The organism is Erythrobacter sp. S57(2025) (assembly GCF_057365055.1).
In genome coordinates this window covers 509,640-567,310 of the sequence record NZ_CP200299.1, presented here as the reverse complement: position 1 = coordinate 567,310, position 57,671 = coordinate 509,640, and the positions used below count along the sequence as shown (strand labels likewise).

Sequence of the window (57,671 nt, the reverse complement as noted above, 5' to 3'; positions counted from 1 at the left end):
GCCAGTGAAATTCGCCCTCCACCTTGGCAAGGCGAACCTCATTACCATTGTATCGTGCGGCTAAACGCGGTGCCCAGTGGTCTGAGAACGTGGCGAACTTGTCAGAAAGGGTGATCTTAGTGGGAGAGTTTGAGCGCGTCATGCCCACGAGTTTGGGCTCGGTGCCAACGCCACGTCAAGCTCTCACGCGCCGTCGAGCTTGCGCCTGCGTTCCCGCTCTCCAGTGCGGCGCTCGTCAAGTGCATCGACAAAGCCATGGTTCACGTCGCGGTGCTCGGCCTCATCAGCGCGCACGGCTATGATAACATCGCGTAAAGTGGAGTTTGTTGGAAGCTGCCAATAGTCGATCGCGATCTGCGGTGCAGGCACATTGGGGTGACGACCGGCGTCCACTTCGTCCAAATAGCCAGTGTAGCTAATGACGGCTTCCTCTTCGAAATAGCCGACCACGCGGTGCGCGGTGCGGGGCGCGAATAGGTAGAGCCAGAAGTAGAAATTGTAGAAGATCAACTGGACGGTAATGATCAAAGCACGCTCGAACCAATTGGGCTGCGCGATCTCGATAAAGGTCATGAGGTGCATCCGCTCATTCTCTGCCTCATCGAGCAGCACGCGGATCCAGCCATCATCATCGCGCATCCGGCGAAGCGCACGCAGATGCTGCCAAAGACCGCCGACCATGCCGGGCACGGCAGCCACAGTTTCCAGCACCACAGCGCGGTGGCCATAACGCCTGGCAAAGAACGCATCGGCAAAGAAACGCAGCAGCTTGACGAAAGAAAACGCGATACGGTCGCTCATCCCTTGAGGTGGGACATGAGCGGTCAGATCGGCGTCATAATTGACCTGACGAACAAGCGGTTGAGTATCAATATGCTGCATTTCTCAGGGCCTTTTGGTGTCGCAATGCATGTAGCGATTCACACCCAAGAATACCCGCGAAACACACACATCAAGTGTTCGATTGCGTGCAACAATCAGAAGCCAAGGCTCTCCGATACTGCAGAATTCACAATCTTGCCTTTGTGCACATTGAGGCCAAGTTTGAGGTGCGGATCAGCCTCACACGCCGCAATACCCTTATTCGCTAATGCCAATCCAAACGGCAGAGTTGCATTGTTCAACGCATAGCTCGACGTATGCGGCACAGCGCCGGGCATGTTGGCAACGCAGTAATGGATGATGTCGTCGACCAGATAGGTCGGCTCTGCATGGGTGGTCGGCTTGGACGTCTCAAAGCACCCGCCCTGATCAATCGCCACATCAACCAACACAGCGCGGTGCTTCATCAGGCTAAGCATATCGCGGCTGATCAGTTTTGGCGCGCTCGCACCCGGGATCAGCACGGCACCGATCACAACATCAGCCTCGGTAATGGCGTGTTCGATCGTACCTGCATTGGAATAGCGGGTTGTTGCTCGCCCTTGGAACATATCGTCTAGTTCGCGAATACGAGGAAGCGAGCGGTCGAGTATTTCAACATTAGCGCCCAGCCCCACAGCCATGCGCGCCGCTTGCGTGCCGACAACGCCGCCGCCGATCACAACCACCTTTGCGGGGAGCACTCCGGGAACGCCGCCCATCAGGATGCCGCGTCCGCCATGCACTTTATGGCTGGAATGCGCGCTCGCCTCGATAGAAAGGCGACCTGCGACCTCGCTCATTGGGGCAAGCAATGGGAGCGATCCATCGGGCGCTGTCACAGTCTCATAAGCAACAGCAGACACGCCGCTTTCCATCAGGCCGCGCGCTTGCTCAGGGTCTGGCGCAAGGTGGAGATAGGTGAACAGGATCTGCCCTTCGCGCAATTGCACCCATTCGCCGGGCTGTGGTTCCTTGACCTTCACCACCATATCGGCACGCGCGAAGACTTCCTCAGCGGTATCGACGATCTCTGCGCCGATGCTCTGATAGTCCGCATCGGTCTTACTGATGCCAAGCCCAGCACCGGTTTCAACGATAACCGAATGGCCCGCAGCGACATATTCGCGCGCAGCCTCTGGCGTCAGACCGACGCGATATTCGTGGTTCTTGATTTCCTTGGGAACGCCGACGAGCATGATTCTCTCCTGAGGAATGAGGGAGACATCTAATTACGCGATGCGAAAGAAAGTTTCAATTGCAACAAATAGTGTTGCAATCCCTCAATGGCTTTGTGAGGGAGTATCCAACACACCATTCCAAGCGAGGAGAGCGCTCATGACCACTTATCCCACAGTGAAAATGCTGATCGGCGGCGATTGGGTGAGCGATGGCGGCGATGGCACAATGCCGGTCATCAACCCTGCGACAGAGGCGGTGTTGGGCCAATGTCCCAAAGCCTCGAAAGAACAGCTCGACGCAGCTTTGGCTGCTGCTGACGAAGCTTTTCCCAAATGGGCCGCAACACCGGGGGCGACACGTCACAAAATCCTCTCGGGCGCTGCGCAATTGCTGCGCGACAGAGCAGAAGACATCGCCCGCATTGTAACACTGGAAGAAGGCAAACCCCATGCACAGGCCTTGGGCGAAACGGTCGGCGCGGCTGATCTGATCGACTTCTTGGCGGAGGAAGCCAAGCGTCAAGGTGGCCGATTGGTCCCAGTGCGCAGCGCGAACCTGCTTGAACAACGGGTGACACAGGAGCCGATTGGCCCGGCCATGCTTTTCACCCCATGGAACTTTCCGATCAATCTGCCCGCGAAAAAGCTTGCCGGCGCACTGGCGGCGGGTTGCCCGTGTATTATCAAACCTGCAGAAACAACGCCGGTATCAGCGCAAATGCTGGTAGAATGCTTTGTTGATGCAGGTGTGCCCGCAGGCGCAATCAACTGCGTCTATGGTGACCCAGCGATGATTTCAGAGCATCTCATCACCGCTCCTGCCACGCGCAAAGTCAGCTTCACCGGATCTACAGCCGTAGGCAAGCAATTGGGTGCACTCGCAGCGCAAGGCCTGAAACGATTTACCGCTGAGCTGGGTGGTCATGCGCCCGTTGTCATCGGCGAAAGCGCGGATTTTGAGCGCACAATTGCTGCTTGCGTTGGCACTAAATTCCGCAATGCGGGGCAGGTTTGCGTCTCGCCAACGCGCTTCCTTGTTGCACGAGGGATCTATGACAAATTCGTCAGTGAATTCGCCTCACGCTCACAGGACCTCAATATCGGCGATGCGAGCAGCGATGACAGCGTGACAATGGGCCCACTTGCGCATGCTGGCCGAGTTGCAGCCATGCAAGATTTGATGGGTGCGCTTGGCGGAGAAGCTGGCGAGATCGTCAGCGGCGGCGCTGTGGTGGACAGTTCCAAAGGTTACTTCTTTCAGCCTACCGTGGTTGCCAACCCCTCGCCCTCAAGCCGTCTAATGACCGACGAACCGTTTGGCCCCGTGGCTGGCATTGTCCCATTTGACGATATTGAGGACGCCGTGCGGATCGCGAATTCGCTGCGCTATGGTTTGGCTGCTTACGCCTTCACCGCAAGCCTTGATGAGAGCCATTATCTTGGGGGCTCGTTGAATGCCGGCATGGTTGCGATCAACCACTTTGCAGTTGGCTCACCCGAAACCCCCTTTGGCGGGATAGGTGATAGCGGGTTTGGCTCAGAGAGCGGTGTGGAAGGGTATCTAGGCTACACCCAAACGAAGCTCGTCACGGTAGCAAAATCGGCGCCGTGATTGACCAAACGAGAAGTTCAATCAGCCGTTAGAGATCAAACGCGCAAGACGACCGAACAGCGACCTCTTGCGAGGCATTGGACGAATACGGCCGTAACGTGCACGGCGCGAGCTTTCATTCCCAAAGCACACAGTGCGACCCATCGCATCTGGGCCTGACGAGATAATCGTCGGTCTTTCCATTAATCGCGTCCCCGATTCGCGCGTTGTTATTATGGGAAGCTAACACTGAGCCTGTGGAAAACAGAGTCGAAACTTACCGAGTGGCAAAAGTTTACAACTTAGTGCTCATGCGTGGCACTAAGGAATATCGAAACGAAACTATCCAACAGGACTGCGCAGCAAGTAATGCGTAGCGATTGCCGTTAAATACGTCGCACACCCGCTTCACGCACATCTGCGAGCGTCGGATAGCCATTCACGGCCATCAACAGGTCGGCCTCAGCAAGGATTGAGCGCAAAACCCATGCAGCGCCCTCTGCCGCGCCAATCGCCAATCCATATGTATACGGCCTGCCCACACCCACAGCGGCCGCTCCCATAGCCAAAGCCTTGACGGCATCAGTGCCCGAGCGAACACCGCTGTCAAACAGAACCGGCACATCGCCCGATGCCTTCACAACGTCTTCGAGCAAATCAATTGTCGCGATGCCGCCATTGGCCTGACGCCCGCCATGGTTCGAGCAGTAGACACCATCAGCCCCGTGATCGACGGCCTTTCGCGCATCATCAGGATGACAAATCCCTTTCAGCACAATCGGCAGATCGGTCACTGATTTGAACCATTCCATATCTTCCCATGTCAGGACCTGCCCAAAGATCGCTGCAAACAGCATGATCGCCGCTTTAGGGTCTTCCTCTGGCGTTTTGTCCAGCATCGAGCGGAAGACCGGATCGGAGAAGTAGTTCTGCATCACCTTGCCGCGCAATTGTGGAAAGTTTGACGCGTTAAGATCGCGCGGCCGCCAGCCTGTAAGCCATGTGTCGAGCGTAACCACAATCGCCTTCGCCCCTGATGCCTCAGCCCGCTTAATCAAGCTTTGCGCCAGCTCACGATTGCGCGGCGTGTAGAGCTGGAAGAAGGCTGGCGTGTCGCCCGCTTCCTTAAACACATCCTCCATCGGATCATTGGAAAGGGTGGAAACGCAAAACGGAACGCCTGTCATCGCAGACGCTTTGGCGGCAGCCATATCGCCGTGTCGGTCCTGCGTTGCCTCTCCATTCAAACCGATCGGCGCCATGAACAGCGGCGTTGGCAATTTCATTCCAAACAGATCAATTGAAAGGTCTCGCTCACCGCAATCGACCATCATGCGCGGCACCATGCCCCAATGGTGAAATGCGCCCGCATTGCTCTCCTGCGTGTGCTCATCCCCGCAGCCACCAGCAACATAATTGGTGAGCATCGGGCCAAGGGCTTCGTGAGCGCGTTTTTCAAGAGTCGCAAAGTCAACCGGATAGTCAGGTAGAATGCCTTGCAGACCGGCATTGTAAATCTCGTTCTGCATTCCGCCGAAATTGCTCATCGCGCGTCTTCTTTCCTCTCTTCTCTCAGGCGCCAGCAGAGACGAAGAGACCGCAAGCGGCAAGTGCTTTTTAGCGAAACAGCCTTTGAACGCCTGGCCGCACTTTGAGAAATGCAATGTAAAGCCGCTCTAAGACATCAAGCACAGCGCGATTGCGGGCCAGAAGGCCTAGTGGCCGCATGATTGGGATGGCGCGCCACATCGCCGCAAAGGCAGCAGCGCCTGATACGACCTCGCCATTCTCTTGAGCATGAAATCGTTCGAGCAAGCGGGCTTGATCAACTGGACAGGCAGGATCGCCCGATCCCGAAACGTCGACGAAGTTAATTGCACCGTTCCGGTCGAGCCGCTTCATAAGCGAAATCTCGCGCCGACACAGCGGACAGTCTCCATCGAACCAAACTTTAAGCGATTGCGTTTCCATAGGCTCAGCTACGGTTTAAACGCTCACCCAGACGCATGTTTCCCGCGTGAGGCTCCGATTGGCTCAGCGCGAGACGGATGCCTCAAGCTCGTCTGCCAGGCGGCCAAGTTGCACCATACAGCCATTTTCGATGAAGGACTGCGCAAGAGCCTCCTCCGTCGGATAATCGCCGTCCAGCAGGACAAAGGTTACGCTAACCGAACTTGGCTCTGCGTCAGCTCTTGCGGGCGTGGTGATCGTGTATTGACCACCGCTTGCAATCGAAAGTCCATCGGGATCGAGCGATCGAAACGGCTCTGTTCCAACGAATGGGACGGCTAGCGAAGCCTGGCTGGATTGGTCGGTGATTGTAAATGTCTGCGCCGCTGTTTGGTCCGCACGCCACATCCGAACGCTGCTCAGATCATTAAGACAGATCGTGCCAGGTACCGCCACGTCAACGTCCCAAATCTTTGGCGGGGTTTGCGGAGCAAGGTCTGCGCCCTCCTCGCCTCGCACGGCCCCTGTACGGACGCGTCGCGAATTGCCGCGCTGCGTAAGGTCGGAGAAACGGCGGCGGGTACGCGTTGCCCCTTCGCCGACACGGAATGTGCCTGGCCCCTGCATAACGCGTGTGCCGCGATCTGTCAGAACTGTGATCCTGTCGCCTGAACGCAAGGTGATTGTCGCGCTATCCGCCACTTGGCGTCCCACAGGATAAGTTCCCGCAGATGGGCCAGTCGACTTCACCACAACGCCGGCAGAAGCCGCACTGGGTGTAATTGCAAAGGCCGCCCCTGCAAGCACCAGACCCGCAAGACGTGTTGTCAATTTATCCGAGAACATATGCTCCCCCATCATCCAAATTTCTCATTCGATCAGCGTAGTTTTGCAACGCCTCGTCTTCAGGATGCATAGCAGCAACCTCGTCGACTAATTGTATCGCTACGTCATGATTGCTGTCATTTTGCTGAGCGGCTTGGACAAGTTTTGCGCGGTCTTCGTCTGGAAAATCAGGCTTAGGTTGATAAATATCAACGGGTTGCGCCCTCCCCCTTAGTACGATTCGACCCATTGGTACCCACCAATCTGGTTTGGACTTTTCGATGAATTCTCGGCTGGCCGATACGGATGACTTGAGCGGCTTGTTCGCCGCTTCCAGCCTTGCAGCGGTGTTCATACTGTCACCAAGGGCGGTGTATTGGATGCGCGTGTCACCGCCAAAATTGCCGACCACAGCTTCGCCAAAGTGCAATCCGACGCGGGTCTTTCCGATCTTGGGAAGGTCAGGGTCCAGCGCTGCGACCTCTTCGCGGAAATCCTCGCCCGCCTTCCACATCGCATAACCTGCTTTGGTAGCACGCTCCGCATCATCGGCGCGCGCGATAGGTGCACCCCAAAACGCAACGACGGCATCACCGACATATTTGTCGATAACGCCGCCATGGTCGAGCACCACTTTGCTCAGCAGTTCGAGGTACCGATTGAGCAGTTTGGCGACCATTTCTGGCGGGATTGCGTGGCTCATTTTGGTGAAGCCTTCGAGGTCGCTGAACAGCACATAGAGCTCGCGTGTCTCACCACCCAACGACAATAATTCCGGCTCATCAATGATCTGCTGAGCAATGTCTGCCGGGATGTACTTGCCCAACGCGCCTTGCGCGAAACTCCGCTGCGCAGCGCCGGCAGAGCGAGCCGCGGCCGTCACCGCGGTAAAGGCGATGATCCAACCAACCAGCCAACCGACAGCGGGCAGGCCATAGGTGTCCACTTCCTGAAAATGCAATGCAAACGGAATGCCTAGGAACAGTGCTGCTAGTCCCAAAAGCAGGGGAACGAGCTTTGGCGCAGGCCATTCAAGCAGCGCGGTCAAAGCGGCTGTCGCCACGACCAGCACTGCCATCATCCACAAGGCCCAATTGGGCATGGCGGGCATCGCTTTGCCATCGAGCATTTGTGCGATGATTTCGCCATGCACAGACAGTCCCGAAGGCTCAAAACCGGTCCACGCGGTGAAAGGCGTTTCTACGCGGTCATAATCAATAATGTCCCCGCCGATTAGGACGTACTTCCCTTCGATCTGCGGCGCCACGAATTCGGCAACCGCAGGGTCGAGGCCTAAGAACAGCTCGATAGAAAGCGTTTGGAACAGCGGCTCTTCAACATCAGCGCGCTGGTCTTCTACCGCATCTTCGCCCGAATTTTGCCCAGCTCTTAACGCGCGGCGATACTCGATTGCGCCCACATAGCCTTCAAATCGCTCATACGGTCCGCCTGCATCGGCCAGCATGGATCGGCCAAGGAGCGGTGGCAGATCCGCCTCAATTGATGGCCAAACGCGCGTCCCACCGTATTCTTCGCTTAATCGAATACTGGCGGGCTTGGAATTCGTACCATCAAGCGCAGCCATAAAGTCTTCAAGGAACAATTGCTGCTCATAGCCTATGTCGTTTTCGTTGGTTGCGACATTGGCATATGCCACCGAAGTTGGGGTCTGCATGGCGCGCAAGGCCTCAACCAGATCGAGGTCTTCGGCTTGAGGCTGATCGAACAAAATATCGATCCCGATGGCCTTTGCTCCCATTGCGTCCAAATTGCGTAGTGCCTCTGCCAAGGCGTCACGTGGCAAAGGCGAACGCTTCTCCAGATTGATTAGCGCCTGATCATCATAAACGACGAGCACAATTCGATCGTCCTGCTCGACCAGATCCGCTGCCAACCACGCACGCATGTCATAGAGCGCAAGCTCGGCGGCGTTGGTAAGCGGGGTCGGCGCTTCATCATCGCCGGGCAAAGTCCAACTGAAACGAGCAATAAACACAGCGATCAATAGCAGTAGGCAGGTTGCAACCAACTGGAGCGTACCCGCCTCGCGCACGCTTCGCCAACCACGGGCAATTACACCGCTCCGCATTTTCTTTTCTCTTGTATCGTCGCTCATGACGTCCCCCCGGATCAACGCCACAAAAGCCGCAAAGCTCACATTGCGCAAGCCAGCAATAGCCCCAACCCCCCGCAAACCGGCCCAATTGAGTTAACCATGATCGGCCCAAAAATAGCGATTTCTTCACGTTTTGGCGGTTGAGATTGCGCAAGGTCGCACGAATAACAGGAGCAAGCTGTGCAACATCTGGTGAAGATCGCACCGGTATTGGGTGCCTATGAAAGCACTCCAAGCCCCATATTTATGGGATTTGGCAAGAAGCCCTATGCGCGCTATGCAAAGCTGATGACAGGCAGTGTTCTGGACTGGAATGATGGCGAGCAAGGCGGCGCGGCTTTGCTTGCGCCCAGTGGACGGGTTGATGAAGCCACCGCCGACGCTTTCAAAGAACATTTGCTAGAAGCGATGGCAAGTGCACCTGACACGGCGATCATCGACCTTTCAAACGTCGAATACATGTCTTCGCGAGGCCTTCGTGCTCTGACGCTGGCCCAGCGCGCCGGGCAAGAGGCGGGAACAACGATCATCCTTGCCAACCCCAATGACATTATGCGCGAAATCCTCGCCATAAGCCGCTACGATATGGTATTCCGGGTTACTGACACGGTTGAGGAAGCGCTCGGCCACTAGAAAATTCAAGTTATCCTGTGGGGGGAGGACACATGCAGATCCGGTTTTGGGGCACACGCGGTTCGCTGCCGGTTGCCCCGCACGCCTCTACCATCACGGACAAAGTCGCGGACGCCCTACTCCAGGCGAATGGAACGAGCTTTACTGACAAAGACGCGGCGCTGGATTTTGCCCGCAATAAGCTCGAATTCGCAGTAGGACAGACCTATGGCGGCGCAACAAGCTGTGTCGAAGTCGATGTCGGCGAAGGCGCTTTTGTCGTCTGCGATATGGGCTCGGGCCTGCGCGAATACGGTCTCGACACGCTAAGGCGACTATCAGAGGGCTCGCGGCCAAAGGAATGGCATTTCTTTCTGTCACACCTGCACTGGGACCACATTATGGGCTTTCCATTTTTCGTGCCAGCCTTTGTAGAAGGGGCGAAAGTGGTCATCCATGCAGGCCATTCAGATGCAGAAGAGGCGCTGCGCCGTCAGCAGGAAGAAATCTCGTTCCCTGTGCCCTTTGACTGGCTGAAAGCAGATATCGAATTTCGCACGCTTGAAACGGGCAGGGAATATGAAATTGGCGAGCTAAAGGTATCGCTGATCCAGCAAGAGCACAGTCATGCAAGCTATGGCTATCGCTTCACTGATAGAGCCGGGCGCAGCGCGATTTACTCCACCGATGCCGAGTACAAAGCAGACAAAATGGACGCAGAAAGCTCCATGGTAGAGTTTTTGTCTGGTGCTGATTTGGTGGTGGCGGACACGATGTATTCGCTGGCCGATAGCGTTTCGATGAAGGAGGATTGGGGACATTCCTCAAATATTGTTGCGGTTGATCTCTGCCACAGCGCAGGGGCCAAACGGCTTGCGCTGTTCCATCATGAGCCGACTTATAGCGATGCCGACATACAGCGCATGCACACGGAGACGATCCGCTATGAAGAACTGACGCGCAATGGCCGCGAATTGGAAGTTCTTTGCTCATATGACGGGCTTTGTGTCGAACTCTGAGGAAGACAGGGCCAACCGCGCTCGCTCCGTAATCTTGCGCGCCATTGTCGCAGGCGGCGTACTTGGCCTTTTGCTCAGTCTTATCGTGGCTGACTTTGGCCGGAGAGCCGTGTTTGACAGCTGGCAGCGCCTGTCCCCGCGTGAAATATCTACCGACAATGTTGTGGTCGTCTTGATCGATGATGAAGGGATGGACGAGCTGGGTGCTTGGCCATGGTCGCGATATGTGATGGCCCGGCTGATCGAGGATATCGGACGCGGCAATCCCAAAGCGATCGGGATTGACGTTTACTTCACACAGGACGACCCGCTGCGGCCAGAGGCCTTTGCATCGCTTTATGTCGAGGAAGAACTGACTGCCGCCACCCGCGAACAGGTGCTGGCGCTTCCACAAATGGATGCGCTGTTCGCGCAGGTCATCGGTCAAACCCCCAGCGTCCTTGCGCGCGCTGGAATTGGATACGGCACGACCAAACCTGGCGACCTGTTTTTCGAACACACGATTGCCGGGACACCTCCAGCCAATATTCGCGCTGCGCCCAATGTCGTCTCGAGTATACCCGCTCTCGACGCTGTCGCCCTATCGCACGGCATGGTGGACGCCGCGACGGACGATGATGGCATTGTCAGAGCGGTGCCATTGGGAGTGCAATTGGACGACGTTCAAGCACCCGGCTTTGCACTCGAGCTTGCGCGGATTGCCACTGGTTCCGATGGCGCGAGATGGGATGGTGAAAGCGTTGTCTTGGGCGATACCGTGCTGCCAACCGACAGTCAGGGCAATATGCAGTTTCGCATGGGCGATCTGCCCACTGCTGCCGACATTCCTGCGTGGGAAGTGCTCACTGGCATCACCGCACCAGAGACCTTTACAGACAAAGTGGTGTTGGTCGGCGTCGGCGCGACGGGCACATATGATATTGTCGCAACGCCCCGCGAAAGCGAGGTCTATGGTGTCTTCGTGCAAGCACAAGCGGTTGACGCCATCCTTGAAGGTCAATGGTTGACCCGCCCCGTTTGGGTTATCGCTGCGGAGATCGGCGCCGCCTTAACCCTCCTAATTCTGATCGCATTTGCAACTTTGACGCTTTGGCGGTGGCTGCTCATCACGGCATTTGGCTTTGCACTCGCCCTTCCCCTTCTATCATGGCTCGCCTTCACTCAAACCAATCTGCTGTTTGACCCAGTTCGCCCGCTTCTGGTCGCGATTTGCGCAGCTATTGCGCTGACACTGGCGCGCTATGCTCTTGCCCGTAGAGAGCGCACTCGGCTTGCTGGCGAACTTATAGAAGAGCGCGTGCAAGCTTCTGCACAAAAGGGTGAGTTAGAGGCTGCGCGGCGCATTCAGATGAGCATGGTGCCGGGCGAAAAGACGCTCGCAAGGCTCGACGCCCGCGTAGAGGTAGGCCGCGTGCTTCGCCCCGCAAAATCGGTAGGAGGCGATTTCTTTGACGCGGTTAAGATCAACGAGGATTTGTTGCTATTCCTAGTGGGCGATGTGACCGGGAAAGGCGTTCCAGCTGCGTTGTTCATGGCGCTGTCCAAGACCCTTTCAAAAAGCAATCTGGCGCGCGCAGGCGATGGTTTGGCGCAGGCATTTGCCGCGCTCAACTTCGACCTGATGGATGAAGCGGATGAGGAGATGGGGCTGACCATGTTGGCAGGCACAATCGACTGTTCCAGCGGTGCGGTTCAACTGATCAATGCGGGTCACGAGAACCCAATGGTCGTGCGAGCGGATGGCTCAGTGGAAATGATCGCGATGACAGGCGGACCGCCGCTTTGCGTCGTTGATTTCCCTTATAAGGAAGAGTCTCTTGCCTTGAAGCATGGCGATACTCTGGTCGCAATCTCCGACGGCGCTACGGAGGCGATCAACAATACCGGTGAGCTTCTAGGGACATCAGGCGTCGTGAATGCATTGAAGGAAAGCGGTGATGTGCCTGCTCAGGCCCGTGCAAGCGATCTGGCTAATACAATTGCGACGTTCGAAGGGGAAAACGACCCTACCGATGATTTAACGATCTTTGCGCTGCGTTACCTCGGCAAAGAATGATCCCTTAGCGGATCACTACGTCGACCCTTCGGTACTGCGCGTCAGGCACCTCATCGCCATTGGCGCGTTTAGCGCTGAACTCACCCATCCCTAGAACGTCTTCCGCTGCGACTTCGTATCCTTGCTCGCGCATAAAAGCCGCCACCGCGTCGGCACGCTCTTGAGACAGGCGCAGGTTTAGGTCTTCGTCACCTTCGGAATCGGTGAAGCCTCGCACAAGCACCTGATAACCTGGTACAGAGCGCGGACATCCTTCAACAGGCGACGATTGCGCAGTGCGGCATTCCGCGGGGTAGAAATCCTCGCATCCATCCAAAAACTGCACCTTGCACATATGCGCGCGAATTGTGCTTTGCTGTTCGGGTGTAAGTCCGCCAACGCCGGTTCGAAAACCAGGCAAGGCCACCGCATCAGCGGCCACAGGTAGACTGTCGATGAGGTCAGAATAAGCAGGTTTAACGTTGGCAAGCTGTCGCACCCGCGCGCCCGTGGCAAGCAACCGCGCCTGTTGGTTTTCTTGGTTAAGGATAGCAAGATCTTCGCCACCCTCATCTCCGCTCAAAACGGCGACTTCCCCAACGGGGCTACCATCTGGCTGAGGTAGCAAAGTTACGCGGTCTCCGGAGACGCAGCCTGATAAGAGGGCCGCTGCGCCAATCATTAATCCTGCGCGCATCATCCTGCCACCTCCACCACAAAGGTGGTGCCACGTACGCCAAGGGTTGAAGTTGGCGTGCGCACTCGCATGCGATCTCTGCCAGAGCGGGTGATATTCCCTGATTTTATACCCAAGGTACCGCGATTGACTGACGTCACGGAACGCCCCGTTTGGCGGCGGCGGTCATAGACATATTCAGTAAGTGTGATGCGGCTGTTAGGGCCCATCGCCATGCGTGTATCATCGGACATTGTGATGCCAACACGGCCGCGGCGCCCAGTTCGGATTACATCGCCCACTTCCAAACGCAAACCGGGCCGAGCCGTGATCGTACGGCCATCGCGAACAACCTCAACGCCGCTCGTCACATTCTTCACTCGGCCAATATCAGCCAGCGCAGGTTGTGTCATAAACAGCGCGGTAATCGCTGCGATCAAAATACTGAAATTTCTCATGTCCCTTCCCCCCGGGAAGTCTGTTAGCATGAAAAGGTGCACGCCAAGAGACACTTTTCGGCATTCGTTGCCAAGGACCGCGATCCGCGCCAGGCCATTGTGGAAGCGCTAGAATTTGCTCGTGGTTACCTAATGGAAAGCTGCCTTGATGAACGCGCCTGTGTCAAGGCATTGGTCGTGATTGAAGAGCTAGTATCCAACTCTTTACGTTATGGCGGCGCTGACGCCGATGTCTCTTTGAGCATGCAGCTAAGCGAAGAAGGGAATGGCTTGCTCGTTGAGCTGGAGGATGATGGACCGCCATTTGACCCAAGCAAAGCGCCATCACTTGCTCGCCCCGATACACAAACCGGGGGCGGCGTTGGGCTGAAGATTGTGCAGAGTTGGGGCGAAGATATCCGTTACGTGCGCAGCGATAACGGCAATGTGATCGCGCTTACGATCCGCTAAAACACCACCACTGACCGAATGCTCTCGCCCGAATGCATCAAGTCGAACCCCCTGTTGATTTCCTCTAGTGTCAACGTGTGAGTGATCATCGGGTCAATTTCGATCTTTCCGTTCATGTACCAATCGACGATTTTTGGCACATCTGTGCGACCTTTTGCTCCGCCAAACGCCGTCCCGCGCCAATTACGTCCTGTGACCAGTTGGAATGGCCGCGTCGCGATTTCCTTACCCGCTTCAGCCACGCCAATGATAATCGAAGTTCCCCACCCTTTGTGACAGCATTCCAACGCATCGCGCATCACGTCGGTATTGCCCGTGCAATCGAAGGAATAGTCGGCCCCGCCATCAAGCAGTTCGACCAAATGCGCGACCACATCGGCCGTTTCCTTGGGGTTCACAAAGTCGGTCATGCCAAACTTCTCACCCCATTCCCGCTTGTCCGGATTGATATCCACGCCAACAATCCTGTCCGCACCAGCCATCTTCGCGCCTTGGATGACGTTGAGGCCAATCCCGCCAAGACCGAAGACTACCACATTATCGCCGGGTTGAACTTTAGCCGTGTTGGTCACTGCGCCCACTCCAGTGGTGACGCCGCAGCCGACATAGCAAGCGCTTTCAAAAGGCGCGTCCGTGCGAATTTTCGCGACTGCGATTTCGGGCAAAACGGTGAAGTTTGAGAAGGTAGAGCAGCCCATGTAGTGGTAAATCGTCTCGCCCTTATAACTGAAACGCGATGTGCCATCGGGCATCAGGCCCTGCCCCTGCGTTGCACGAATGGCGCTGCACAGATTGGTCTTGCCAGACAGGCACATTTTGCACTGGCGGCATTCCGGTGTGTAGAGCGGAATCACATGGTCGCCCGGCACAACGGATGTGACGCCCGCACCGACTTCGCGCACCACACCAGCACCTTCATGACCCAGAATGCTTGGAAAGATACCCTCGCTGTCAAAGCCATCGAGGGTGTAGGCATCGGTATGGCAAATGCCGGTCGCCATAATCTCTACGAGGACTTCGCCAACCTTGGGTCCCTCTAAATCAAGCTCGACAATCTCTAACTTTTGCTTGGGCGCAAAGGCGACAGCTGCTCTGGTCTTCATGGGGATTGCTCCTTCTCTTCAGCCACCTCTTTAGCGCAAGGCGGGCCTGTGTGAAGCGTCAGTTAAACCGCCCTCAATCCACCGCGCTCGCGCGAATCCGCATTGAACCAGCCATGGTTTCACCCGGTTGCAGCTCGTGCCAGCCGCGCTGTTTTTCAGGCCTATCGGCAAACATCGCATCGGTAAGGTGGCTGACAGGCTCGATACAAAAATAGTCCGCATCAGGACTATAGATCACAAGTTCGCGCAGATTATCATCAGCGCTAAGCTCAATCGCCAGCTTTTTCTTAGGCCAGTGCAATCCTGCGCTTCCATCCCAACCCGAATAGCTATGATCTAATTGCATTTTCGCCAATTCGCGGCTTTCGCCTCTGCTCCATTCCGAGGCGATCTCACGGAGCGGAAGTCCACGTTCGTCCTGCTCCCACTTAACAGGCAGGTACATCGCGGCTTCGCAGTCATCCTTTGGGAAATAGGGATGAAATCCAATTCCCGCTGGCATTGGCCCTACACCTGTATTGGTGAGCGTAAGCACCGCCTCAAATCCATGCTCGGCAAGGGTGAAGCGTTGAACGGCGCGATAAGCACTTGGCCAAGGTGAGCTCTTGTCTTCCAGAACCAACTCAATTGAGTTCGCACCACGTTGCGCGGTCTCCCACATACGCTGCCAACCAAAACCGTGGATCGCAAACTCGCTATCGTCGAGATAGCGGGGCAATTGCATAGGCCCTGCAGCGCTGGGTACATCGCAAGACAAACGATTGGAAAACGGCACAAGAGGAAAGCATGCAGAGGCCAGTGGCTCGTCATTGCCTACGGGCGATGGCCGAAGAAGATCAATGCCATTCCAGCTTAAAGCGCGAATAATACCGCCTGCCTCAGGGGCGCACTCCAGACGATAACCATGCGCTTCAATTATCGGCAAGACTCGCTCCTATGTGCCATTTATCCAGCGCCAGCCGCATAAACACAGCACCGCGCACACGTCGAGCGTTCTTGTCTCAGAAACTATACCTTGCTGAGGCAACGGCGCTGACCTGATCGGTCTCGACCACACTCACGCCGTCTGAGACAATCCGCGTCTCTTCTGCGTTCACGCCTAGATTGAGCGAAAATCCTCGCGCGATATCGTAAGCTGCACCAATGCTAGCAGACACCTCCTGCTGGCCTGCAGCTTCGCCATAATGCGCCTCGCTCGATAGCCGCAGCCCGCCCAGCTGAGTTTGCACCCCGCCTGAGATAAACCACCGATTAAAGTTTGTAAGTGCGCTTTCGATCCGTTCATAGCCTGCACCAAGATCATAGACAGTGCTGCCATAAACAATCTCACCGACAGCGCCGACGCCAAGAGTGTCGAACTGGGTCATGCCATCTGACGATGTGAAGCGGCCTTGGCGAACGCGTCCTGCAAGGCGCACATCCTGCTGTGCTAATGGGCGTTGGAAAAACCCACCCACTTCAAAATCGCCATTCTCATCCACCGCAATGCCTAATGTGCTGGGACCGAACCGTCCAACATAGGCCCCGCCCCATCGGTCAAGCTGACCATAGAAATCGTCAAATGCCAGAAAGCCATTGCCTACACCGCGCTGGCGACGCGTGATCTCGCGCACTTGGTTTGCAGTATTGCCACCGATCACAGTGCCAAAACTGGTTCGGGCGAAGCCTGCAACATTATCGTTGTAGTCGCTCGCACCCATCGGACCGCCAAGGAATAGGTTGTCAGGGTCAGTGGAATATTGGCCAAAATATGTGACACCTACATCCCAGCGATTGCTCAACCGTGTTTCGGCGCTGATCTGAATATTACCGACGAACTCGACATCGATCCGCACGTCATCACCACCCGTGACTTGATCATATTGCGCAAGGACGGGAACATCAGCGACACCGGTGACCGCAACCGTGATGCCCTCAAAGTCGTACGCAATTGGCTCTTCCAAAGAGGAAAGCCGGTCATAATTGAGGTCAACCGATTGCGCCGCTGCTGGACAGGCGAACAACGCTGCGCAAATGGGCGCAGTTAAGAGGACTGCTCGCATTGCTCAGACCCTCCGCTGGAACATTGTGCGGTGAGCATGGCGAGCGATCTCGCGTCCGGCCTTATCCGCCGCTTCATGATCCGCCAGCCAGTGAACCCCGCCATATAGGCGGCTCCAGCCATTTTCATCTGCGGCTTGATCAAGGGAAGTGAAGTAACGGCGCTTCCCTGTCAGGCTTGGCCACAAAACTTGGTCTGGGCTTTCATGGCTGAAATTGACGCTATCCGTCCCGATCAACAGCTTGATCATTTCCACCCCGGCCGCACCAAACGTAGAATGGCCTGAAGTGTAAGCGGGAAAGCCGGGTGTGGGGATATAGCTTTCCCACTTTCGCTGGCTCACGACACGAGGGTCGGAGTTGCCAAACTCACGCGCTCTGAAGCAAATCGCTGTTTCAGGTCGGACAATGTCGTGGTGGTATTTGCTGTCCCAGGCATTTATCGACGCGTCCGCTTGCGTAGCGCCCATGAAAGCAAAGTGGCGGGCGTGATCGAGGAAGTCGTAGCCTCGATCCTGCATCACTTGCAGCGCGATATAGACAAAATGTCCTGGCGGTGTGATGCCCCACGGACCGTCTTCCCAGAACAGCGCAATTTCAGACTCGTCCTCAGTCCGAACTGTGCTGTCTTTGCCACCCAGGCGACGAACGAGATCGTATTGCTCAGCAAATTCCGAGCTGCGCGGGTCGGGGAAATTGGTCACCCGAAACTGCTCAGGATGGGTCATTGTCCAAGGCTTGATCTGCCCATGCCCAGGGAAAAGCCCGCGGGAATAGCTTTCAATCGCTGGACCAGGACGCGCGGCATAGACTGGCCCCGTGGGTGCCCATTTCAGAACATCTTCGCGGCGTGGATAGCGGCCATGATAGAAATTGACCTTATGCGGCTCTGCTCCGTCGTGAGTGCGCAATTTATTGATTTCAATACCGACATGGCGCCCCCAGCGAATGCCAAGCGATTTGGCTTCGCTGCTCTCGAACTTGTCGACGAAGTTATTGCGCTCCCATAGGAACGGTTGGCCAAAACACTGCGATGCGGCTGTAGCAAAGGCAACGCTATAGGCCACCTCAGGGTCCGCACCCAATGGAGCTTCACCAAAGTCATAAGGCATAGTGTAACGCCCAATGATCCCGTTAGCGGCCGCAAACCCTGCGACCATGGGCGCAGCAAAGTTGTATGCCGCACGCGGCGGAGCAACACGCTGATCGCGCACTTGCTGCATCACCACATCCACCCAATGATAGACCGTGTTGTAGTTCTGCGGCTCCACAATATTGGTAAGGTAACTAGAACGCGAACCAAACGAAGCGGTCGCGCATCCACTCAGACCAACGGCAGCCGAGCTTGCCAAAGCTCCAGCCATCAGGCCGCGCCGTGAAAGTTCCATCGTGTTCCTCAAAGCTATGGATTTTGGCAGTTTCGTTAAGGACTGCGGGTAACTTTAAGGTAAAGACAGCGCTCAGCAGCCCGATCACAGGTCAGAATGTTATCCGATTGCGGAATTTCCGATGTTGGCTAAGGTCCATTATACAACATGGACTTGGGGAATTTGGGGCAATCATGGCAGGACCGATTACGAGAGCAATTAAAGCGCTTGCACTGGCATTTTCGATGCTCGGACTTGCATTCGTCTCACCTCTCAGTGCGCAGTCAAACGAGGATGAAGACAGCTCCCTTTCATCGCTTCCGCTGCGCTTAATCGGGCCCGCTTATCCCTCTGGTCGCATATCGGATTTCGCTTTCTTTTCCGGAGGTCACCACCACTACATCGTCGCCACCGCATCTGGCGGGTTATGGGTCACGGAAAATGCCGGTGTTACCTGGACGCCGATCTTTGACCGAGAAGGTACCTATTCCATTGGCGTTGTCGAAATTGCACCTTCGGATGAAAAGGTGATCTGGGTCGGAACCGGTGAGAACAACGCCCAGCGCTCGGTTGCATTCGGCGATGGCGTTTACAAATCAACGGATGGCGGCACGACTTGGACCAATATGGGCCTGAAGGATTCAGGTCATATCAGCCAGATCTGGATCAATCCCGAAGACGCCAATCACGTACTCGTCGCCAGCCAAGGTCCGCTTTGGTCAGAAGGCGGTGATCGCGGCCTGTATAAAACAACCGATGGCGGGGAGAGCTGGGAGCTGATCCTAGAGATCGATCAGCACACCGGCATCAATGAATTCGTCGTTCATCCCGACAATTTCGATCACATTGTCGCCTCATCCTATCAGCGCCGCAGGCATGTTTGGGTGCTGATCAATGGCGGTCCCGGTTCTGGCATCCACCGGACCACAGATGGAGGCGAAAATTGGAGCGAGATTTCCTCTGGCATGCCGCGCGATGACATGGGCCGCATCGGCCTTGCCATGGCACCATCAAACCCAGACATGATCTATGCCATTATCGAAGCACAAGATGATGAGCGCGGCGTCTATCGCTCCAGCGATTTCGGCCAAAACTGGACCAAACGATCCGGCCACATGACCACCAGCCCGCAATATTACAATGAGATCATCGTCGATCCGAATGACGAGAATACACTCTATTCACTCGACACGTTTTCAAAACGGTCAACTGATGGTGGGCAGACTTTCACTGACCTTAGCGCGGCGCAGCGCCACGTGGATGATCATGCGCTTTGGATTGATGAGGGGAACACCAACCACCTGATCATCGGGGGCGATGGCGGCATTTACGAAAGTTGGGACGGTGGCACATTGTGGCGTCACATCGACAATCTGCCGATTGTTCAGTTTTACCGCGTACAGCCAGATAACGCAGCCCCGTTTTACAATGTGTGCGGCGGTACGCAGGACAACAACTCGCTATGCGGTCCATCGCGAACCACCCTTGTTCACGGCATCACCAATTCGGATTGGCACATCGTGTTGGGGGGCGATGGGTATAAGCCTCAAATCGACCCACGCGATCCCAACATCGTGTACACGCAGTACCAATATGGCGGTCTTGCCCGGTATGACCGGCGCACGCAGGAGCGCGTTTTCTTGACGCCTCAACCAGAGGCTGCCGAAAGCGCGTATAAATGGAACTGGAACACTCCGCTGCTCATTAGCCCACACAATCCTGATCGGATTTATTACGCGGCTGAATATCTGTTTGCTTCCAATGATCGCGGCAATTCATGGCAGAAGATCAGCCCTGATTTGACCCGCCAGATTGATCGCAACGCGCTGGAAGTCATGGGCCGTGTTTGGAGCGTCGATGCGATTGCAAAGAACGATTCCACCTCGATTTACGGCGCTGCGATTGCGCTTTCTGAAAGCCCGCTGATTGAGGGTTTGATCTACGTCGGTACCGATGATGGCGTGATCTCCGTCACCGAGAATAACGGCGCAAATTGGCGCAGGCTGGAAAGCGTGCGCGGTGTGCCTGAGATGACACTGGTTGAAGACATCATCACGTCCACTCACAATGCCAATGTCGCCTATGCCGCGTTCGACAATCATAAGCGCGGCGACCATAATCCTTATATCTACCGTACTTCAGACCGTGGCCGCACTTGGACTTCGATCGCAGGTGATTTGCCCAATTGGGGATCGGTTCACACGATCGCGGAGGACCATGTGGACCCTAACCTGCTCTTTGTAGGGACAGAGTTTGGTCTCTTCTATTCGCAAAACGGTGGACGTAATTGGCAGCAACTCAAAGCCAATTTCCCTACTATTGACGTGCGCGATATCGAAATTCAGCGGCGCGAAAATGATCTGGTGGTCGGCACTTTTGGTCGGGGCATCTATGTTCTTGATGACTACTCTGCACTGCGTACGAGCGCCTCTAGCGTCGCGGGTGCAGAAGCAACCTTGTTCGAAGTTCGTGACCCGTGGCTTTATGTAGAAGGGGACCTATGGGGTACGTGGGGCGGCGCGAAAGCATCCAATGGTGACAATTTCTGGCATGCAGAAAACCCTCCGTTCGGTGCGGTCTTCACCTACAATCTACGTGACGGGCTAGAGACGCGTTCCGATGCGCGTCGCTCTGCCGAGCGTGAGATCGAAGCAACCGGCGGCGATACGCCCTACCCTTCATGGGAGACTTTGCGCGCAGAGGACCGCGAAGATGCCCCCGCTATCGTCTTCACGATCATGGACGCAGACGGCCAAATTGTGCGCCGGATGACAGGCCCGCATTCGGCTGGCTTACACCGGGTCGCATGGGATTTGCGTTATGAAGCGCCCGACCCAGCCCAGCTTTCGCGGCCTGATCCCGGCATCTTTGGCAGTGCGCCAATGGGTCCGATGGTTGTGCCAGGCACCTACACCGTGACGATGAGCAAACGCATCAATGGCATGATCACACCGCTGGGTTCTTCGCAAAGCTTCACGGTCAAAGCGCTGGAGAACAGCTCAGAATTCGCCATAGACCGCGCTGCCGTCCTCGCATTTCAGCAGGAAACCGCAGAGCTTTCGCGCGCAGTCTCTGGTGCAGGTGTCGCCTCAGGCGAATTGCGCAACCGACTGGCCCATCTCAAGGTTGCCGTCGAAGCATTACAGAAGCCCAATGATACGCAGCGCACCTCTATCCAGCAGATCGAAACAATTTTGGATGAGGCCGATGTTGCAATGTTCGGTGATCGCTCCGTAAGCAGCCGGAACGAACCTGTTCCCTTCTCCATCGCTGCGCGTATTGGTCAGATCAGAGGCTGGGGATGGTCGCATCAATCGCCTGTCACAGGCTCTGATCAGAGCGCGCTTGAGATTGCAAAGAGCGACTTTGCATCAGCACTGACGCAGCTGCGCAATGTTGAGCTGCGGGTTCAGGCATTGGAAGATGAGCTTGCTGGACTTGGCGCACCATACACACCCGGAAGCGGGGTGCCGACCTGGCCCTGATCACGCAAACATTGCGTTGAATATTGGGCGGGCTGCGAATGCAATGCCATGACCAAAGCCGAAAATTCAGCTTTGCTTTGCTCCGCCGCATTGGCGCCCGCCTCATGCCCAGAACTTCTGAGCGCAGAGGACACTACCGAAGGCACGCGGCCATCCATCATTATCACCGGCACTCGGGCAGATCGCGCGCTTGAGGAAGAACCCTTCCGCGTCAACGTAATCGACCTTAACGAGTTGGAGCGAACATTGCCGCGCACCGTTCCCGAAGCTTTGCGAGATCAACCCGGCGTGCTCTTTCAAAAAAAACAGCTTCAGGCCATGGTTTACCATATATTCGCGGTTTCACAGGCAACCGCACGCTGCTGGTGCTAGATGGCATCCGCTATAACAACGCGACCTTTCGAGACGGCGCGAATGAATACTTCGCGCAAATTGAGCTGATTTCGGGGCCGTCTTCTGCGCTTTTTGGCAGCGAGGCGGTTGGCGGTCTCATAAACCTGACCACGCGCGCCATCCAATCCACTGAGGGCAACGATTTCGCCGCACATGGGGGGCAATCCATGCGCGCCTCTAGTGGGGATGCCCGCGTTGTCTGGCGCACCGCTGTCGGCATTGGCGAAGGCGGCGCATGGGGATTTCGTGGCGGAGTGAGCGAGCGTGACTATGGCGATTCAAGCACCGCTGGCTTGGGGCGTATACCTGCCATCGGTTACGCAGAACGCAACCTTGACGCGCGATTGGATGTTGCCATCAATCCGCGATGGACAGCCATTCTCAACTATCACGACTTGTCGCAAAACGACGTGCCGCGCACCCGTTCGACGGTGTTATCCGTGCCGCTTGAAGAAACCGTTCGCGGCACGGACCTTGTTCGTGAAAAAGATCACTGGCGCTTACTAACCTACGCAAAACTGCGCACTGAAAGCGAGATGGCATGGCTGACCTCAGCTGAAATGACCATCTCGCACCAATACAGGCGCGAAGACCAGTGGCACGTTCGCAGGGACATCTCCGCTGATGGGCTAACTACACGTGTCAGATTGCAAGGCCCCATCGGCACCGATGCGCGCTATGATCAGGCAGGGATGTTTGTTCGCGGAGCCGCGCAGTTGAGCGAAAACTTCTCCGTGGATACCAGCTTGCGCGGTTCGTTTGTGAAGGCAACTGTCGAGCAAATTGCCAATTCAGTTACCGACCTGCCCATCAGATTTGGGCAAAGTTGCTCAGATCTATCGGGCTCTGTTTGCGCTCGGTATTCCGCGCAAGACCACCGTCTATGGAGCGCGATCAGCCGCTCCTTCCGCGCACCCAATATCGCCGATGTTAGCCGATTTGGCCGTAGCCGTTCGAATAAAATCGAAGTCGCAAGCCTCGGTCTATCGCTAGAACGCTTTGACACGTTTGAGATTTGATACGGATTTGCAGCGCGCACGATTGAGGTGTCTGCCACCGCCTACAGCACAAGGCTCGGAGACTACATCTCAACTGCTTCCACAGGCACGGTTCGTGATGGCCTGACCGAAGTGGCCAAGCACAACGCGTCAGAAGGGCGCGTCTCGGGCGTCGAGTTTGGGGTGAAGGCGAGACTGTCTGAAGAGACTTCGTTCAACGGCAATGCCTCATGGCTGCGCGGTAGGCTCACGACACCAAAGGTGGACGGCCCACTGACAGCACCGCTCAGCCGCATTCAACCACTCAGCGGAAACGTCGCATTGGCGTGGGCGCGCGATGCACACTGGGCGAGGGTTACACTCAGTCTGTTTGATCGCGCTGACGAGCTTTGCTCAGGCGACCTTGCCGACCTTGAGCGGATTCCACCAGGCGGAACGCCAGGCTATTAGTTGCTTGATGTGCAATCGGGCACGCTGATCGCAGACCGCTTGTCCATTAACACTGCAATGAACAATCTGCTGGATCAGGCGTATCGCACCCACGGCTCTGGTAGCAACGAGCCCGGACGCCATCTAACAATCAGCGTCCGGTTAGAGCTGTAAGGTCCGGCTTTCAGGCTTCGATGCAGACCAATCAACGCCATGTCTCGATCAGCTCATCATAGCCAATCGTAACCGGTGTTGGATCTTCGTTTGCGAGCTTTGCCTTGGGTGATCCCGGCTGGCTCAGCCAATAATCCGCGCCGCGCTCTTCATTGAGTTTCGGCCCGAGATCGCCCTGCAATCCGGCGCGCTCTAGCCGTTCAAGCACGCGTTCTTGTTGCTCACAAAGCGCATCAAGCGCTGCTTGAGGTGACTTCGTGCCCGATGAAGCATCGCCAATATTCTGCCACCAAAGCTGCGCTAAACGCGGGTAATCAGGGACATTAGTACCGGTGGGCGACCAACGGGTGCGATCAGGCGAGCGGTAGAACTCCACAAGCCCGCCAAGGCGCGGCGCGCGCTCGGTGAAGCTCTCATGTTGTATGGTGGATTCGCGGATAAAGGTAAGGCCAACATGGGCTTTTTTCACATCCACTGTCTTCGAAGTCACGAACTGCGCATAGAGCCAAGCAGCCTTCGCGCGGTCTTCCGGTGTCGACTTCATTAACGTCCACGACCCTGCATCCTGATAGCCGACCTTCATGCCCTCTTCCCAATAAGCACCGTGTGGACTTGGCGCCATGCGCCAGCGTGGTGTGCCATCATCATAAAGGACCGCTGAGGCTTCTTCACCGACCATGTTGGCAGTGAAGGTCGTATACCAGAACAACTGCTGCGCAATCGCGCCTTGAGCGGGCACAGGTCCGGCTTCTGAAAAGGTCATACCTGCAGCAGATGGAGGCGAATATTCGTTTAGCCATTTGGTGTATTTTGCCACTGCATAAACGGCCGCGGGCGAATTGGTTGCCCCGCCCCGTGCAACGCATGATCCAACCGGTTGCGAGGCGTCGTTTACTCGGATGCCCCATTCGTCGACTGGCAAGCCATTGGGCTCACCCACGGAGCCCATACCCGCCATCGACATCCAGGCATCGGTAAAGCGCCAGCCGAGTGAAGGGTCTTTCTTGCCATAATCCATACTACCGTAAACGGTCTGGCCATCGATCTCTCTGCCAGTAAAGAATTCGGCGATGTCTTCATATGCGGACCAGTTGACCGGCACGCCAAGATCATAGCCATACTCAGATCTGAAATCGGCCATGATCTCTGGATCGGTGAACCAATCATATCGGAACCAATAAAGATTTGCGAATTGCTGGTCTGGCAGCTGATACAGCTTGCCGTCAGGTCCAGTAGTGAAGTCGGTTCCAATAAAATCGGGCAGGTCGAGCGTGGGGCTTGTGACATCCTCGCCCTCGCCTGCCATCCAATCGGTCAAATTGCGGACTTGCTGATATCGCCAATGGGTGCCGATCAGATCTGAATCGTTGACATAAGCATCGTAGATATTCTCATCTGATTGCATTTGGGTTTGCAGCTTTTCGACCACATCGCCCTCTCCGATCAGATCGTGCGTCACGCGGATACCGGTGATCGCCGAGAAGGCAGGAGCAAGCACTTTCGATTCGTATTCATGCGTTGCGATGGTTTCTGATACAACAGAGATTTCCATCCCCTGATAGGGTGTCGCCGCTTCCATAAACCAAGCGATTTCGGCTTCCTGCTCTTCGCGGGTGAGCGAGGATTGATCGCCAATTTCATTGTCGAGAAATGCGGTCGCAGCTTCTTGCCGCTCGGCCTCGCTCAGCACGACGAAATTGCTTTCTGCGGTTTCTGAACACGCTGTCAGCGTCAAACATACGCCTGCGAAAATTGCCGTTCTCATCTCTCTCACCCTCTATTTGGAATTCTGTTGTGCTTCATACCCAGCGGAAAACGCCAATTGCAAACACACCGCACATAACCAGCGCCCAATATTGGGGCGCATCGGTCAAGCCAATCCATGCAAGGTTGATAAAGGCAGAGCCAAGCAGAGTGATAAACAAGCGGTCACCGCGCGCAGTTTCGGCACCCAGAATTCCTGTGCGCGGCGTGCTCGGATATTTCAGAGCAAGCACCGTCATATAGACAAGTATCAGGACGATTGCGCCGAAAAACAACGCCGTGGGCAAGGTCCAAGCCATCCAATCCATATCAGTGCCTCCCCATCAAACTCTGCCCAACGCGAAGCCTTTGGCGATGTAGCCGCGCACAAAGTAGATCACGATCGCACCCGGTATGATTGTCAATACGCCCGCCGCCGCCAGCACGCCCCAGTCAAGGCCAGAGGCGGAAACTGTGCGGGTCATGATCGCGGTGATTGGTTTTGCGTCCACGCTTGTCAGCGTCCGGCTGAGGAGCAACTCGACCCAACTGAACATAAAGCAGAAGAATGCAGCGACGCCGATACCAGGCGCGATCATCGGCACAAAAATGCGAGTGAAGAAACGCGTGAAGCCATAGCCATCGATAAAGGCAGTCTCGTCAATCTCGCGGGGTACGCCGCGCATGAAACCTTCCAAAATCCACACCGCAAGCGGTACATTGAATAGACAATGAGCCAGCGCGACCGCGATATGCGTGTCGAACAGGTTCACGCTCGAGTAGAGCTGGAAGAATGGGAGCGCAAACACCGCTGGCGGCGCCATGCGATTGGTCAGCAACCAAAAAAACAAGTGGTTGTCACCCATGAAGCGGTAGCGGCTAAACGCATAGGCAGCCGGCAGTGCGACAACCAGCGAAATGACCGTATTTAGCGCCACATAGATGAAGCTATTCACATAGCCCATATACCAAGATGGATCGGTAAGTATGGTGCGATAGTTCGCCAGCGTGAAATCGTCCGGGAACAGAGTGAATGTGCCCAAAATCTCCGCATTGGATTTGAAGCTCATATTGAGCAGCCAGTAGATCGGCACCAGCAAGAACAATAGGTAAGCGACCATGATCAAGGTCGAAGGGCGCAAGAGCTTCATGCCGAACTCTCTGCTTTGTCGCCTGTGATCATCACAGTGTAAAACACATATGAGATCAGCAGTATCACAAGGAAATACATCAGCGAGAATGCCGCTGCTGGCCCTAGGTCAAACTGGCCGAGCGCCATCTTCACAAGGTCAATCGAAAGGAAGGTCGTCGCGTTACCCGGCCCTCCTCCAGTCAGCACGAACGGTTCTGTGTAGATCATGAAACTGTCCATAAATCGCAGCAACACAGCGATAATCAGGACGCCCCGCATCTTGGGCAATTCAATGAATCGAAAAATGCTCCACCTGTTTGCCTGATCGATCTTGGCGGCCTGATAATATGCGGGAGGAATGGAGCGGAGACCCGCATAAGTCAGTAGAGCGACGAGCGAAGTCCAATGCCAGACGTCCATCACAATTACGATCATCCAAGCATCAAGCGCGTTTTGCGCATAGTTGAATGAGATTCCTAATTCAGCGAGTGTCCTGCCCAGCAGACCGATATCTTCGCGCCCAAACACCTGCCAGATTGTCCCCACAACATTATATGGGATCAACAACGGCAGCGCCATCAGCACCAAACACATAGATGCCATCTTGCCCTTTTTCGGCATCGCCAAGGCGACCAGAATGCCCAGCGGGATCTCGATCAGCAAGATGATTGAGGAAAATAGCAATTGCCTCCCCAACGCATCCCATAGGCGTTCGGATCTAAGCAATTCGCGGTACCATTCCAGTCCAACCCAGAAAAACTCATTTCCGCCAAAACTATCCTGAAACGAATAGTTCACGACCGTCATCATCGGGATGATCGAAGAGAATGCGACGAGAACTAGCACTGGCAATACTAGCAGCCATGCGCGTTGATTGGGCGTCTTTTCCATCAGCCCCCCTCCACTCGCCATTCGTCACAAAAAACGTTCAGTTTTGCTGGTTCGAGTGCGATCTTCGTCATGTCGGCTTCGATCTCAGTACCGGCATCCAAAGTGATGTTCATCTCAGTGCCGAACACGCTTGCGTTGACGAATTTCTGACGACCCGCATCCTGCACACGATTGATGCTTACGGGCAGGCCATCGCCCTTTGTAAGACGGACGAATTCCGGCCTTATGCCAAGCGACACAGCGCCTGCGATAATGCCAAAGTCCCGCATTAAATCGACCACCTGCCCACCGATCCTGGCCTCGCGCCCTTCGACTGAAGCTGGCAAAAAGTTCATGCCCGGAGATCCAATGAAATATCCGACAAAAGAGTGCGCGGGCGTTTCGAACAGCTCACGAGGCGTGCCAATCTGCAGCACGCGGCCCTCGTGCATAACCACCACTTTTTCTGCAAAAGTCAGCGCCTCCGTCTGGTCATGCGTAACGTAGATCATTGTATGCCCAAATTCGCGGTGAAGCGATTTGAGCTGAGTGCGCAACTCCCATTTTAAATGCGGGTCGATAACCGTCAGCGGTTCATCAAAAAGGATCGCGTTGACATCGTCGCGTACGACGCCGCGCCCCAGTGATATCTTCTGTTTAAGGTCCGCTGTCAGCCCGCGCGCTTTCTTGTGCAGGTGCGCCTCCAGACCAATCATCGCCGCCACCTGATCAACCCTGCTCGCAATCTGGACTGCACCCTGTCCACGATTGTGCAAGGGAAAGGCAAGATTCTGCGCTACCGTCATCGTGTCATAGACCACGGGAAACTGGAATACCTGCGCAATATTGCGCGCAGCAGTCGAAGCGTGCGTCACATCACGATCATCGAATAGTATTCGCCCACGCGTCGGCTGGAGCAAACCTGACATGATATTGAGCAAAGTCGTTTTGCCGCAGCCGCTAGGACCTAGAAGCGCATAAGCGTGGCCGTCTTCCCATTGATGATGCACTTCCTTCAGCGCAAAATCGCCCTCGGATTGCGGGTTTGCCAAGTAAGAATGGGCGAGGTTTTCTAGTGTGATTGAGGCCATGTTTACCCGCTTACCTCTGCCAGTTGACCACGCTGGCCTCCGGCCAACCTCCCGCTATGATCGAAGTATAGAATTTCACTCGGGCGCACGCTCACTGGAACGATTTGGCCGGCATCGATTGCTGGCAAACCGGGGACAAGAGCGATCCAACGTTCGCCTTGTGCTTCCACATGTACATAGGTCTCTGACCCGGTCAGCTCAGTGACAACAACCTTCGCTTCAAATACAATGTCACCCGCATCGACGGAGCCGACTTTCAGATGATGCGCGCGAAAACCTGCACGATAATCGCCATCAGGCATTGGGCCGCCTTCATCCTCGATCGGCGCGATCTGGCCGTTGGCAAACGCGGCGGTCGAACCGTTTTTTGAAACTGGGAGAAAGTTCATCGGCGGGTCGGAATAAACGCTGGCAGTGATCTGATCGATGGGACGTCTGTAGACATCGGTAGATAGCCCGAACTGCGTGACACGCCCTTCCCACAAGGTAGCTGTGTTCCCACCTAGCAACAGGGCTTCTTCAGGTTCGGTAGTCGCATAGACGAAAATGCTGCCCGATGCGGCAAACAGACGCGGGATTTCGATCCTCAATTCTTCGCGCAGCTTGTAATCGAGATTAGCCAGAGGTTCATCCATGAAGACCAGCCCAACATCCTTCACCAAAGCTCGCGCAATAGCGCAGCGTTGCTGTTGGCCCCCGGAAATCTCGCTTGGTTTGCGATCTAGCAGTTCTTTCAGTTGGAGCAGCTGAGCCATTTCGAGCACTTTGGCATCGATCTCTTGGCGCGATTTTCCTTGCAGTTTGAGCGGAGAAGCGATGTTCTCATATACGCTCATCGAAGGGTAATTCACGAATTGCTGGTAAACCATTGCGACATTGCGATCCTGCACACGCAGACCCGTCACATCACGCCCCTCCCAATAGATCTTGCCCGTATCAGGCCGATCCAGCCCGGCCATCAACCGCATTAGTGACGTCTTGCCCGACAATGTCGGCCCTAGCAGGACATTCATTGTCCCTTTTTGCAGCTCGATATCAATCGGATGGATATGTGTCTCGCCATCCACCGACTTGGAGACGCCTTCCAAGCGCAAGCTCACAATGCGTAGCCTTGGATTGGGCGTTTGGATGCGACGGGTGGCTCTTGATAGCGCATCCGACCCTTAAAGAGCGTATTTTGGACAGCGTCAAAACGCCAGTGCTCCAGAGCGTGGATTTCCCCACGCTTTTTGCCCGCACAAATTGCGTTCAGGTGGTCGAGCGATCGTCAATCAATTCGCGAGCAACGCAGCGCTCGAACAATTCCTGCTCGCGCGAAGTGTTGTCATTGGCGAGGAGCGGTGCGGTATTCTGACAAGCCGCGCGAGCTCCTCCTAATTCAAGTTTGAGCGAAACCGGTTCCACGGCTCGGCTACCTCTGGACTCGGCCAGAACCATCGCCGCTCATCAGCTTTTCGACCTCAGGCACGCTCACGCGGTTAAAGTCGCCCAGGATTGAGTGTTTGAGGCAGCTGGCAGCGACTGCAAATTCGAGGCTTTGCTGGCGGTCTTCATAAGCGTTGAGGCCGTAGATGAGCGCAGAGGCAAAGCTGTCCCCGCCGCCGACGCGGTCGACAATATCGGTCATCTCAAACCGGCGCGACAGCTTAAAGCCGCCTTCGCGTGTGCGTAGGCAAGCAGACCAGCCATTGCGATCCGCGCTGAAACTTTCGCGAAGAGTGATCGCGATTGTGCTCATTTCCGGATAGATTTCGAGAACCTTGGCAGACAGGGCCTCATACTTCGCTGTATCGAGTTCGCCGCTTTCAACGTCCACATCGACACTAATGTCGAGTGACTTTTGGCAATCTTCTTCATTGGCGATGCCAACATCGACATATTTGACCAACTCACGCATCACCTCTGGCGCGGTCTTCCCATACTTCCAAAGCTTGCCGCGATAATTGAAGTCGCACGAGACAATGACGCCCGCAGCCTTCGCTGCCTTGACGCATTCGAGGCTGAGATCAGCCGCCGATTGGCTGAGTGCAGGGGTAATACCAGTGATGTGCAGCCATTTCGCGCCCTCGAAGATCGAAGGCCAATCAAAATCACCCGGTCCCGCCTCGCAAATCGACGAGCGATTGCGGTCATAGACCACCTTGGAGGGGCGCTGGTTGGCGCCCGTTTCAAGGTAGTAAATGCCTACCCGCTCACCACTGCGCCGGACATTGGATGTATCGACACCAAAGTAACGCAGCTCCCTAATGGCAGCTTCACCAATGTCATTGTCGGGAAGCGCGCTTACGAAGCCTGCATCAAAGCCATAATTGCTAAGAGCGACAGCGACATTCGCCTCGCCCCCGCCAAATGTGGCTTCGAAGCCGGGTGATTGGAAAAAACGTTCATTGCCCGGAGTCTTAAGCCGGAGCATGATTTCGCCGAAGGATAGGAACTTAGCCATGGGGAGGAGCCTTGGTTCTTTGTGTTGATCAGATTGGATTTACGAGAATGCGAGACCGCCATTGATGTCAATATTCGCGCCCGTGATGAAGGAAGCTTCGTCCGAGGCGAGATAAGCAACAAGATCAGCAGTTTCTGTGGCAATGCCCTGACGACGCAGTGGTGTGGAATTGGCCACATTTTCACGCGCAGCATCGGGTGTGAACGTGTCGTGGAATGACGTCGCGATCATACCGGGGCATAGCGCATTGACGCGGATACCTTGGGGTCCGAGCTCTTTGGCGAGCCCCCGGGTAAAGGTCATTACAGCGCCCTTTGACGTCGCATAGGCAATCGCGCCGCCTCCGCCGCCATCACGGCCCGCAAGACTTGCAAGATTAACGATCGCAGCACCTTCGCTCATAAATGGCACAGCGGCCTTACAAGCAAGGAAGGTCGAGGTTGTATTGAGCTGCATGACGAAGTTGAAGAATTCCTCGTCCATCTCTTCCAGTTTTTTACGCGCGACAAGTCCGCCCGCATTGTTGACGAGGATGTCGATGCTATCGCCAAAGGCCTCGCGCGTCGCAGCAATCAGCGCGTCAACATCCGCGGCTTTGGTGACGTCTGCTTTAACTTTGATACCCTTGCCGCCTACGGCTTCAATCGCTTTGAGTGCAGCATCAGCATCGGCTTCGTTGCTGTTGTAGTTTACGACAACGCTCGCGCCTTCGCTTGCGAGTTTGACACAAACCGCGCGGCCAATATCGCGGCTTCCGCCTGTGACTACGGCCACTTTGCCTGCAAATTTCATGTGTTTGTTCCCCTTTAGAACGGTGCGGCCTTAGGCCGATTTCGGTTTGAGTGGTTTGATTTCTGGGCACAGAACTAGGATCGACACAACGGTCATAATCGCCAGGCCTGCACCAACTAGGAAGGCGGGTGTGTAGCTGTTGACTGTGATAACAGGGATCAGGAAGTTGAGCCCGACGACAGCAAGCTTTGCAGCAGTGCCCGCAAAGCCGGCAAGCGAGCCGACAGACTTACCGCTGTAAAAATCGCTGGGCAGAGTTTGAATGTTACCAATAGCGGTCTGGAACCCAAACAAGATCACGCCCATGATAAGCACTGCGGTGAGCGGCGTGCTTGCCTGAGTGGTCATCAACAGCGAGACCAACATGATAACGCCGCCAAGCGTGATAACCGTTTTGCGAGTGCGATTGACAGTCCAGCCCGCTTTCAAGCGATTGCCGGCAAGCAACCCGCCGAACCATGCACCAAACATCGCGCCAACATACGGGATCCACGCATAGACCGCGATTTCCTCTACGCCGAAGCCATAGGTGTTGAGGAGATAGATCGGCAACCAACCTACAAACAACCACCAGATAGGATCGATGAAGAAGCTGGCGAGGATAACGCCCCAGCTTTCCTTGCGGCTCAATATCTCACCGCTTGTAGGAGCGTAGTCTGCAACCTCATTGGTCTCGACATTGCGTTGACCTGTTAAGATGTATTCGCGCTCTTCTTCGCTGATCCATGGGTGAGCATCAGGACCGCTTTTGTAGACAATGACCCAAGGGATCAGCCACAGAAAACCAAGTACACCGATTGCGACAAAGGTTGCCTGCCAGCTGCCCAGAAAGACGAATAGCAGGCCAATAATGGGCGCGGAAACAATGCCACCAATTGCAGCGCCTGAGTTGAAAATGCCTTGCGCCAATGCACGCTCGTTGATCGGGAACCACTCAGCATTTGCCTTCGTGGCGCCCGGCCAGTTGCCCGCTTCTGAAACGCCCAAGATAGCGCGGAAAATCGCAAAGCTGACCAAGCCGCGCGCAAAGGCATGGAGGATAGTTGCGGCCGACCAGACAACAATCGACAGGATGAAGCCGAGCCGCGTGCCTATCCAATCAAAAATCTTGCCAAAGATCGTCTGACCAAAAGCATAGGCGAAGGTGAAGACATTGAGGATAATAGCATAATCATACTCGGTAAGCTCCAGCTCCTTAGAAATCTCAGGCCATAAGAAACCAAGCGCCCCGCGGTCGATGTAGTTGATGATGGTGGCCAACGCGACGAGGCCAACAATCCAGAAACGCAAATTGCCTTTGATCACAGCGTTAGCCCTCCAGCCCAAGAAAGTCTTCGCGTAGCGGGCTGAACGTGTCGATCAGCACTCCTGCTTCAAGGCACACTGCGCCATGGTCCAGGTGCGGTGCGATGTAGAAGCTGTCGCCTGCATTGAGCACGCGCTTTTCACCGTCAATGAAGACTTCAAATGATCCGCTTTCGACATAGGTGGATTGGCTATGACGGTGCGAATGCACTTCGCCCACGGCCCCCTTATCGAACCATACGCGCACGATCATAATTTCAGGGCCGTAGCCCAGGATCTGGCGGGCTATCCCCTCGCCTAAATCCTCTTTCGGCGTTTCCTTCGCGACCACGAAGGGCGAGCTTTGCGCGTCCATTACCGTTGCCATTGTTAGCTATCCTCTTTCCGAAAGCGCGATCACACCTGCAAAACCGCTCCAAGCGATCGTCTCGCCATCGAGCGTAACGCTATGCGCTCGCTCAGGATCGGAAATGTGGGATACTGCAATCGCAAAACGCTGCCCTGATTTCAGGGTCAGACGTACGATATCCATGCCGTCGACGCGGCTGTGAGTAAGGTCTGCAATACGCGAACGGCTCTGCACAGTCTGTTCGGCAGCACCATCGTAAAAGCCATGCGTTTCGAGCACGCTGGCAAAATGCGTTTCGCCTTCACCTCGCGCTCTGAGCATGATGAGCGGTTCACGGCGTAGGTTGAAATTGGGGTCTGTCGCCCCGCTTTCCCCCAGCACCACGTCCATCGCGCCATTGCCGGTGAAGTGGTAACTGTAAAAGCGACCATCATTGATCCATGTCAGCGCGCCGTGCCCTTCGGCTAGTTCACCTTGCGCATCGACCCAAATATGCTGGTAGCCATTGTCCGCACCCAAAACCGGGCGTTCACCTGCATTGCTTTGCACATCGAAGTTGAACTCCATGATGTGGCCGGAATAATGCAGCGGCAGGTCGTAACGATGCGCATCGTCACTGACAGCGCTCATCAGATCAAGAACCAGCGGCGTTTCCAGACCGTCAATCTGAGGCATCACCAATGTGCGGCGCATGGTTACGCCAGTATAGGCGCTGTCGATCTCCGCACTGGAAACCTGAAGCGCCTGCGCATCAGAGTAGTAAAGCTGCGTGGGCCAATATTGATCCGCTACCCGGCGGTCGCCGCCAAAGTGGCTTGTTTCGTCCACCACCAACGTATTGTGCGCCACGCTGGATTTGGCCCAAGTGGTGTTTTCAGGGAGGTAGATCCCGCCCTCTTTTGCCTCAATATTCAAGAACCGAGCCGCGCCATAGTCGCGCACGATCTCATTCCCATTGTCGTAAAGCTGCCAGGCAAGCTTATCAAAATGGCCGTGACCAAACCCTTGGCTGGTGTTCTTTGAAATGAGAACTGTACCCGGTTCACCCACTTCATTCGGATCGCCTTGACGCAGGACCGCAACCGCGCCCCAATCACCGTCAGGACCGTCGCGCAAGAGCAAGGACCGGAACGGGAATGGCTCCGCCAGACCTGCATCCAGATCGCGCGCCAGTGTCATGCCGTTTTGGCTCAGGACAGTGCGCCCTTGATACTGCGCTATAGACAGCAAAGCAGGATCGCGCGTCAGCCCATAAGCTATTGCAACCCCATGATAAAGCTCATCGGTACGCAGGCTTTTGTCCCTGATCGCATCATTGAACGGGAAGAAATAACCCCGATAGCTTTGCTGAATCGTCATCCGTAGCGCTTTAAGCAAGATCGCATCGCGATGCTCAAAGATGCGGCGATCCGGGTCATTGCGCTCAATCGCGTCGGCAAACACCATAAAGGGCATCAGAGCATAGCGCTGATAATAGGGCCCTTCGGTGTAATATCCGTCTGGGGAAAAGAGCAGCTCGGTCTGGCGAATAAAGCCGGTCTCGCCCGATTTATCACTGCCGAGCAGAGCGCGGTCGACCATATCCTGATCGCCTAGCAGATAGCCGGTCATACCAACACCGGCGGTAGCCCAAGTCGCATGATTGTGAATGCGATCAAAAGTAGCTTGGCTTTCCACTGAAAGAAAATGCGCTGCCCGGCGGAAGACATCATCGTCGATCCGTGCGCGGGTTTCTGCAGAAAGCGTATCGCGGATTTCGCCATAGGCCTGAACCGAATGAACCAGCCACACCGCATCATTGAGCACTTGCCAGAAAATCCGACCCGGGTTCTGATTGCGCCGCGCCGGATGATCTTCCAGCGTCGGATACAGCTGAGCATATTCGAGCAGCATATCGCGAATGTAGTGCGCATACGCCTCTTCACCGGTAATCCGATAAAGCTGGCCTGCCAGATACATCGCGCGGTAATTGCGTTTGTGCTGTTCGTGGGTGTACCCGCCGCCCGGATCGGAGGGCACAGGCACAACCAGCCCCTGAGCCATCATCGTGTCGACAAAGGCCTTTGACCGATCAAGTTCAGAGGCAAAGAGCGATGGCAATGCCTGCGCAGCCTCAGCGCTGTGTTCGCTATGCGCCTCAGCCGCGAATGGCTGCGCAGTGGCGGCGAAGGCAAAGGCCGACAGCAGCAGAGTTGGACGTTTCATTCGCCATCCCCTTCCGCAAAGACATTTCCTGAAACATCAGCGCGATGTTCACCGTCATAGTTCAATTCTTCGAGCACCAATTGCGGCGTGCCTGCGAATTGATTGTTGGTGATAGATGTGTCGGGCGTGCCGACTGTATGGACCACACGAACTGGCGCAGAGCCCACCACCTGATTGCGCGATACGTCTGCGATCTGGACACCATGCAAGTTGAGCGATGCGCCCGAACCATTAGTCGCCGCCATGCCGCTTTCCGCGATACGGTTGCCCGCAAAGGTCACAAACGGACCAAATGTACTTTCATCGCGGCCTCCGCGATACACATCCGCGATGGGGCCACCGATATTGGCAAAGTCACTGTTGGAGATGTCTAGATACTCGACATTGTATTGGCCAAAGTCTTCTGTCTCAGCAGTCGCCGAAACCACTGCACCTGTAATGTCGATAAAGCGGCTGTTGCGAATGTCTACCCGGTCCGCAAGCGAGCTTTTGCCGAGTGTCAGGACATTGAACGACTTGTTCACGACAAGATTTTGAACGGTCACGTTGTCCATCTCGACCATTAGATTGGACTTGATTGGATAGGTCGTGGTGCGGATCATTGAATTACCAACCGAGTCCGGAGCAAGAGCGCCGTCAATCGTTAGATTGGCCAGTTGCAGATTGCCGCCCTCGCGTAGCTCAAAAAGAGTTGGCCGCGTGAAGAAGATGGTTGGCGGTGCAGCGCCTTCGTCAAAAGCTCCGCGCACCGTTAGGGCAACTCCAAGAGGGATCGAACGGTCGACCGTGTATTCGCCACTGCCCAAAAGCAGCACATCACCATCGCTGGCCGCCATCGCTGCCTCTGCCAGAGTGCCCTCACCCGGCTCAACATGGGTCACGTTGCCGGAAGTGCCAAACGCACCTTCATTGCCAGGCTTAGGATACCAAGACACGCCAACTTGCGCGAGAGTCACTGGCGTCAGATCACGTGGCGCACCAAGGTGAGTAAGCTCTGGATCAACAGGGTAAAGCAGACCATTTTCAGCCCGCTCCAGCTCAACTCCCGCTTGCACGAAGCTCTCTAGCTCATCCGCAACACCGCCTTGTGCGACGCGATTATCTGAGAACGACACACCAGAAATGTCGTCATAGACTTCGAGGAAGCTCTCACCTTCAAGGCCGCCCATCAGATTGCGGGCAAAGGTGCTGTTGGATGGCGGTGCTGAGCGTTCCTCATCCGCACCCACATTGAATGCAACGCGCCGACTATCTACGATCGTGTTGCCCTCAATCCGCGCATTCTCAACTTCGACATAGCGATTGACTGGCGAATTAGGCACGCCGTTCATTATCGCTAGCGCGCTAGAGAACGCCTCTCCACGCAAGCCTTCCATGTAATTGCCGCGGACCGTCTGGCCGCGATTGATGACGCGAATGCCACCAGTATAGTCCTTGCCCTCACCCAAGAAGACATTGCGCTCCACCACATTGTCATCACCGTGCCGCAAAGTCAGTGTGCCACGTGAACGCAGGAAAACATTGCCACGAAAGATATTGCCCGCCGATTTAGAAGAAATGATCTCAACTTCGCCATCGGTGCGGTCAAAGACATTGTTCTCAACCAATGTGTCAGAGCGATGCATAGAATAGCGGCTTGTGCCGATCCGCAGCGTCTCGCCACCATTGGAGCCGAGCACAGGTCGTGGACCAAAGTAATTGTGGTCAATTCGGTGATTGTTCTCGCGGCTTTCTTCACTGTCGAGCCGGACCGCCAATGTTACACCTTTATTGGTTTTGCCAACCATGTGATTATGATCAAAGCGGTTGTTCCGACCGTATATGCCAACCCAATAATCGGATTCGTAGCGGTCGGGCTTGCTGAAATTGTCGATCACAACTTCGGTGACGCGCGAATTGCTGGCGATGTCCTGCTTCGTCCGGCGGAAGGAGACAACCTCGCCGCGCGGGCTGTATCCGTCGCGAAAGACAAGACCGCTCACGATGATATGCTGCCCACCAATGCGCAGGCTGGACTGGCCGGTCAGAATGACTTTGCCAGCCTCCTCGGAAGTGAGAGTGATTGGCGCATTTGCGCGGCCCTGCCCGGTGATGACTAGATCAAAGTCTCGCCATTCGCCGTTGGCAAGAACGATGACATCGCCCGCCTCAACATCCTCCAAGACATCAGCATATTCGCTCTGGTTTTGTACGAAATAGCGCTCAGCGAATGCAGGCGTGGCAGCGAGCCACGCGGCAATCAACACAAGGCACAGCCTCGTAAGCATCCCAAGCACTCCCCTCTTCCGTTCTCTCATGGCCAACTATAGGCGCGAGTCTTCCAGTGTCAATCAATCTGGCATGTCATTGAGGGGTTTTTTGTATTACCAATTTGGTCAGGCAATCTTCGTGGCGGCCGTGAAGCGCGCTCGGCTTTTCGAAGCCTTCTCCTGCACTTCTTCCAAAGCCATTCGCTCCGTCGCATCCAGCATGGCCTCGATCAAGCGGTGGAAATGCTCACGCATTGCTGCACGTGCGCCCGCAGGGTCCCGATCACGCAGAGCGAAGAAGATCGCCTCGTGCTCTGCGGTGCGAGAATCTGCATCATGGACACACACGGCTTCATATGTGGCCTTCACCTCAGGCAGCTCTTCACGCATGCGCCAAAGCGACTGAACGGTGTGAACCATGGCCGCGTTATTGGACGATTCTGCGATCGTACGGTGAAACTCCTGATCGGCCTCGTTCGCGGCCTGCTCATCTCCGCTGCGCATCTTTTCGATCAGCTCAGACAAGCGCTGCACTGCCTCATCAGTAATGTTGTGCGCTGCAAGCGCCGCCGTTTCAGATTCCACAAGCAGGCGAGCCTCAGTCACTTCGAAAGCGCTAGCACTAGGCAGAGCTGTGAGTTCACCGGGCTGAGTTTCGCTGACGTAGACGCCGGATCCTGTCTTGATCTCAAGCCGTCCTACGGCCTGCAAGGCAATCTCAGCTTCGCGAATGGTGACACGGCTGACATTAAGACGTTCGGCAAGCTCGCGTTCCCCCGGCAACCTTGTCCCAGGAGGAAAGGCACCATCATCGATTAGGCCCGCAATTTGCTCGGCCACAGATTGGAAAAGTCGCTTGCCGCTCATACTAAATCTCTGCCGTCCTTTCGCTTACCTCACCCGTTAGTTCTATTCTCATGTAGCCCGCAAGGGGCAGCTGTCAAAAAGGCGGGACACCATCGACCCCTCGTACGATGGTGCCCCTAACTGATCAGAACCGTGCCCTGATGCCTGCGAAGTAACGCGGGCCATAGACCTGGATCGCACCAAAATCGTCCGGCGCACCGCGGAAGTTGGTCCGCGGTTCATTGAACAGGTTGATGCCTTCAACGGTGAAGCGCAGGTTGCGATTGATGGTCCAAGACATACGCGCCTCAAACACGCCTACGTCATCCACGTAGCGAATGCGGCCCGGTGTCGAGACGAACTGCTGGAAGTAGTCGCTGCGATACTTGTAAACGCCTTGGAAATCGAAATCGCCGATCTCGTAATAAACCTGGCCAGAGAACACATGCTCTGAAAAGCCGAACAGGTTGGACGGCGGGATCAGGCCATTCGTGACTGTGGTCGTGCCATCGCTATTGACGGTAGTGAGCGCGCCGAGCGTATCGTCTTCAAACTCAAAGTTCGAATCTGCGTAGTTGTAGCTCAACTTGAAGCCTAGCCCATCCAACGGCGCAGGCAGATAGCTGAAACGGTGCGCTGCGGTGATTTCGATACCTGCAATTGTGCTGGTGTCTTGTGTCGTTTGCACCTGCGTTACCAGCAGGTCGACGCTTTGACCGGCAATTGTGAAAGGCTCGAACTGGCCAACGGTTTCAAAACCGCCATTAAAGCTCTTGTAGTATGCGTTGAACGCGAGGATCGTATCCTCATTCGGATACCACTCAATACCAGCATCGACGTTCCACGAAAGCAGTGGCTCGGTCGCCGGGTTACCGGTCGCCGTTACCTGATCAATGCCGCCGCTCAGAGCGTCAATCGCGGTCGAAAATTCATCATTGTTGGTGCTGAAGAACCGACCATTGCCAAGGCTGGATGGATCCGGACGAGACAGCGAGCGATACACCGCAAAACGTCCGAGCAATTCAGGTTGGAATTCCGCCACGAGATTGAAGCTCGGGAGGAACTCTGTGTAGGAATTTTCGAACACATTAGAGACCAATGAGGAGTTATCCTGCACCAGAACGAATTCACCAGTATCGGTTGGATCCAGCGGATCGCCCGGTGTGAAATCAACGTTCAGCGCTGCGCGAAATCCCCGTGAACGCACTGAGGTGTCAACCACGCGCACACCGACATTACCTCGAATTGGCATTTCGCCAAGCTGGCTATCGAAGTCCGCCTGGACATAGCCGGCCCAAGTCCGTTCCATCACGTCTGTGTTCTGGATCGAGTCAAATTCACCCGTAGGGAAAATTGGCCGACCGTCGGCATCAAACGAGAGACCCGATGGATCTTCACGCTCGAGAACCTGGGCGATGCACAGCGCATCAAAAGTTGCGAAAGTGTTGGATGTGCTGAGCACATTTCCATCAAGATCAACGTTGGTAATCAGCGGGTTACCACCCGAAACCGATGAGAGGAAACCAAATTCAGGGAAAGGTGTCCGACACTCTTGGTTGGCGACGAACAACGCGCCGCTACCGTCAGTGTCGTTGTAGGTATTTTCAAAGCGGCTGGTACCATTCTGAGCGCCAGGAACATCACGATAGATCAGTTCTTGGTAACGCGTACCGGCTTGGAAGAGACTAAAGAAACCGTCAGCTTCGTATGCGACATCGCCGCGTACAGCCCAAATGCTGTTGAAACGGTCTTGTTCAAGATCGGCACGCAGGCGCGGATCGTTCGCGAACAGTGTGTAGTCAGTCACATCAAAGTTTTGCGTGACAAAGTTCAGACCCTGCGAACCATTTTGGCGTATCAGGACCGCTGTTTCGACCCGGTCATCGGTGCCGTTGGTGCGACCAGCGTTCGGTGTCTGATCGCTTTCAAATGCTTCTGGGAAGAAGGGGTTGCCGTCTGCATCAGTGTTGCCAAAAATGCTTTCGCCGTCTTCTGTACGGAAACGGATTTGCACCGCCTCTTCAGTACGCTGAGTTTGCGAGTAAGAGGCGTCGAGTGAGATCGTCAGGCGATCTGCTGGACGAAAATCGATCGACAGACCACCACCGTAATACTCTTCGTCACGCTCAAGATACTCACTTACAGCTTCAATGCGCTGCTCGTTAGTGAACTGACGCAGCGCGCCACTCTCAGTGACGATGAGATCAAAGCCTTCAATTCGGTTGGGATCACCCGGACCGTCGATCCGGCGACCTTCCGCAAAGTTCAGGTCAGAACGCTGCTCACGGAACAGGCGGCTCGAATATTGGAAGTCAGCATTGATATCGACATCCGGGCTCGGCTGATACTGGATCGCACCGAAGAAAGCATCACGCGTATCGTCCGTAATGTTTGACCGCAGCGCGTAACTGTTGCGCGCAATCAAGAAGGGCAGATCGACGCTGCCATCACGCAGACCAGCGATCGTACTACCGCTTGTGTCGCAATTGCCATCATCAAAGACACCATCGCTGGTGGTGCTTGGATCAATTACGCAAGCACGGATCGTGTTAGAAACGTTGGCCTCTTGCTCTGGGTTGGTGGTTTCGCTGCGCTGGTAGCCAAGCGAAATACCGAATTCGCCATCGCCCACGTCGAATGTGTCAACATAGCTGAGCGTGCCGCGATAGCCGATATCCTGAAAGCGCTGATCAGAATCAATGTCGAGGTTATCGGGGTTTGCGTTGAGTTTTATTTCACCTTGAATGCGCTGACGACCAAGGTCGATCGGGCGAATCGTTTCCAGAACGATTTGACCAGCAACACCGCCCTCGATGTAGCTAGCAGCCTGCGTCTTGTAGATGCCAACTTTGCTGAACAGCTCAGAAGGGAATTGGCTGAAGTTGACTGAACGGTCACCACTACCATTGGTTGCGACACGGCCATTGATGACTGTGGAACCAAGGAAAGGACCAAGGCCGCGAATCGAAATCTCGGTTGCCCCGCCCTGCTCACGGTGCGAACCTGCGCCAGTCAGAGTTTCAAGCGCCTCACCAATTGACAGCGCTGGAAGATCGCCAATTTCGTCAGCCGACAGCGCATCGAACACTTCTGTTGAGTTACGCTTTTCATTAATTGAGTTTTGAATCGTCTGCCGGATACCGGTCACAACGATATCACCGGGCTGTGCTTCCTCAGCGACGTCAACCGGCTCTTCTTGAGCCAGCGCGGGCGTTGCCAAACTGGCAGCCCCAGCCAGAAGAACAGTAGAAAGTGAAATGCGTGAAGAAGCGCTGCGCAGCGCTGCGTGAATTGCCATCATACCCCTCCCAAAAGGTTTTTTCTCTGACGCAAGGCTTAGTGCCGAGGAAATCGATGTCAACATATATGTCATGCCAATTTTCCACTTTGGCCTTACCAATTTCGACTCGATACCTCACGCGACCCACTCAATCACTCCTCCGGCATGCATTTTTTACCTCACTGTTTTTCAACAGCTTTTCATGGTGTGATAGTATCTCGTATGGCAAAGGCACGAGAAACGACGATCTGGACGTAGTGATGCAAAAATGTGACGAGTAGGTGCGAAATCGCTAATTGCTGCACAGGTATGCACTACGCCAGCGAAGATCTATCGCGCTGTTCTTATTTGTATTTATCGCAAATCTGATTAATTGGTATGACACTTTTTGGATAAAATGTCTGTCCAACTGGTTGACTCACGATGGAGGCCGCTTAGCCTTGGACGGACCAACCCAAAGAAAAAGTGGTGATGGGAGAGAGAAATGGGGTACTTTACTGGCGGCGTAAGCCTGCCCACTACACGGTCGCGTCTGCTCGCTGGACTTCTTACAGGTTCTGCAATCGCACTGATGCCGACAACTGCATTCGCACAGGATGCTGAAAGCAATGAAGGCGTTGCTGAAGGCGAAGGCAACCAGATTGTTGTCACAGGTATTCGTAGCTCGCTGCAAAGCGCGCTAGCAGAGAAGCGTGATGCTGACAGCCTGATTGAAGTTATTCAGGCAGAAGATATTGGTAAGCTGCCTGACCAAAACCTGGCTGAAGTTCTGGAAAACGTCACCGGCGTTCAGATCACGCGTACAGCTGGTGTCGGTACGGGCGTTCAAATTCGCGGCACAAACGACAACCAAGTCCTCATCAACGGCGTTAAAACCGTTTCAGCTGGAACAGGTCGCGGCGGCATCAGCTTTGAAGACATCAACCCTGCCATTATCGGCGCGGTCGAAGTGATTAAGGCGCCAACCGCTGACACTATCGAAGGCTCTGTTGGCGGTACGGTCAATTTGCGGACCATTCGCCCACTCGACATCACCGACACGATTATGTCGTTGAGGGTGCAAGGTGAGTACAGTGAACTGTCTGACAGCATTAAGCCGCGCATCTCTGGCAGCTTTGGCGATGTCTGGTCAGCCGGCGACGGTGAAATCGGCTTTGTTGTCAGCGGCAGCTATACTGAACAAGAAGCCACATCGTTCCGGCCACGTGTTGACCGCGACAACCTGATCCTAGCGGACCAGGCTGTAACGGCCGCTGGCGCCCCTGGACCATCCAATCCGTTCTTGAACATCCAATTCCTCAATCAGGAACGCGAGAATTTCGAGTACGAGACGATCAACCTTGCGGGTTCGCTCGAATATGCGCCGAACCCTGGCCTGATGTTCTTCCTTGACGTGATCTACAACGATCAAGAGCGTCGTCAGGACAGCTCGCGTATCCAAGGGTCTGGCGTCAGCGCGGTTGATACGGTCAACGTGCCGGATGGCTTTGAAACAGTGAATTTCGGCTCGCTCGACGGCGTAAATCTGGGCAGCATCGAAGCCGCTTTGTTCGGCACAATCCAGCCGAACCTTGCACGCGATGACGATGATCCAAACCTGCGTTTCTCTAGCGATACCGGCGCACGCGTTACCACTAGCGAGCTCTATCGCCTAGGTACCGAGTTCGAGACCGGACGTTTGACCACACGGGTTGAGCTTTCGCGTTCAACATCGGATTCGGCAAACCCAAACCTCAGCACCACGCTGAACTTCATCAACCCTAACCCGCTGACACCGCTTGATGGGTCCAGCAACGATAACTCTGTACCGTTCATCTATGATCTGCGCGGTGGAGCTTTGACGTTTGGTGTTGATTTTGACTCGCCATTTGCACCGACTGTTCAAGATCTGCTGAACCCAGCCAATACGGTTTTGGACGCAGTGACAAACAGCAACAACACGACAGAGAATAAGGAAGACGCCTTCCGTATCGACACCACTCTCGATCTGGATGGTGCCTTTGGTCTGATCACATCGATTGACGCTGGCTATCGCTACAATGACAGCTCAAGCGAATTCAATCGCTTGCGCTCAACATTTGGTACGGGTTCAATTGCGAACAGCCCAAGCGGTTCTGCACTCGGCGATCTGATCGTGCAGGGTCCGAGCAATTTCGGCGCATTTGATGGCCGCGAGCTTGCATTCCGCAACTTCGTGGTGGTCGATCCAAACCGTTCATTCTCTGACCGGGACAACGTGTTTGCGCTTTTACAGGCTGCACTCGATGCAACGCCTGGTGGTCAAGCAGCGATCGCTGGTGGAGGGCGTTTGCTCAACGATCTCGATCCAAACTCAACCGGTGATCTTGCAGCATCGTTCCGTATCGAAGAGCAAACGCATGCCCTATATGCGCAAGCCAATTTCGAAACGGGTCCGGTGCGCGGCAATGTCGGCTTCCGTTGGATTGATACAAGCATTGATTCCTTCGGTAATGCCATTGCTGGCGGCGTAGCATCGCCAGTCACTTCGGGCGGCGGATACACCGAGTTCATGCCGCGTGTGAACGTGATCGCAGATCTAACGGATGATCTGATCTTCCGTGCAAGCTACACCGAGGACATCAACCGTCCTGACTTTAGTGATCTGTCGCTGTCTGTTTCGTTCCCAACGGGTCCAAACAACGCAGTGGTCCTGGGCAATCCGAACCTTGCGCCGGAAACAGTGCAATCGTTCGATGCTTCGCTTGAGTGGTACTTTGCACCATCATCGTTGATCAGCATCGGCTTCTTCCACAAGGACCGCACGAACCTGTTCGTGACCCAAGTCGAAGACGCAGTTGAGGATGCCAATGGTTTCCGCGACATCACCGATCCGTGTGAAGGCGGCGGTATCTTTAACCCAGTGCCTGACCGCAACGTCCTTTCCGACGTCCCCGGCAATGGCCTGTGTGTCCCACTGCAAACTATGGTCAACGATTCGGCCAGCACAACGCAAACCGGTATCGAGATCGCATTCCAATACGATCTCTCGCAGTTTGAAGATCAGCTGGGCTTCCTGTCGGGCTTTGGCGTCATCGCCAACTACACCTATCAGGACTTTGGCGGTGGTCAGGCCACACAAACAGCCTCTGGCCGCGGTCAGGACATTTTCGAAGCATCTGCTCCGGGCGTTCCTGATCCAGTTGAGGCGGTTCAAGGTCTGCTCGACTTCTCTGAAAATGCGTACAACGTGACGTTGTATTACGAAAAGTTCGGCCTGTCGGCCCGCGCGCGCTACACATGGCGTGATGCGTTCCGTACGCTTGATACTGCAGCTGGCGCTTCACTCAACTCAACGCTGGGCTTCCCAGTTGTCACAGAGGCTCGCGGGCAGCTGAATGCCAGTGTGGTCTATGACGTGACCGATTTTCTCGCCGTGGGTGTTGAAGGCGTGAACTTGACCAAGTCGGACATCAGCCAGTTCTGCGTCAATGATGGCGCCCTGCTGTGCTTCCAAGGCTTGCCGGATCGCCGCATCACATTTGGTGCGACACTGCGGTTCTAATCGATCCACAAATCACGTGTCTCTCCGACACACACTGGGCGCTCCGCTTCGGCGGGGCGCCTTTCTTTTTTGGCAATGGTATCGGTGATCGGAAGGGAGGAGTGGCGGCGCTGCTAGTCTAACGCGGCCTCCTCCGTGCTAGGCAAAGTGCTCCTGCCAAAAGAGCTCTGGAAGACGGATGTTGCGCCCATGATCCAGTTGTGTTGGAGCGTCACTCTTGGATCGCCTGCTATTGCGGCAAGTCGTCAAGCAGCCAGTCGAGTACTTTGCCTTCCAATGCAATTGCTTCCTCTGGCGACAATGACCAGATGTCGTGCTCCATGCCCGCGACCTCCCAATAAGTGAATTGAGAATGCCCGGAGCCGAAAACCTCCGCGGCCAGTTTCTGTGCAGATTCAACTGGTGCGCCGGTAAAGTCATTCGAACCATGGACCATTAGAACTGGCCTTGTCTCACCCACCAACAAGGGAGTCAGCCTAGTGTCCAGCCGGCTTTCCCACACCTTGTAGGTATTGTCTTGTCCCGACCAATGCCTTGACCAAGTTGGATTTAGCTTAATCGTCTCGAATTGCCTACGTAGGTCAGTCAGACAAGCATCTCGGGCCTCAGTTTGTGTCTCCTCACAAACCCAAAAGTCTTCGAAATGCTCTTGCATTGTAAAGCCCCCTCCAACGCCGCCGAATGCCAGCTTTGAAATTGTCGGATTAAGGGCGAAGACTTGCGCTGCGATATCCCCACCGTCTGACCAACCGAAGATAACTATTTTGCCATTCCACCAATACGCTCCCCTTGTCGCCACTTGTAGAACGCGCAAGTGATCCATGACCCGATCATCTATCGCATAGTGTTGCAAGAATTCGGAGGAGCAGTCGTCAAGGGAAGCTTTGTCCGCTGGAACGCCAGATTTCCCGACCACGAGCCTTGCATAGGCTTTGTCCGGAAACTCAGAAGGTGAAAGCAATTGCGCAAACCCATCGCGTTTATGCCCACACATCCCGAACCATCAATCACAACCAGCAGGGGAACGGTTTGATCAGTGTTTGAGGGCATCTCGATTGTATAATCGAGGATCCGGCCATCAACCGTTTCAACCTGCAAATCGCGGCTGATTGTCACTTCAGCCGCGTCAACAGAAGATGTCACAATCAGCGCCACGAAAACGGCTAAAAAACTCTTTAATAGCCAGTTGAAGCTCGTCATGTCTCGTCCTCGTGCCAAAAATTGGCGATTTACCAGAGCGGATTTCGTTCAGCTTCACGCCTGTAGAGCGCGCTATCATCACGAATTGCGAAGTCGGTGTGCCAAGCGTCTAGATTGGTGACTACGCCATTCACACCGTGTGGCGGTGCAGGCTGCGCCCAAGACATCGCCATTTCTCGCAAGGCTGGATCGCGCGCTACCATTCGCGTTTTCTGAGCGAGGCCCAACCAGTATCGCTGTGGGCCAGTGAACCCATCCAGCACCTTGTTAGCCTCTTCTGGGTGATCCTGAAGGTACAAGTCATATGCGCGCCTGCTGATCAGCGCGCCCGTCAGATCACCCACGATTTCGCCGATCATCTGATCAGATTTGAGTGGTGTGTCAGGGAGCAATTCATACCGAGCAAATTGCTCAATCAGCAGCTGTGTTCGCCGATCATATTCGGCCCTTGAACTGGGCGACCACCAATCACGCAAAGCGCCATTACTGTCGAATTTTGATCCCTGATCATCGAGCGAGTGACCAAATTCATGCCCGATCGTAGACCCGATTGATCCGAAGTTGACCGCTATGTCTGCATTGGCATCGAAAAACGGAGGCAGAAGCGCGCCCGCGGTGATAAAAATTTTGTTGTATTGCTGATGGAAGCCAAGGCCGACCCGGTGAGGGTACATGTTCCAATCGCCCCATCGCGATATGGGCATGCCGATCCTGTCTTTGGCTGCATTCCATTGGGCCGTCCGAATGCCACGGACATTGCCAACAAGATCATCGGGAGACGTAGAGACTTGCGAAAAATCGATGCGCTCTTTTGGCTCGGCCATTTCAAAAATGATCGCGTCTGCTTTGGCTAAGGCCTCCGCTCTTGTGACCTCATCCATCCAGTCGGTTTCGCGAAGCTGCTGTTTGAAAGCTGCGCGAACATACTCCGCAATCTCTAGCACTTGCGCCGTGCTACTCTCCGGAAAATGCCGCGCTACATAGAGCGATCCAACGTCCCAGCCGAGCTCACTTTGAATTAATTCAATCGCGCGGGCAGTGCGGTCTGCACGCGCTTCGGCACGGGACAGGCGTTTGTCGTAAAACTCGAAACGGCTTTCACCAAACGTTTCAGGCAGAAAGTCAGCGTGGTTGTTGATCCAATGGAAATAGAGGTAGCTTTTCCATGCCGATACAGGAACTTCTTCGAATAGAGCGGCGCTTTCGGTTAGCGCTCCTATGCCAATGTTTAATTGCTCTATGTCTGAAAGGCCTGCCGCTTGCAGATATGCTCTCCACGGAAAGCCCGGTGCGCGGGCCTCTAATTCACCCACAGTAATAAGATCGAAAGCGGCACTAGCATCGCGTAGCCGCGCGAAATCCCACATCACATTGGCAAACTGAACTTCTAAATCGACGAGGCGTGCGGCGTGCGCAGCGCTGCCTTCGATTTCGGCGAGGCTCAGAAGGCTCGACGCGTATTCCTGGTAAGCGGCTCGATGCCCGGCAAAAGGCTCCTCCGCGCTTGTGTAAAAGGTTTGTCCCGGCAGACCAAGGCCGGTGACGCGATACTGCTCAATCGACAGAACGTACCCGCCCTGCATATCGACCGGGGGTTTTACGACCAGTTGAAATATCGACGGGGCCATCGGATCAGCCATGAAGCGCGCAACACCTTCATGCGTCTCGATAGCCGAGATGGCAGACAAGCCTTGTCGAACTGGAGCAAGACCAAGGTCCTCAACCCGCTGCACATCCATAAAGCTTCGATGAAGATCTTGAAGCCGCCTTTCAGCGCTTCCGGCATCACCGCGCGGCGTCGATAGAATGTCAGCGAACATCCTTTCGAGATCATCATAGATCTTATACTGCGCGACCCAAGGTTCGGAGAGAAAGGAACGCTCGGGCGGAATCTCTGTTTTCGCGATCCAACCTTCATTCACATAGGTGTAGAAATCGTCGCCTGGTGCGACTGTCGCGCTCACATTCTCTGTCTCAATTCCCCAAGCACCATGCTGAGGCTCGTTGGACTGAGCCAATGCAAAAGTGGTGATACCGGCAAGGCCCAGCGTCGTCATTGTCGCCAAAAAAGCAACGCGCAGTTTCGTCATTGTGATCGGAAAACCTGACAAATCTCCCTCCCTGATGGGCACAAATCCCCCGCCCCAGCTGTATTGACGGCTGCGTCGAAAACATCCCAGCGCTCGGCTTTGCGAGCATGGCCTGAGGCGATCCTGTCAACGTCAATTTCCAATTGCGAAACAGCCTGATGCATCTCAATTGCAGACGGCTGAACGCGGCTGGGTCCGTCGGCAATTAGACCGTGATAATGATCATCTTGGAACACGGTCTTGGTTCCAGCGTGATAGACAATGGCGTTTTGCACCGCATGCGATGTAGGGCGCACAAAAACCGAAAGCGGTCCAATTGTATCTTCGCTTGCGAGGACGACGATATTTGCATCCACCGCGAAGTCTTCTCGCACCTTCAATACGGCATCCGTCTCGCTGGTCACGAACAGGGTTGCACCCAGTTCGACAGCTTCATCTACCCCGTCCATGTGATCCGTATGATGATGCGTAACGATCAATCCCGTGAGTGGGCGTTGTTCACCCAAATATTCGTTCAACGCCGCGTGCCGCTCAGCGATGCCAGCATAGGCATTCACTGCAATCACGCCTTCGACGTCCAGCGCGAAGAGGCTGTAGTCTTCTCTACCTACAATAAACACACCGTCGCCCAAGCGATCAACAGTCATTTCCGATTGTTCGACCGGCTGCGGCGGGGCGACAAAACCGTTCTCTATGGGGATCAATTGGTTAACATTCGCATTCGGCATGAAGGCGAGGTCCCACTCATATTCTGTTAAAATTTCATCGACAAAGATCTGCACTTCCGACGCGTGAGTGACCCCACTAACGGTACGATGTGCGCCAAATAGGAAATTCACTGTTCCAATCTCGCGCGGCATTGTTGCACGCCGGATTAGACCGTCTTCGCGCGAAACAAAGACTGTCATCTCAAGCGTTTCGGGCAGGATCGAGAAGGTTAGCTTGTCGTGCGTTTCACCGAGGTAATTCTCCGAGCCAACAAATTGTACTGCTATTTCAGAGGTCGCGAGCCGATAGGCCATCAGAGCATCAGAGCTGCGAAAATCGCCGCTAAACCATTGCCAGAACCCGGCTTCTGCGTTGGGAGTTGATGTCATCTCAAAATAGTCGAGAGACTGCGCAGTCGAACCGTCAACCACCCACCTGTTGTGATAGACGTTGCCATTCTGCAGGGTCCATCTTTCAACGCTGCCGCTCTCGTTTTTCAGGTCGAAATGCTTGCGTAATCGATCGGGTCCAAATTCGACAAAAGCGGCTGTTTGACCTTGGCCCAGCCACCCAAGCCGGCGATTGCTAACAATCGACACACTTTCCATTTCGCGTAGCGCATCGCCGCCATAGGCATCGATCAATCGCGCAATGACACGCTCTGCATCGGCACTGCGCGGCTGAGCCGAAAGTGGGGTCGCCCAAATCGCGAAGAAAGCAAAGATGAAAGGGAGTAGCCGCATCGTAGTTTCTCCAGCCGTGCGACGCCGTCGGGCGCGTTTCGGCCAAAGTGGCTAATGGATCAGTCACGCAGCGTCTTACTGATTTCCCGAAAACCCTTCCTGATTTTTTGGCAAAGCCGCATCTTCTTTCAATCGCTCCCGATATTGGCTGGGCGTCTCACCAGTTGCGGCTTTAAATGCCCGGTTGAAAGCCGATATTGACTTGAAGCCAGCATCCATTGCAATCGTTAGTATCGGTTGCTCGCTCGCCTCTAGTTTTGCGAAATCGCGGCGCACTGACTCAATCCTAATGGCGTTGATATACGCATTGAAATTGGGATAGCCGAGCCTCTGGTTGATCAACATTCGCAATCGATCTTGGCCAACTCCCAAAGTCTGCGCGAGCACAGGCATTGTTAAGTCATGATCGCGATAGCCATTTTGATGAAGGATGCGATCTTGCAACAATTCCAGCAGATCACGTTCTCTGGGAGAGAGGTTATTGGCCGGCTTCAACAGAGTTGAGACAGCAAGTGCAGGTGAGCGAAACCGGAGCATCCATACCGCACCAAAAGCAATCGCTGGGAAAATCGCGATAATCTTCGCCGTATGGCGGCTCAGCGACGTGCCATCGGGGATCAACTCCGCCATTGCCGCTCCGACGGTTGCGAAAAACAGGATGGCAAAAAAGCCGATCATTGGGAGGCTAGGGCGCGCCGCATTCTGCTCTTTCAGAGCAGCGTAAGACACCCATACTAGGTGGGTCATCAGCGCGAGCGAGGTTATGGCTCCATAGATCAGCAGCCAAACAGGGGGTTCGGGCAGGACACTATAGTAGGCAAGCCGCGGCCAAAGGATCGGAGCCGAATAGAGAACGCAGACAGCGACATGCCATGGCCGCAACCGAAAATCCGCTGCACTAATACTGATCGCGAACAACCAAACGAGCGGGAGGTGCGGCATATCGAGAAACCGCACAATCGCAAGAACCGGCTCAGGAGGTAAGAACTCGGGAATTGAATAGCCCAAGAAAAGCGCACCTACGCTGAGGCAGGCGGCGATCAAATATGGCGCGCTGCGCCAGTATGATAGATGCTGCCAACTCATCACTGCGATTAGCGCAAGCAAGGCGATTCCCCCGAACCGGAAAACTGCGTCAATCAACAACATCGCTGTGCCTCTCGCTCAGCCTTAGCCACGCCGAATGCTCCCATTTTTGCACTATGGCCCGTCGTAGTCGCTTTGGGTCAGTTACTCACATGCGTGTCGATCAGTGCGATTGTCTGCTCGACGGCGGGCGTATGTCCCGCGAATGGGTCGGATGGATCAAACACCTGCCATTCGTATTCTGGCGGAATACCTTTCCCCTCCCAAGATATACCCTCATGGTCGAGATAGACCTCATTCGAAAGCGTCACGATCCACCCGTTTGGCAACCTCTTCTCAAGCACGTCGGAAAACGCACCACGAGTTGTTGCGCCAACATGTGTCACATTTGGCAAAGCGCGAAGCGCGAGCGTTAGAACTTCGGCCGCACTTACAGTCACATCGCTGGTGAGCAGATAAACCGGTTTTGTAAAACTAGGGCGAACGCCCGGCTCAATGTACATTGGTTGTGGCGTTTGGTCTTCTGCATCGCCAGCAAACTTACTGGACACGAGCGTTTTTTCGCTGGCGAACCGCGCAGCAATCTCTCTTGCCAAATAATCATATCCTCCCCGGTTTGCGGTGATGTCGACAATCACCGCTTTGACGCCAGCGCTTTGGAAATAGGAAATGACCTCATCCATCGCGTCATTGATGGCGGCGAGTTCTTCATCTTCTGATGCGTCAGGCGCAGCAGCATAGCCACCCATTGACATGACAGCCATGTAGCCGATGTCATCGCTAGTGAGCCCATATTTGATCCGCTCATTTACCGCATTGTGGTGCTGTCCATTCAATATTGTGTCTTCGACATCTGTCCTCAGGTATTGACGACCAAAAGCCGCCATCGGGCTCCCCTCACCCGAATAGGTCTGCTGCACTGCGCTTAATGTCGGACCAGGGTAGGCGATAAACTCACCTTCATCTCCATCGACGGCCGCCCGTATGCTGACATGACCATCCTTGAGTGTTGAAAGCAGTCCGATCATCGTTTCAATAATATCGGTTTCCTGGGGTTCTTCGCCCAATTGACTGCGAAATCGGGCGGCCTGTCTAAGCCAGCCGGGATTGTGCACGTCGAAGAAGGCGTAGTGATTCTGAAAATAGCTTACAAACGCATCGAAGCTTTCAAGCTGTTCATTCGGCTGCCCTACCCAATCTGATTGGCAAACTTGCGGCAACGCCTCCAATCGGTGGAAGCGCATGTCATAGGGGTCGGTTGCAGTACGTAGCTCCATCAGAGTGTGATCCTGATTGAATCGTCCCAGCCTCAAGTAATTGAAATGGGTCTCGCCTCCTGTCGTCTCGACACATGCCTGATCGGTGTAGTCATAGGTTCGGATGTCTTGGCCGCCATCGCGGACTTCAAGGAGAATTCCATACCCATCAGACAGCCAAATCCCAATCGCAGCCTCTTTCTCGAGAAGCGTATCTAAGGGGTGCGACGCGCTCATTGGGTGGCCAGTCGCAACTAGCGCTGCAGCAGCGATGACAGTTTGGAAATTCAACAGCATTGCAATTCCTCCATCCGCTAAGCGTAGCAGGACCGTAACACTTAATTTTTGCTTTTTTCGCCACTCTAGGTACGAATTACTGCACTAATGCCCTCAGTAGCTACGAAATTCGCCATGACACTCGATGAATTCGACCGCACAATACTCAATATTGTGCAACGCGATAACCAACTTACTCATGCACAAATTGGCGATCAGGTTGGTCTATCCAACTCGGCTGTGCGGCGTAGGCTTAAGACGCTGCGTCAGACAGGGATTATCAGCCGGGATGTTGCCATGTTGCGCAGCGATGCTGTGGGTATCACTGCCATCGTCAGTGTCACATTTGAGACCGACACACCCGAAGCTTATGCGGAGTTTGACCGCAGAATGCAGGCCGATGACCACGTCAAGCAAGCCTATCACGTTTCCGGCGTGACGGACTATTTCCTAATTGTCCAAGGACCTACGCTCGCATGGTACGAAGACTGGGCGAAGAAAAACCTGATGAGCATGGTCGAGCTCAAGCGACACGACACGAGCATCGTTTATTCCTGCAAGAAATTTGAGACTGCATGCAATGTGTAGTTTCCGCATAACGTCCACCACCACGGCATGCAGGCTGCTCGCGCAATGAGCGCACAAACCTAAGCGCCTTCCAACCCGCAGTATCGGACACTTGCGAACATCCGCTTTCAAAGTGACATATTCGAAATATGGCTCGTCAGCTTACAGCCCGAGAATTGTCCACTAGTCGGCGGAATTGGCAACCATATCGCGCTGGAGCGTTCGGCCAGCCAGAAGGTAATGCAGGGCGGCCCAGCCATAGATGCAGCTGAAGATCACAATCGACCACTGAAGCCCGCGCGCTTCCGCGCTGGAACAAGCTTCCATAGCTGCGAGCTCAGTACCGCTGAGCAGCGCCTTCGCCTCTGTTCCAAGCGACAAGAGCGGCTTGCATGTCTCCAGCGTCAGTCCGAGTGCTTGTCCGTCGAGGAACATGGTTTTGAGCATCGTCGAGAGCACGCCGATCACCGGTGGGCCGAGGCCGTAGCCTAGCAAATTGACGACAAACAGTGTGATCGCCACCGACGTTGCGCGCATCCTGCTGTCAACGACCCCGCCCGAGACAGCATACATTGGCCCGAGGTAGAAGTAGTGAATCATCGCAGCGATCATCAGCGCTGGCACCGCAAGCCAAAGATTGGGCATGAGAAAGCCAAACGCGTAAAGCGGCACTGATGCCCCCATTCCAATTGCAGGCAGCCATGAGAGGGCATTGGGATGCCTTTTGGACATCTTATCAGCCAGCCAGCCGGAACTGAATACGCCAACCGCAGCCATTAAACCCAGCACAACCCCGTAAAGCAAAGATGCCTGTTGGATCGTAAGACCATGCGTGCGCAGCAGGAACGAAGTCGTGAACTGACCCACCCCATAGCCAACGAAAGAGGCAAGCGTCGCGCCGAACACAACGTGGCGATAAGCTGGCTTCTTAGCTAGAACGGCTAGTGCTTCTTTGAAGCTTGCCTTTTCCAGCCCTTGGAGCGCAGCGGGATCGGTATAACCGCGCGGTGGCTCCTTAATGGTGCGCCAAACGATTAGCGACAACAGCAGGCCGGGCACTCCGCAGACAACAAACGCGACCCGCCAGCCTTCCACTTGTGACCAGTCCAGATCTCCAAACAGTGGACCGATGCCAATCGAGTTCACAAAGACGCCATATTGCGCGCCTTCCAATCCGGCCAGCTGACCGCCAAAAATTGAAGCGAGCATTCCGCCGAGCGGGACACCCAAAGCGTAGACCGAGACCGCGGTCGCGCGGCGAGACGGAACGAAGTAATCCGCAATCAGAGACTGGGCGGGAGGCGTACAACCCGCCTCACCAATGCTGACACCTATCCTGAAAAGGAACAGCATCATGAAAGACATCGCGAATCCGCACAGAGCCGTGAACAGGCTCCAGACCGCGACAGCAGTCGCGATAATCAGCACACGATTATACCGTTCTGCCCCGCGCGCAATTGGGATGCCGATGAAGGTATAGAGGACGGCGAAGGCTGGCCCGCCAAGCAAACCCATCTGCCAATCTTCCAGCCCAAAGGTAAGCTTGATTGGCTCAGTCAGGATATTGATGATTGTCCGGTCAATGAAATTAAATATGTAGACGACCAGCAAAGCGCTCAAAACATAGGCACGGTAGCCAGGCGTTCCGAAACCATCGGAGGCAGGAAGTGCAGCCCTTGTCGGTGCATCCAAAGTCGCTTCGGCCATCAATCTCTCCCAAACAGCATTCGTCGGTGTCAGGCCAAGTGGTTCTCAGCATTATCACCGCGTTGCTTTTGTCTTGACGTTACCTTCTGCGCATTTGAGCTTCGGGTAAAGCCCCATGATTTGCCCTACCCGTTTTCGTCTCAAGAGTTTGATAGTTGCTTACCGCCTAAGAGTGTGACGCATTGCGGTCATTCTTCCTCAGACCATAAGCACCAAAGCGCCACCCGCTCTCAATATCGTGTGGCTCTGATAGTCGCATCAATGTCCAACCTGTCCCTGCTTTTCCAAGCATCAAGCCGGGCGTCGCAAAACCTCCTGGGACACCAGAGCGCCACCAGCGCGAGAGCCTGCCTTCGCCCTCATCAGCGCCATCAATCAAGATATCGGCGAGCTGCCGAGCCAGCTCAAGCGAGCGCGCGCTTTCGCTGTAAAGCGACGCATCGATCAAAAGATCTATGACCCCACCGAGCCCATGGCAGATGCAACCATTCAGCGCATCGCTCGAACCCGGTCCGCGCGGCGCTAGGAGTAGTCCCCGCGCATTTCGCTCTATGCCCGCCAGCGCGGCGATCGCGTCTGCATGTGCGGCTGTGTCGCAAGGGGAGGCAGCAAGCCGTTCAGCGGCGATCCCGATCGAACCATGGCACCACATATGCGGATAGCTTGGCTCAGAATCTGAGCTCGCCTCATCGTCGCGGCGCAGATCAGCCCAACTCCCGTTTGCCAGCGAGTAAAATCCCCGCTCAAAAGTACGTGCCTGACGTGCATAGTCGCGCCAAGGGCCGTTTAGATCGATGCGCGCAAGAGCCTCATAGCCGAGCGCAAATCCCGATGCGCCATGCGCAAGGCCGCATAGATGATCCTCTCCGCCAACATACATCGGCCAAGACAGCCCAGTCACACCGTCGGCGCCCTCATCGTGTTCTCGCGCCATGGCGCGCAAGGCATCGCCTGCATCAAGCGCCACGCTGGTAAGATGAGAGAGCGCGGGATCGGAGGCGATGGCCGAAGCGATCCCGGCCAATGCGCCGGCTGTGCCACTCAGAAAATCCAGTCCTCCATCGACTTGTAGAGCGCTGTTTGCGCAGGCTTCGAGTAAGTTATCCGATTGCTCTGCGAGGGCCGGCTCATCAAGCATATCCGCGATCTCTCTGCCGATTAGCGCAGTACCCAGCTCTCCGCTGAACAGCGACGTATTGTCGCCTTGGCTGGCATCGGATTCCGTCGCGTGGCGCAGGGCGCCAAGCGCAGTTTCGCGAGCGCCCGCTACATCCCGGCGCGCGGCCATCAGGGCCAAAAACCGAGCAATTCCAGCGGTCCCCTCATACGCGTCGCCAGCGCATGAACAGTAGCGTGGCGGCGCGCCCAAACTATCCGGCGGCGTTGCCCCATAGAATGTGCATCGACCCTCGTGCCATATTGCTTCATCAACCAGCGTTTGTGCGATCGAAGCGGCGCATGATGACAAGCTGTCTGCGCGGAGTTTCTCAAGCACTTGCGTCATTCTAGATACCCTCCCAGAGCGGCAATCCGCTGACGCGCAATTGTGTGAAAACGCACCTTGTCACCGACATCGTCGCGGCAATCGAATAGGGCTTCGCACAGCGCCTGACCAAAGCTGATGCCGCCTCCCGGATCGGGCGCGCTGGCAATGCCGGGGGCAAGTGGCGTAGCAAATGGAACATGATGTGGACCGCACATGCCACCAGCCTGCTGGATCAAGTCGCTGACCCATGCGGGCGGCCCGGCGCCGAGCTGCTCCACATAAAGCACCGCAGCATCATGGCGTACCTGTTCAACAGGCCCAGTTAGGATTTTTGCAGACCACGCCTGATCAAGGTCCGCGTGGTTTACCAGGGCGGCGGCGAAGGCGCGGGCTTTCTGCGGCATCACGTCGAAATAGTAGCGGGTGTAGTTTGCGGGGCTCTGTGCCTGCCAAGACGGAGACCACATGTGCCAAAATCCTTCGGCAGGGCCAGCGGCGAGCGCGTCCACAATGGCTTCCGCGCCACGCTCCGGTACAAGCGCTCGAGAATTGGCCAAACGGTACTGCAGTGGCAGCGCCATTCGCGAGACGTTCCCACGCGCAACCATGATCGCACCAGGCACATCTCTCACAGTGTCTTTAATTGACCATCCTGGCTCGAAGCGGCGTTGGTCATGAATGGCGGCATAGTAGCTTTCCGTTGAAGGCCAGTTCGCGCCGTGATCATCGCTTGTGTGAAACCAGCGAGCGTACAGTGCATCCGCTGTCGCACCGCCCTCCACCAGCTGGCGTGCGTCTTCGATCTTGGAATCGCTTGTCAACATTCAGTGCGCCAGCAACCAGTCGATTGTCTTTCGCGCGTGGGCAAAGCACTGGCGCGAGCGATTAAGCAATCCATTGCTGCCTTTGCCTTCATCGGTATCAGCCATCACGGATTCATTTTGGACCGCCATCTGCAAGA

The 57,671-nt window shown here is 55.2% G+C and carries 45 protein-coding genes and 1 pseudogene (2 of these 46 cut by a window edge); 10 read left to right on the top strand and 36 right to left on the bottom strand.

Annotated features, from left to right (window positions below; translation table 11 throughout):
* The 3 genes from AC0V6N_RS02630 to ald all read right to left on the bottom strand — a co-directional run.
* Positions 1–142: the beginning of a cupin domain-containing protein gene (locus AC0V6N_RS02630; RefSeq protein ID WP_486170040.1), read on the bottom strand. Its footprint begins 230 nt before the window's first position; only the first 142 of its 372 coding nucleotides appear in the window; it begins with the start codon at positions 140–142; its stop codon lies beyond the left edge, outside the window.
* 41 nt (positions 143–183) lie between these two features.
* Complete coding sequence (locus AC0V6N_RS02625) at positions 184–882, bottom strand: alternative oxidase (RefSeq protein ID WP_486170039.1); 699 nt, start codon at positions 880–882, stop codon at positions 184–186.
* Positions 883–977: 95 nt separating this feature from the next.
* The gene (gene ald / locus AC0V6N_RS02620; protein WP_486170038.1) at positions 978–2,060 is read right to left on the bottom strand and encodes an alanine dehydrogenase; all 1,083 of its coding nucleotides are present in this window, start codon (positions 2,058–2,060) and stop codon (positions 978–980) included.
* Positions 2,061–2,199: 139 nt separating this feature from the next.
* On the opposite strand from ald, the gene AC0V6N_RS02615 reads away from it, so the two are divergent.
* The gene (locus AC0V6N_RS02615) at positions 2,200–3,654 is read left to right on the top strand and encodes an NAD-dependent succinate-semialdehyde dehydrogenase (protein ID WP_486170037.1); all 1,455 of its coding nucleotides are present in this window, start codon (positions 2,200–2,202) and stop codon (positions 3,652–3,654) included.
* Positions 3,655–4,019: 365 nt separating this feature from the next.
* Here AC0V6N_RS02615 and AC0V6N_RS02610 read toward each other — a convergent pair whose 3' ends face one another.
* The 4 genes from AC0V6N_RS02610 to AC0V6N_RS02595 all read right to left on the bottom strand — a co-directional run bounded on the left by AC0V6N_RS02610 (position 4,020) and on the right by AC0V6N_RS02595 (position 8,524).
* Positions 4,020–5,180, bottom strand: coding sequence for an alpha-hydroxy-acid oxidizing protein (locus AC0V6N_RS02610; protein ID WP_486170036.1), 1,161 nt, complete (start codon positions 5,178–5,180; stop codon positions 4,020–4,022).
* Positions 5,181–5,250: 70 nt separating this feature from the next.
* Positions 5,251–5,604: a thiol-disulfide oxidoreductase DCC family protein gene (locus tag AC0V6N_RS02605; RefSeq protein ID WP_486170035.1), complete on the bottom strand. Its 354-nt coding sequence runs from the start codon at positions 5,602–5,604 to the stop codon at positions 5,251–5,253.
* A gap of 63 nt (positions 5,605–5,667) precedes the next feature.
* Entirely contained in the window at positions 5,668–6,429 is a 762-nt protein-coding gene (locus AC0V6N_RS02600) for a hypothetical protein (RefSeq protein ID WP_486170034.1), read from the bottom strand.
* Positions 6,416–8,524 carry a CHASE2 domain-containing protein gene (locus tag AC0V6N_RS02595; protein WP_486170033.1) on the bottom strand — a complete coding sequence of 703 codons (2,109 nt, stop codon included), beginning with the start codon at positions 8,522–8,524 and terminating at the stop codon, positions 6,416–6,418. Before AC0V6N_RS02595 ends, AC0V6N_RS02600 begins: the two co-directional genes overlap by 14 nt.
* A gap of 180 nt (positions 8,525–8,704) precedes the next feature.
* On the opposite strand from AC0V6N_RS02595, the gene AC0V6N_RS02590 reads away from it, so the two are divergent.
* The 3 genes from AC0V6N_RS02590 to AC0V6N_RS02580 are packed head-to-tail and all read left to right on the top strand — an operon-like array spanning position 8,705 to position 12,211.
* The gene (locus AC0V6N_RS02590) at positions 8,705–9,157 is read left to right on the top strand and encodes an STAS domain-containing protein (RefSeq protein WP_486170032.1); all 453 of its coding nucleotides are present in this window, start codon (positions 8,705–8,707) and stop codon (positions 9,155–9,157) included.
* A gap of 32 nt (positions 9,158–9,189) precedes the next feature.
* A complete protein-coding gene (locus tag AC0V6N_RS02585; protein WP_486170031.1) occupies positions 9,190–10,155 on the top strand; it encodes an MBL fold metallo-hydrolase in 966 nt (321 codons plus the stop codon).
* A complete protein-coding gene (locus AC0V6N_RS02580; protein ID WP_486170030.1) occupies positions 10,100–12,211 on the top strand; it encodes a CHASE2 domain-containing protein in 2,112 nt (703 codons plus the stop codon). Before AC0V6N_RS02585 ends, AC0V6N_RS02580 begins: the two co-directional genes overlap by 56 nt.
* A 4-nt stretch (positions 12,212–12,215) precedes the next feature.
* On the opposite strand, the gene AC0V6N_RS02575 is transcribed toward AC0V6N_RS02580, so the two are convergent.
* A complete protein-coding gene (locus AC0V6N_RS02575; RefSeq protein ID WP_486170029.1) occupies positions 12,216–12,890 on the bottom strand; it encodes an OmpA family protein in 675 nt (224 codons plus the stop codon).
* Positions 12,887–13,324, bottom strand: coding sequence for a FecR family protein (locus AC0V6N_RS02570; protein ID WP_486170028.1), 438 nt, complete (start codon positions 13,322–13,324; stop codon positions 12,887–12,889). Before AC0V6N_RS02570 ends, AC0V6N_RS02575 begins: the two co-directional genes overlap by 4 nt.
* A gap of 36 nt (positions 13,325–13,360) precedes the next feature.
* On the opposite strand from AC0V6N_RS02570, the gene AC0V6N_RS02565 reads away from it, so the two are divergent.
* A complete protein-coding gene (locus AC0V6N_RS02565) occupies positions 13,361–13,774 on the top strand; it encodes an ATP-binding protein (RefSeq protein ID WP_486170027.1) in 414 nt (137 codons plus the stop codon).
* On the opposite strand, the gene AC0V6N_RS02560 is transcribed toward AC0V6N_RS02565, so the two are convergent.
* The 4 genes from AC0V6N_RS02560 to AC0V6N_RS02545 form a co-directional block, all read right to left on the bottom strand.
* Positions 13,771–14,877, bottom strand: a complete 1,107-nt coding sequence (locus tag AC0V6N_RS02560; RefSeq protein ID WP_486170026.1) for an S-(hydroxymethyl)glutathione dehydrogenase/class III alcohol dehydrogenase — start codon at positions 14,875–14,877, stop codon at positions 13,771–13,773. The genes AC0V6N_RS02565 and AC0V6N_RS02560 overlap by 4 nt on opposite strands.
* A gap of 73 nt (positions 14,878–14,950) precedes the next feature.
* Positions 14,951–15,802, bottom strand: coding sequence for an aldose 1-epimerase (locus AC0V6N_RS02555; RefSeq protein WP_486170025.1), 852 nt, complete (start codon positions 15,800–15,802; stop codon positions 14,951–14,953).
* A 76-nt stretch (positions 15,803–15,878) separates the two neighbouring features.
* On the bottom strand, positions 15,879–16,919 hold the full coding sequence (locus tag AC0V6N_RS02550; protein ID WP_486170024.1) for a hypothetical protein: 1,041 nt from the start codon (positions 16,917–16,919) through the stop codon (positions 15,879–15,881).
* Positions 16,920–16,922: 3 nt separating this feature from the next.
* Positions 16,923–18,305 (bottom strand): vanadium-dependent haloperoxidase, encoded by a 1,383-nt coding sequence (locus tag AC0V6N_RS02545; protein ID WP_486170023.1) that lies wholly within the window; start codon positions 18,303–18,305, stop codon positions 16,923–16,925.
* A 173-nt stretch (positions 18,306–18,478) separates the two neighbouring features.
* Between AC0V6N_RS02545 and AC0V6N_RS02540 the strand changes: the two genes are divergently transcribed.
* From AC0V6N_RS02540 to AC0V6N_RS02530, 3 genes and pseudogenes are all read left to right on the top strand, one after another.
* Entirely contained in the window at positions 18,479–21,769 is a 3,291-nt protein-coding gene (locus AC0V6N_RS02540) for a VPS10 domain-containing protein (protein ID WP_486170022.1), read from the top strand.
* A gap of 48 nt (positions 21,770–21,817) precedes the next feature.
* On the top strand, positions 21,818–22,141 hold the full coding sequence (locus tag AC0V6N_RS02535; protein WP_486170021.1) for a hypothetical protein: 324 nt from the start codon (positions 21,818–21,820) through the stop codon (positions 22,139–22,141).
* Positions 22,102–23,610: pseudogene (locus AC0V6N_RS02530) on the top strand (TonB-dependent receptor plug domain-containing protein). Before AC0V6N_RS02535 ends, AC0V6N_RS02530 begins: the two are co-directional and overlap by 40 nt.
* A 184-nt stretch (positions 23,611–23,794) precedes the next feature.
* Here AC0V6N_RS02530 and AC0V6N_RS02525 read toward each other — a convergent pair.
* From AC0V6N_RS02525 to AC0V6N_RS02460, 14 genes are all read right to left on the bottom strand, one after another.
* A complete protein-coding gene (locus tag AC0V6N_RS02525) occupies positions 23,795–25,528 on the bottom strand; it encodes an ABC transporter substrate-binding protein (RefSeq protein WP_486170020.1) in 1,734 nt (577 codons plus the stop codon).
* Between the two features lie 34 nt (positions 25,529–25,562).
* Positions 25,563–25,835: a DUF2160 domain-containing protein gene (locus AC0V6N_RS02520; protein ID WP_486170019.1), complete on the bottom strand. Its 273-nt coding sequence runs from the start codon at positions 25,833–25,835 to the stop codon at positions 25,563–25,565.
* 15 nt (positions 25,836–25,850) lie between these two features.
* Positions 25,851–26,657 carry a carbohydrate ABC transporter permease gene (locus AC0V6N_RS02515; RefSeq protein WP_486170018.1) on the bottom strand — a complete coding sequence of 269 codons (807 nt, stop codon included), beginning with the start codon at positions 26,655–26,657 and terminating at the stop codon, positions 25,851–25,853.
* A complete protein-coding gene (locus tag AC0V6N_RS02510; protein WP_486170017.1) occupies positions 26,654–27,529 on the bottom strand; it encodes a carbohydrate ABC transporter permease in 876 nt (291 codons plus the stop codon). Before AC0V6N_RS02510 ends, AC0V6N_RS02515 begins: the two co-directional genes overlap by 4 nt.
* Positions 27,529–28,599: an ABC transporter ATP-binding protein gene (locus AC0V6N_RS02505; protein WP_486170016.1), complete on the bottom strand. Its 1,071-nt coding sequence runs from the start codon at positions 28,597–28,599 to the stop codon at positions 27,529–27,531. The genes AC0V6N_RS02510 and AC0V6N_RS02505 overlap by 1 nt, the downstream gene beginning before the upstream one ends.
* 2 nt (positions 28,600–28,601) lie before the next feature.
* A complete protein-coding gene (locus tag AC0V6N_RS02500; protein ID WP_486170015.1) occupies positions 28,602–29,699 on the bottom strand; it encodes an ABC transporter ATP-binding protein in 1,098 nt (365 codons plus the stop codon).
* A 311-nt stretch (positions 29,700–30,010) separates the two neighbouring features.
* Complete coding sequence (locus AC0V6N_RS02495) at positions 30,011–31,042, bottom strand: PfkB family carbohydrate kinase (protein ID WP_486170014.1); 1,032 nt, start codon at positions 31,040–31,042, stop codon at positions 30,011–30,013.
* Positions 31,043–31,081: 39 nt separating this feature from the next.
* Complete coding sequence (locus AC0V6N_RS02490) at positions 31,082–31,834, bottom strand: SDR family NAD(P)-dependent oxidoreductase (RefSeq protein ID WP_486170013.1); 753 nt, start codon at positions 31,832–31,834, stop codon at positions 31,082–31,084.
* Between the two features lie 30 nt (positions 31,835–31,864).
* Positions 31,865–33,139: an MFS transporter gene (locus AC0V6N_RS02485; RefSeq protein ID WP_486170012.1), complete on the bottom strand. Its 1,275-nt coding sequence runs from the start codon at positions 33,137–33,139 to the stop codon at positions 31,865–31,867.
* Positions 33,140–33,143: 4 nt separating this feature from the next.
* A complete protein-coding gene (locus tag AC0V6N_RS02480; protein ID WP_486170011.1) occupies positions 33,144–33,506 on the bottom strand; it encodes a cupin domain-containing protein in 363 nt (120 codons plus the stop codon).
* 6 nt (positions 33,507–33,512) lie between these two features.
* Complete coding sequence (locus tag AC0V6N_RS02475) at positions 33,513–35,693, bottom strand: alginate lyase family protein (RefSeq protein WP_486170010.1); 2,181 nt, start codon at positions 35,691–35,693, stop codon at positions 33,513–33,515.
* Entirely contained in the window at positions 35,690–37,960 is a 2,271-nt protein-coding gene (locus tag AC0V6N_RS02470; RefSeq protein WP_486170009.1) for a polysaccharide lyase 6 family protein, read from the bottom strand. Before AC0V6N_RS02470 ends, AC0V6N_RS02475 begins: the two co-directional genes overlap by 4 nt.
* A 108-nt stretch (positions 37,961–38,068) precedes the next feature.
* Positions 38,069–38,809 (bottom strand): FadR/GntR family transcriptional regulator, encoded by a 741-nt coding sequence (locus AC0V6N_RS02465; RefSeq protein WP_486170008.1) that lies wholly within the window; start codon positions 38,807–38,809, stop codon positions 38,069–38,071.
* A gap of 124 nt (positions 38,810–38,933) precedes the next feature.
* A complete protein-coding gene (locus tag AC0V6N_RS02460; protein WP_486170007.1) occupies positions 38,934–42,089 on the bottom strand; it encodes a TonB-dependent receptor in 3,156 nt (1,051 codons plus the stop codon).
* Between the two features lie 463 nt (positions 42,090–42,552).
* Between AC0V6N_RS02460 and AC0V6N_RS02455 the strand changes: the two genes are divergently transcribed.
* A complete protein-coding gene (locus AC0V6N_RS02455) occupies positions 42,553–45,591 on the top strand; it encodes a TonB-dependent receptor (RefSeq protein WP_486170006.1) in 3,039 nt (1,012 codons plus the stop codon).
* Between the two features lie 229 nt (positions 45,592–45,820).
* On the opposite strand, the gene AC0V6N_RS02450 is transcribed toward AC0V6N_RS02455, so the two are convergent.
* The 5 genes from AC0V6N_RS02450 to AC0V6N_RS02430 all read right to left on the bottom strand — a co-directional run bounded on the left by AC0V6N_RS02450 (position 45,821) and on the right by AC0V6N_RS02430 (position 52,971).
* The gene (locus tag AC0V6N_RS02450) at positions 45,821–46,027 is read right to left on the bottom strand and encodes a hypothetical protein (protein WP_486170005.1); all 207 of its coding nucleotides are present in this window, start codon (positions 46,025–46,027) and stop codon (positions 45,821–45,823) included.
* Positions 46,028–46,820: 793 nt separating this feature from the next.
* On the bottom strand, positions 46,821–48,881 hold the full coding sequence (locus AC0V6N_RS02445; protein ID WP_486170004.1) for a M13-type metalloendopeptidase: 2,061 nt from the start codon (positions 48,879–48,881) through the stop codon (positions 46,821–46,823).
* Positions 48,878–50,332 carry an MBL fold metallo-hydrolase gene (locus AC0V6N_RS02440; protein WP_486170003.1) on the bottom strand — a complete coding sequence of 485 codons (1,455 nt, stop codon included), beginning with the start codon at positions 50,330–50,332 and terminating at the stop codon, positions 48,878–48,880. Before AC0V6N_RS02440 ends, AC0V6N_RS02445 begins: the two co-directional genes overlap by 4 nt.
* 75 nt (positions 50,333–50,407) lie before the next feature.
* A complete protein-coding gene (locus AC0V6N_RS02435; RefSeq protein WP_486170002.1) occupies positions 50,408–51,481 on the bottom strand; it encodes an AraC family transcriptional regulator in 1,074 nt (357 codons plus the stop codon).
* Positions 51,482–51,558: 77 nt separating this feature from the next.
* Positions 51,559–52,971, bottom strand: a complete 1,413-nt coding sequence (locus AC0V6N_RS02430) for a S41 family peptidase (RefSeq protein WP_486170001.1) — start codon at positions 52,969–52,971, stop codon at positions 51,559–51,561.
* Between the two features lie 114 nt (positions 52,972–53,085).
* Here AC0V6N_RS02430 and AC0V6N_RS02425 point away from each other — a divergent pair, with 114 nt between their 5' ends.
* The gene (locus AC0V6N_RS02425) at positions 53,086–53,538 is read left to right on the top strand and encodes an Lrp/AsnC family transcriptional regulator (RefSeq protein ID WP_486170000.1); all 453 of its coding nucleotides are present in this window, start codon (positions 53,086–53,088) and stop codon (positions 53,536–53,538) included.
* A 162-nt stretch (positions 53,539–53,700) separates the two neighbouring features.
* Here AC0V6N_RS02425 and AC0V6N_RS02420 read toward each other — a convergent pair whose 3' ends face one another.
* The 4 genes from AC0V6N_RS02420 to AC0V6N_RS02405 form a co-directional block, all read right to left on the bottom strand.
* Positions 53,701–55,224, bottom strand: coding sequence for a spinster family MFS transporter (locus tag AC0V6N_RS02420; RefSeq protein ID WP_486169999.1), 1,524 nt, complete (start codon positions 55,222–55,224; stop codon positions 53,701–53,703).
* Between the two features lie 166 nt (positions 55,225–55,390).
* Positions 55,391–56,728 carry a lanthionine synthetase LanC family protein gene (locus AC0V6N_RS02415; protein WP_486169998.1) on the bottom strand — a complete coding sequence of 446 codons (1,338 nt, stop codon included), beginning with the start codon at positions 56,726–56,728 and terminating at the stop codon, positions 55,391–55,393.
* Entirely contained in the window at positions 56,725–57,534 is an 810-nt protein-coding gene (locus AC0V6N_RS02410; RefSeq protein WP_486169997.1) for a T3SS effector HopA1 family protein, read from the bottom strand. Before AC0V6N_RS02410 ends, AC0V6N_RS02415 begins: the two co-directional genes overlap by 4 nt.
* Positions 57,535–57,671: the final stretch of a phosphotransferase gene (locus AC0V6N_RS02405; protein WP_486169996.1), read on the bottom strand. 970 nt of this gene lie beyond the right edge of the window; only the last 137 of its 1,107 coding nucleotides appear in the window; its start codon lies beyond the right edge, outside the window; the stop codon is at positions 57,535–57,537.

Bases quoted from the DNA above. Each gene is read 5' to 3' on its own strand.
- AC0V6N_RS02625 (WP_486170039.1), bottom strand. From the start codon at position 882: ATGCAGCATATTGATACTCAACCGCTTGTTCGTCAGGTCAATTATGAC.
- ald (WP_486170038.1), bottom strand. From the start codon at position 2,060: ATGCTCGTCGGCGTTCCCAAGGAAATCAAGAACCACGAATATCGCGTC.
- AC0V6N_RS02615 (WP_486170037.1), top strand. From the start codon at position 2,200: ATGACCACTTATCCCACAGTGAAAATGCTGATCGGCGGCGATTGGGTG.
- AC0V6N_RS02610 (WP_486170036.1), bottom strand. From the start codon at position 5,180: ATGAGCAATTTCGGCGGAATGCAGAACGAGATTTACAATGCCGGTCTG.
- AC0V6N_RS02605 (WP_486170035.1), bottom strand. From the start codon at position 5,604: ATGGAAACGCAATCGCTTAAAGTTTGGTTCGATGGAGACTGTCCGCTG.
- AC0V6N_RS02600 (WP_486170034.1), bottom strand. From the start codon at position 6,429: ATGTTCTCGGATAAATTGACAACACGTCTTGCGGGTCTGGTGCTTGCA.
- AC0V6N_RS02595 (WP_486170033.1), bottom strand. From the start codon at position 8,524: ATGAGCGACGATACAAGAGAAAAGAAAATGCGGAGCGGTGTAATTGCC.
- AC0V6N_RS02585 (WP_486170031.1), top strand. From the start codon at position 9,190: ATGCAGATCCGGTTTTGGGGCACACGCGGTTCGCTGCCGGTTGCCCCG.
- AC0V6N_RS02580 (WP_486170030.1), top strand. From the start codon at position 10,100: ATGGCCGCGAATTGGAAGTTCTTTGCTCATATGACGGGCTTTGTGTCG.
- AC0V6N_RS02575 (WP_486170029.1), bottom strand. From the start codon at position 12,890: ATGATGCGCGCAGGATTAATGATTGGCGCAGCGGCCCTCTTATCAGGC.
- AC0V6N_RS02570 (WP_486170028.1), bottom strand. From the start codon at position 13,324: ATGAGAAATTTCAGTATTTTGATCGCAGCGATTACCGCGCTGTTTATG.
- AC0V6N_RS02560 (WP_486170026.1), bottom strand. From the start codon at position 14,877: ATGAAGACCAGAGCAGCTGTCGCCTTTGCGCCCAAGCAAAAGTTAGAG.
- AC0V6N_RS02550 (WP_486170024.1), bottom strand. From the start codon at position 16,919: ATGCGAGCAGTCCTCTTAACTGCGCCCATTTGCGCAGCGTTGTTCGCC.
- AC0V6N_RS02545 (WP_486170023.1), bottom strand. From the start codon at position 18,305: ATGGAACTTTCACGGCGCGGCCTGATGGCTGGAGCTTTGGCAAGCTCG.
- AC0V6N_RS02540 (WP_486170022.1), top strand. From the start codon at position 18,479: ATGGCAGGACCGATTACGAGAGCAATTAAAGCGCTTGCACTGGCATTT.
- AC0V6N_RS02535 (WP_486170021.1), top strand. From the start codon at position 21,818: ATGACCAAAGCCGAAAATTCAGCTTTGCTTTGCTCCGCCGCATTGGCG.
- AC0V6N_RS02525 (WP_486170020.1), bottom strand. From the start codon at position 25,528: ATGAGAACGGCAATTTTCGCAGGCGTATGTTTGACGCTGACAGCGTGT.
- AC0V6N_RS02520 (WP_486170019.1), bottom strand. From the start codon at position 25,835: ATGGATTGGATGGCTTGGACCTTGCCCACGGCGTTGTTTTTCGGCGCA.
- AC0V6N_RS02515 (WP_486170018.1), bottom strand. From the start codon at position 26,657: ATGAAGCTCTTGCGCCCTTCGACCTTGATCATGGTCGCTTACCTATTG.
- AC0V6N_RS02510 (WP_486170017.1), bottom strand. From the start codon at position 27,529: ATGGAAAAGACGCCCAATCAACGCGCATGGCTGCTAGTATTGCCAGTG.
- AC0V6N_RS02505 (WP_486170016.1), bottom strand. From the start codon at position 28,599: ATGGCCTCAATCACACTAGAAAACCTCGCCCATTCTTACTTGGCAAAC.
- AC0V6N_RS02495 (WP_486170014.1), bottom strand. From the start codon at position 31,042: ATGGCTAAGTTCCTATCCTTCGGCGAAATCATGCTCCGGCTTAAGACT.
- AC0V6N_RS02490 (WP_486170013.1), bottom strand. From the start codon at position 31,834: ATGAAATTTGCAGGCAAAGTGGCCGTAGTCACAGGCGGAAGCCGCGAT.
- AC0V6N_RS02480 (WP_486170011.1), bottom strand. From the start codon at position 33,506: ATGGCAACGGTAATGGACGCGCAAAGCTCGCCCTTCGTGGTCGCGAAG.
- AC0V6N_RS02475 (WP_486170010.1), bottom strand. From the start codon at position 35,693: ATGAAACGTCCAACTCTGCTGCTGTCGGCCTTTGCCTTCGCCGCCACT.
- AC0V6N_RS02470 (WP_486170009.1), bottom strand. From the start codon at position 37,960: ATGCTTACGAGGCTGTGCCTTGTGTTGATTGCCGCGTGGCTCGCTGCC.
- AC0V6N_RS02465 (WP_486170008.1), bottom strand. From the start codon at position 38,809: ATGAGCGGCAAGCGACTTTTCCAATCTGTGGCCGAGCAAATTGCGGGC.
- AC0V6N_RS02460 (WP_486170007.1), bottom strand. From the start codon at position 42,089: ATGATGGCAATTCACGCAGCGCTGCGCAGCGCTTCTTCACGCATTTCA.
- AC0V6N_RS02455 (WP_486170006.1), top strand. From the start codon at position 42,553: ATGGGGTACTTTACTGGCGGCGTAAGCCTGCCCACTACACGGTCGCGT.
- AC0V6N_RS02450 (WP_486170005.1), bottom strand. From the start codon at position 46,027: ATGGTCCATGGTTCGAATGACTTTACCGGCGCACCAGTTGAATCTGCA.
- AC0V6N_RS02445 (WP_486170004.1), bottom strand. From the start codon at position 48,881: ATGACGAAACTGCGCGTTGCTTTTTTGGCGACAATGACGACGCTGGGC.
- AC0V6N_RS02440 (WP_486170003.1), bottom strand. From the start codon at position 50,332: ATGCGGCTACTCCCTTTCATCTTTGCTTTCTTCGCGATTTGGGCGACC.
- AC0V6N_RS02435 (WP_486170002.1), bottom strand. From the start codon at position 51,481: ATGTTGTTGATTGACGCAGTTTTCCGGTTCGGGGGAATCGCCTTGCTT.
- AC0V6N_RS02430 (WP_486170001.1), bottom strand. From the start codon at position 52,971: ATGCTGTTGAATTTCCAAACTGTCATCGCTGCTGCAGCGCTAGTTGCG.
- AC0V6N_RS02425 (WP_486170000.1), top strand. From the start codon at position 53,086: ATGACACTCGATGAATTCGACCGCACAATACTCAATATTGTGCAACGC.
- AC0V6N_RS02420 (WP_486169999.1), bottom strand. From the start codon at position 55,224: ATGGCCGAAGCGACTTTGGATGCACCGACAAGGGCTGCACTTCCTGCC.
- AC0V6N_RS02415 (WP_486169998.1), bottom strand. From the start codon at position 56,728: ATGACGCAAGTGCTTGAGAAACTCCGCGCAGACAGCTTGTCATCATGC.
- AC0V6N_RS02410 (WP_486169997.1), bottom strand. From the start codon at position 57,534: ATGTTGACAAGCGATTCCAAGATCGAAGACGCACGCCAGCTGGTGGAG.